The sequence below is a fragment of the Pseudomonas asplenii genome (genome assembly GCF_001293465.1).
Lineage (GTDB): Bacteria > Pseudomonadota > Gammaproteobacteria > Pseudomonadales > Pseudomonadaceae > Aquipseudomonas > Aquipseudomonas fuscovaginae_B.
In genome coordinates this window covers 264566-321370 of the sequence record NZ_JSYZ01000002.1, presented here as the reverse complement: position 1 = coordinate 321370, position 56805 = coordinate 264566, and the positions used below count along the sequence as shown (strand labels likewise).

54 protein-coding genes (1 of these 54 running past the window's edge) are annotated in these 56805 nt (G+C 63.5%); 40 read left to right on the top strand and 14 right to left on the bottom strand.

All coding sequences use genetic code 11. The features are described 5' to 3' along the window. The 5 genes from tgt to PF66_RS03490 form a co-directional block, all read left to right on the top strand. Nucleotides 1–626, top strand: the 3' portion of a protein-coding gene (tgt, locus tag PF66_RS03510; protein ID WP_162491332.1) for a tRNA guanosine(34) transglycosylase Tgt. The gene continues 490 nt to the left of window position 1, outside the view; the window shows 626 of its 1116 coding nt (coding positions 491–1116); its start codon lies beyond the left edge, outside the window; the stop codon is at nucleotides 624–626. 36 nt (nucleotides 627–662) lie between these two features. Then, nucleotides 663–1001: a preprotein translocase subunit YajC gene (yajC, locus tag PF66_RS03505; protein WP_054057285.1), complete on the top strand. Its 339-nt coding sequence runs from the start codon at nucleotides 663–665 to the stop codon at nucleotides 999–1001. Nucleotides 1002–1063: 62 nt separating this feature from the next. Then, nucleotides 1064–2932 carry a protein translocase subunit SecD gene (secD, locus tag PF66_RS03500; RefSeq protein ID WP_054057284.1) on the top strand — a complete coding sequence of 623 codons (1869 nt, stop codon included), beginning with the start codon at nucleotides 1064–1066 and terminating at the stop codon, nucleotides 2930–2932. Between the two features lie 9 nt (nucleotides 2933–2941). Further along, on the top strand, nucleotides 2942–3856 hold the full coding sequence (secF, locus tag PF66_RS03495; RefSeq protein ID WP_054061894.1) for a protein translocase subunit SecF: 915 nt from the start codon (nucleotides 2942–2944) through the stop codon (nucleotides 3854–3856). A gap of 121 nt (nucleotides 3857–3977) precedes the next feature. After that, nucleotides 3978–4532, top strand: a complete 555-nt coding sequence (locus PF66_RS03490) for a glycine zipper 2TM domain-containing protein (RefSeq protein WP_054057282.1) — start codon at nucleotides 3978–3980, stop codon at nucleotides 4530–4532. 50 nt (nucleotides 4533–4582) lie between these two features. On the opposite strand, the gene suhB is transcribed toward PF66_RS03490, so the two are convergent. Further along, nucleotides 4583–5398, bottom strand: a complete 816-nt coding sequence (suhB, locus tag PF66_RS03485; RefSeq protein WP_054061893.1) for an inositol-phosphate phosphatase — start codon at nucleotides 5396–5398, stop codon at nucleotides 4583–4585. Nucleotides 5399–5543: 145 nt separating this feature from the next. Here suhB and trmJ point away from each other — a divergent pair, with 145 nt between their 5' ends. The 21 genes from trmJ to PF66_RS03380 all read left to right on the top strand — a co-directional run bounded on the left by trmJ (nucleotide 5544) and on the right by PF66_RS03380 (nucleotide 24344). After that, a complete protein-coding gene (gene trmJ, locus PF66_RS03480) occupies nucleotides 5544–6302 on the top strand; it encodes a tRNA (cytosine(32)/uridine(32)-2'-O)-methyltransferase TrmJ (RefSeq protein ID WP_054057281.1) in 759 nt (252 codons plus the stop codon). A 2-nt stretch (nucleotides 6303–6304) separates the two neighbouring features. After that, nucleotides 6305–7081, top strand: a complete 777-nt coding sequence (cysE, locus tag PF66_RS03475; protein ID WP_054061892.1) for a serine O-acetyltransferase — start codon at nucleotides 6305–6307, stop codon at nucleotides 7079–7081. Nucleotides 7082–7326: 245 nt separating this feature from the next. Beyond that, on the top strand, nucleotides 7327–7818 hold the full coding sequence (iscR, locus tag PF66_RS03470; RefSeq protein WP_054057279.1) for a Fe-S cluster assembly transcriptional regulator IscR: 492 nt from the start codon (nucleotides 7327–7329) through the stop codon (nucleotides 7816–7818). A 50-nt stretch (nucleotides 7819–7868) separates the two neighbouring features. Further along, a complete protein-coding gene (locus PF66_RS03465; protein WP_054057278.1) occupies nucleotides 7869–9083 on the top strand; it encodes an IscS subfamily cysteine desulfurase in 1215 nt (404 codons plus the stop codon). Between the two features lie 101 nt (nucleotides 9084–9184). Further along, nucleotides 9185–9571 (top strand): Fe-S cluster assembly scaffold IscU, encoded by a 387-nt coding sequence (iscU, locus tag PF66_RS03460; RefSeq protein ID WP_007929523.1) that lies wholly within the window; start codon nucleotides 9185–9187, stop codon nucleotides 9569–9571. A 45-nt stretch (nucleotides 9572–9616) separates the two neighbouring features. Next, nucleotides 9617–9940 carry an iron-sulfur cluster assembly protein IscA gene (gene iscA, locus PF66_RS03455; protein WP_017904917.1) on the top strand — a complete coding sequence of 108 codons (324 nt, stop codon included), beginning with the start codon at nucleotides 9617–9619 and terminating at the stop codon, nucleotides 9938–9940. An 8-nt stretch (nucleotides 9941–9948) separates the two neighbouring features. After that, nucleotides 9949–10470 (top strand): co-chaperone HscB, encoded by a 522-nt coding sequence (gene hscB / locus PF66_RS03450; RefSeq protein WP_054057277.1) that lies wholly within the window; start codon nucleotides 9949–9951, stop codon nucleotides 10468–10470. A gap of 45 nt (nucleotides 10471–10515) precedes the next feature. After that, on the top strand, nucleotides 10516–12378 hold the full coding sequence (gene hscA / locus PF66_RS03445; RefSeq protein ID WP_054057276.1) for a Fe-S protein assembly chaperone HscA: 1863 nt from the start codon (nucleotides 10516–10518) through the stop codon (nucleotides 12376–12378). A 2-nt stretch (nucleotides 12379–12380) separates the two neighbouring features. After that, nucleotides 12381–12722, top strand: a complete 342-nt coding sequence (fdx, locus tag PF66_RS03440) for an ISC system 2Fe-2S type ferredoxin (RefSeq protein WP_054057275.1) — start codon at nucleotides 12381–12383, stop codon at nucleotides 12720–12722. Nucleotides 12723–12736: 14 nt separating this feature from the next. Further along, nucleotides 12737–12937: a Fe-S cluster assembly protein IscX gene (gene iscX / locus PF66_RS03435; RefSeq protein WP_054061891.1), complete on the top strand. Its 201-nt coding sequence runs from the start codon at nucleotides 12737–12739 to the stop codon at nucleotides 12935–12937. A gap of 104 nt (nucleotides 12938–13041) precedes the next feature. Then, nucleotides 13042–13467, top strand: coding sequence for a nucleoside-diphosphate kinase (ndk, locus tag PF66_RS03430; protein ID WP_054057273.1), 426 nt, complete (start codon nucleotides 13042–13044; stop codon nucleotides 13465–13467). Nucleotides 13468–13495: 28 nt separating this feature from the next. Further along, the gene (gene rlmN, locus PF66_RS03425; protein ID WP_054061890.1) at nucleotides 13496–14644 is read left to right on the top strand and encodes a 23S rRNA (adenine(2503)-C(2))-methyltransferase RlmN; all 1149 of its coding nucleotides are present in this window, start codon (nucleotides 13496–13498) and stop codon (nucleotides 14642–14644) included. Between the two features lie 34 nt (nucleotides 14645–14678). Next, nucleotides 14679–15437: a type IV pilus biogenesis/stability protein PilW gene (gene pilW, locus PF66_RS03420; RefSeq protein WP_054057271.1), complete on the top strand. Its 759-nt coding sequence runs from the start codon at nucleotides 14679–14681 to the stop codon at nucleotides 15435–15437. Further along, on the top strand, nucleotides 15437–16441 hold the full coding sequence (locus tag PF66_RS03415; protein WP_054061889.1) for a RodZ domain-containing protein: 1005 nt from the start codon (nucleotides 15437–15439) through the stop codon (nucleotides 16439–16441). Before pilW ends, PF66_RS03415 begins: the two co-directional genes overlap by 1 nt. Nucleotides 16442–16444: 3 nt before the next feature. Continuing rightward, nucleotides 16445–17554, top strand: coding sequence for a flavodoxin-dependent (E)-4-hydroxy-3-methylbut-2-enyl-diphosphate synthase (gene ispG / locus PF66_RS03410; RefSeq protein ID WP_054059232.1), 1110 nt, complete (start codon nucleotides 16445–16447; stop codon nucleotides 17552–17554). A 22-nt stretch (nucleotides 17555–17576) separates the two neighbouring features. Then, on the top strand, nucleotides 17577–18866 hold the full coding sequence (gene hisS / locus PF66_RS03405; protein ID WP_054061888.1) for a histidine--tRNA ligase: 1290 nt from the start codon (nucleotides 17577–17579) through the stop codon (nucleotides 18864–18866). A 41-nt stretch (nucleotides 18867–18907) separates the two neighbouring features. Next, a complete protein-coding gene (locus tag PF66_RS03400) occupies nucleotides 18908–19549 on the top strand; it encodes a tetratricopeptide repeat protein (protein WP_017904927.1) in 642 nt (213 codons plus the stop codon). Further along, nucleotides 19542–20693, top strand: coding sequence for an outer membrane protein assembly factor BamB (gene bamB, locus PF66_RS03395; protein ID WP_054061887.1), 1152 nt, complete (start codon nucleotides 19542–19544; stop codon nucleotides 20691–20693). The genes PF66_RS03400 and bamB overlap by 8 nt, the downstream gene beginning before the upstream one ends. 139 nt (nucleotides 20694–20832) lie before the next feature. Then, nucleotides 20833–22302, top strand: coding sequence for a ribosome biogenesis GTPase Der (der, locus tag PF66_RS03390; RefSeq protein WP_054059229.1), 1470 nt, complete (start codon nucleotides 20833–20835; stop codon nucleotides 22300–22302). Nucleotides 22303–22416: 114 nt separating this feature from the next. Then, nucleotides 22417–23565, top strand: a complete 1149-nt coding sequence (locus tag PF66_RS03385; protein ID WP_054059228.1) for a pyridoxal phosphate-dependent aminotransferase — start codon at nucleotides 22417–22419, stop codon at nucleotides 23563–23565. After that, entirely contained in the window at nucleotides 23553–24344 is a 792-nt protein-coding gene (locus tag PF66_RS03380; protein ID WP_054059227.1) for an amidohydrolase, read from the top strand. The genes PF66_RS03385 and PF66_RS03380 overlap by 13 nt, the downstream gene beginning before the upstream one ends. A gap of 116 nt (nucleotides 24345–24460) precedes the next feature. Here PF66_RS03380 and leuA read toward each other — a convergent pair whose 3' ends face one another. The 5 genes from leuA to PF66_RS03355 all read right to left on the bottom strand — a co-directional run bounded on the left by leuA (nucleotide 24461) and on the right by PF66_RS03355 (nucleotide 31927). After that, a complete protein-coding gene (gene leuA / locus PF66_RS03375) occupies nucleotides 24461–26143 on the bottom strand; it encodes a 2-isopropylmalate synthase (protein WP_054059226.1) in 1683 nt (560 codons plus the stop codon). Between the two features lie 426 nt (nucleotides 26144–26569). Beyond that, nucleotides 26570–29416, bottom strand: a complete 2847-nt coding sequence (locus tag PF66_RS03370; RefSeq protein ID WP_054061886.1) for a valine--tRNA ligase — start codon at nucleotides 29414–29416, stop codon at nucleotides 26570–26572. Between the two features lie 79 nt (nucleotides 29417–29495). Further along, nucleotides 29496–29942 carry a hypothetical protein gene (locus PF66_RS03365; RefSeq protein ID WP_054059224.1) on the bottom strand — a complete coding sequence of 149 codons (447 nt, stop codon included), beginning with the start codon at nucleotides 29940–29942 and terminating at the stop codon, nucleotides 29496–29498. A gap of 8 nt (nucleotides 29943–29950) precedes the next feature. After that, a complete protein-coding gene (locus tag PF66_RS03360; protein WP_054059223.1) occupies nucleotides 29951–30379 on the bottom strand; it encodes a DNA polymerase III subunit chi in 429 nt (142 codons plus the stop codon). Between the two features lie 57 nt (nucleotides 30380–30436). Further along, the gene (locus PF66_RS03355) at nucleotides 30437–31927 is read right to left on the bottom strand and encodes a leucyl aminopeptidase (protein WP_054061885.1); all 1491 of its coding nucleotides are present in this window, start codon (nucleotides 31925–31927) and stop codon (nucleotides 30437–30439) included. A gap of 279 nt (nucleotides 31928–32206) precedes the next feature. Between PF66_RS03355 and lptF the strand changes: the two genes are divergently transcribed. The 9 genes from lptF to pdxJ all read left to right on the top strand — a co-directional run bounded on the left by lptF (nucleotide 32207) and on the right by pdxJ (nucleotide 40889). Further along, nucleotides 32207–33325 (top strand): LPS export ABC transporter permease LptF, encoded by a 1119-nt coding sequence (gene lptF, locus PF66_RS03350; protein WP_054059221.1) that lies wholly within the window; start codon nucleotides 32207–32209, stop codon nucleotides 33323–33325. Continuing rightward, complete coding sequence (gene lptG / locus PF66_RS03345; protein WP_054059220.1) at nucleotides 33318–34379, top strand: LPS export ABC transporter permease LptG; 1062 nt, start codon at nucleotides 33318–33320, stop codon at nucleotides 34377–34379. Before lptF ends, lptG begins: the two co-directional genes overlap by 8 nt. A 169-nt stretch (nucleotides 34380–34548) precedes the next feature. Next, on the top strand, nucleotides 34549–36348 hold the full coding sequence (gene lepA / locus PF66_RS03340; RefSeq protein ID WP_020481066.1) for a translation elongation factor 4: 1800 nt from the start codon (nucleotides 34549–34551) through the stop codon (nucleotides 36346–36348). Between the two features lie 5 nt (nucleotides 36349–36353). After that, entirely contained in the window at nucleotides 36354–37208 is an 855-nt protein-coding gene (gene lepB, locus PF66_RS03335; RefSeq protein ID WP_054059219.1) for a signal peptidase I, read from the top strand. Between the two features lie 66 nt (nucleotides 37209–37274). Next, nucleotides 37275–37652 carry a DUF4845 domain-containing protein gene (locus PF66_RS03330; protein ID WP_054061884.1) on the top strand — a complete coding sequence of 126 codons (378 nt, stop codon included), beginning with the start codon at nucleotides 37275–37277 and terminating at the stop codon, nucleotides 37650–37652. Further along, nucleotides 37649–38338, top strand: coding sequence for a ribonuclease III (gene rnc / locus PF66_RS03325; RefSeq protein ID WP_054059217.1), 690 nt, complete (start codon nucleotides 37649–37651; stop codon nucleotides 38336–38338). Before PF66_RS03330 ends, rnc begins: the two co-directional genes overlap by 4 nt. After that, nucleotides 38331–39233 (top strand): GTPase Era, encoded by a 903-nt coding sequence (era, locus tag PF66_RS03320; RefSeq protein ID WP_017904943.1) that lies wholly within the window; start codon nucleotides 38331–38333, stop codon nucleotides 39231–39233. Before rnc ends, era begins: the two co-directional genes overlap by 8 nt. Before the next feature lie 116 nt (nucleotides 39234–39349). Further along, nucleotides 39350–40039 carry a DNA repair protein RecO gene (gene recO / locus PF66_RS03315; protein ID WP_054059216.1) on the top strand — a complete coding sequence of 230 codons (690 nt, stop codon included), beginning with the start codon at nucleotides 39350–39352 and terminating at the stop codon, nucleotides 40037–40039. Between the two features lie 103 nt (nucleotides 40040–40142). Beyond that, nucleotides 40143–40889, top strand: a complete 747-nt coding sequence (pdxJ, locus tag PF66_RS03310) for a pyridoxine 5'-phosphate synthase (protein ID WP_054059215.1) — start codon at nucleotides 40143–40145, stop codon at nucleotides 40887–40889. Nucleotide 40890: 1 nt separating this feature from the next. Here the strand turns inward: pdxJ and mltF are convergent, their stop codons facing one another. After that, the gene (gene mltF / locus PF66_RS03305) at nucleotides 40891–42351 is read right to left on the bottom strand and encodes a membrane-bound lytic murein transglycosylase MltF (protein ID WP_054061883.1); all 1461 of its coding nucleotides are present in this window, start codon (nucleotides 42349–42351) and stop codon (nucleotides 40891–40893) included. 286 nt (nucleotides 42352–42637) lie between these two features. Here mltF and purL point away from each other — a divergent pair, with 286 nt between their 5' ends. Further along, entirely contained in the window at nucleotides 42638–46534 is a 3897-nt protein-coding gene (gene purL, locus PF66_RS03300) for a phosphoribosylformylglycinamidine synthase (protein ID WP_054059213.1), read from the top strand. A gap of 7 nt (nucleotides 46535–46541) precedes the next feature. Continuing rightward, nucleotides 46542–46853 carry a YqfO family protein gene (locus PF66_RS03295; RefSeq protein ID WP_054061882.1) on the top strand — a complete coding sequence of 104 codons (312 nt, stop codon included), beginning with the start codon at nucleotides 46542–46544 and terminating at the stop codon, nucleotides 46851–46853. Here PF66_RS03295 and nagE read toward each other — a convergent pair. From nagE to PF66_RS03260, 7 genes are all read right to left on the bottom strand, one after another. Continuing rightward, on the bottom strand, nucleotides 46792–48534 hold the full coding sequence (nagE, locus tag PF66_RS03290; RefSeq protein ID WP_054061881.1) for an N-acetylglucosamine-specific PTS transporter subunit IIBC: 1743 nt from the start codon (nucleotides 48532–48534) through the stop codon (nucleotides 46792–46794). The genes PF66_RS03295 and nagE overlap by 62 nt on opposite strands. Nucleotides 48535–48554: 20 nt before the next feature. Beyond that, a complete protein-coding gene (gene ptsP, locus PF66_RS03285; protein WP_054061880.1) occupies nucleotides 48555–51074 on the bottom strand; it encodes a phosphoenolpyruvate--protein phosphotransferase in 2520 nt (839 codons plus the stop codon). A 13-nt stretch (nucleotides 51075–51087) separates the two neighbouring features. Next, nucleotides 51088–52110, bottom strand: a complete 1023-nt coding sequence (locus tag PF66_RS03280) for an SIS domain-containing protein (RefSeq protein ID WP_152972957.1) — start codon at nucleotides 52108–52110, stop codon at nucleotides 51088–51090. Beyond that, nucleotides 52091–53197, bottom strand: a complete 1107-nt coding sequence (gene nagA, locus PF66_RS03275) for an N-acetylglucosamine-6-phosphate deacetylase (RefSeq protein ID WP_054061878.1) — start codon at nucleotides 53195–53197, stop codon at nucleotides 52091–52093. The genes PF66_RS03280 and nagA overlap by 20 nt, the downstream gene beginning before the upstream one ends. 19 nt (nucleotides 53198–53216) lie before the next feature. Next, nucleotides 53217–53948 carry a GntR family transcriptional regulator gene (locus tag PF66_RS03270; protein ID WP_054059208.1) on the bottom strand — a complete coding sequence of 244 codons (732 nt, stop codon included), beginning with the start codon at nucleotides 53946–53948 and terminating at the stop codon, nucleotides 53217–53219. A gap of 176 nt (nucleotides 53949–54124) precedes the next feature. Beyond that, nucleotides 54125–54628 (bottom strand): L,D-transpeptidase family protein, encoded by a 504-nt coding sequence (locus tag PF66_RS03265; RefSeq protein ID WP_054061877.1) that lies wholly within the window; start codon nucleotides 54626–54628, stop codon nucleotides 54125–54127. A 34-nt stretch (nucleotides 54629–54662) separates the two neighbouring features. After that, the gene (locus tag PF66_RS03260; RefSeq protein WP_054059206.1) at nucleotides 54663–55220 is read right to left on the bottom strand and encodes an NUDIX hydrolase; all 558 of its coding nucleotides are present in this window, start codon (nucleotides 55218–55220) and stop codon (nucleotides 54663–54665) included. A 141-nt stretch (nucleotides 55221–55361) separates the two neighbouring features. Here PF66_RS03260 and PF66_RS03255 point away from each other — a divergent pair, with 141 nt between their 5' ends. The 3 genes from PF66_RS03255 to PF66_RS03245 are packed head-to-tail and all read left to right on the top strand — an operon-like array spanning nucleotide 55362 to nucleotide 56750. After that, on the top strand, nucleotides 55362–55961 hold the full coding sequence (locus PF66_RS03255; RefSeq protein WP_054059205.1) for a CoA pyrophosphatase: 600 nt from the start codon (nucleotides 55362–55364) through the stop codon (nucleotides 55959–55961). A 52-nt stretch (nucleotides 55962–56013) separates the two neighbouring features. Next, a complete protein-coding gene (locus tag PF66_RS03250) occupies nucleotides 56014–56538 on the top strand; it encodes a gamma carbonic anhydrase family protein (RefSeq protein ID WP_054059204.1) in 525 nt (174 codons plus the stop codon). Continuing rightward, nucleotides 56535–56750 carry a DUF1289 domain-containing protein gene (locus PF66_RS03245; RefSeq protein ID WP_054059203.1) on the top strand — a complete coding sequence of 72 codons (216 nt, stop codon included), beginning with the start codon at nucleotides 56535–56537 and terminating at the stop codon, nucleotides 56748–56750. The genes PF66_RS03250 and PF66_RS03245 overlap by 4 nt, the downstream gene beginning before the upstream one ends. Nucleotides 56751–56805 lie beyond the last annotated feature (55 nt).

Genomic DNA, 56805 nt, shown 5'->3' with positions numbered 1-56805 from the left:
GCTGGGCCCAGCGTTCGAAGAACGCCCATGGCGACAACACCGCGGCGCTGTTCGGCATCGTCCAGGGCGGCATGCATGAGAACCTGCGCATGCGCTCCCTGGAAGGTTTGGAGAAGATCGGCTTTGACGGCCTGGCCATCGGCGGCCTGTCGGTGGGCGAGCCCAAGCACGAGATGATCAGGGTGCTGGACTACCTGCCAGGGCGGATGCCGGCTGACAAACCTCGTTACCTTATGGGCGTTGGCAAGCCGGAAGATCTGGTGGAGGGTGTGCGCCGCGGGGTGGACATGTTCGATTGCGTGATGCCAACCCGTAATGCCCGCAATGGGCATCTGTTCGTCGACACCGGTGTGCTGAAGATCCGTAACGCGTTCCATCGCCATGATGATTCGCCGCTGGATCCGACCTGCGATTGCTACACCTGCCAGAACTTCTCCCGTGCTTATCTGCATCATTTGGACAAGTGCGGCGAAATGCTCGGGAGTATGTTGAATACCATCCACAACTTGCGGCATTACCAGCGCCTGATGGCTGGTTTGCGCGAGGCTATTCAACAGGGTACATTGGCCGCCTTTGTCGATGCCTTCTACGCCAAGCGCGGGCTTCCCGTACCGCCCTTGGACTGACTTTTCAGAATCGTATTCTTGCAACTGGAGTGCTAAATGAGCTTTTTCATCTCTAACGCGTTCGCCGACGGCGCGGCCCCTGCTGCTGCCGCTGGTCCTGCGGGCGGCTTCGAGTGGATTTTCCTGGTCGGCTTCCTGGTCATCTTCTACCTGATGATCTGGCGCCCGCAGGCCAAGCGTGCCAAGGAACAGAAGAACCTGCTGAGCAGCTTGGCCAAGGGCGACGAAGTGGTGACCACCGGTGGTATCGCCGGCAAGATCGTCAAGGTGACCGACGAGTTCGTGGTCCTGGAGATTTCCGATACCGTCGAAATGAAGTTCCAGAAGGGTGCCGTCGCGGCCACTCTGCCTAAAGGCACACTGAAAGCGATCTGAGTTTCAATATTCAACAATCGACGGGGCGCGCAAGGCGCCCCGCGTCATAAGCGGGCGGCGTGATGCTGAACAAATACCCTCTGTGGAAATACGTACTGATCGTGGTGGTGCTGGCGATCGGTTTTATTTATTCCGCTCCCAATCTCTACCCTGACGATCCGGCTATCCAGGTCAGTGGTGCCAGCACGGCGCTGCAGGTCAACCAGGCCGATCTGGATCGGGCGAGCAAGGCGCTCACCGATGCCGGTATCAACGTCAAGGCCGCTACCCTGGCCGCCAACGGCAAGGATGGCCTGTTGCGCCTGAGCAAGCAGGAAGACCAGTTGCCAGCCAAGGATGTCGTGCGCAAGGCGCTCGGCGACGATTACGTGGTGGCGCTCAACCTGGCCCAGACCACCCCGCAGTGGCTGCGCAACCTCGGCGCGCACCCGATGAAGCTGGGGCTGGACCTGTCCGGTGGTGTGCACTTCCTGCTGGAAGTGGACATGGACAAGGCTGTCGACGCCCGTCTGAAAGTCTATGAAGGCGACGTCAAGAGCCTGCTGCGCAAGGAGCGTGTCCGTTACCGCAGCCTGCCGCAGCTCAATGGTGCCATTCAGCTGGGCTTCACCGACAACGATACCCGCGAGCAGGCCCGTGCCCTGATTCGCAAGGGTTTCAACGATTTCGACATTGTTCCCGCCGACCTGAATGGCCAGCCGGTACTGCGTCTGGCGATGACCCCGGCCAAGCTGGCGGAAATTCGCGAATACTCCATCAAGCAGAACCTGACCACGGTACGTAACCGCGTCAACGAGCTGGGTGTGGCCGAGCCGCTGGTACAGCGCCAGGGCGCCAACCGCATCGTGGTCGAGCTGCCGGGCGTGCAGGACACTGCGGAAGCCAAGCGGATCCTCGGCAAGACCGCCAGCCTCGAGTTCCGCCTGGCCGCCGAGCCGGGCGCGTCGAAGGCGACCTCCGAAGAATTCGAATTCCGTGAGGGCAAGCGTCCGCCTGCGCTGATCGAGCGTGGCCTGATCATCACCGGTGACCAGGTGACCGATGCCAAGGCCGGTTTCGGCGAGCACGGCAGCCCGGAAGTGAACATCCACCTGGACAGCCATGGTGGCGAGCTGATGAGCCGTGCCACGCGCACCAACGTCGGTCGCCAGATGGCGGTGATCTTCATCGAGCAGCGTCCGGTCACCACCTACACCAAGCAGGTGGTCGACGGCGTCGAGAAGGAAGTCGCGGTACAGAGCTTCAAGGAAGACAAGAAGATCATCAGCCTGGCGACCATCCAGTCGCCGCTGGGCTCGCAGTTCCGTATCACCGGCCTGAACGGCCAGGGCGAGTCGTCTGAACTGGCCCTGCTGCTGCGTGCCGGTGGTCTGGCCGCGCCGATGTACTTCGCTGAAGAACGTACCATCGGCCCGAGCCTGGGTGCCGACAACATCACCAAGGGTATCGATGCGTCGCTGTGGGGCATGCTGTTCGTCTCGCTGTTCATCATCGCGATCTACCGCTTCTTCGGCATCATCGCCACCGTGGCGCTGGCCTTCAACATGGTCGTGCTGCTGGCGCTGATGTCCCTGCTGGGGGCGACGCTGACCCTGCCGGGTATCGCCGGTATCGTGTTGACCATGGGTATGGCGGTGGACGCCAACGTGCTGATCTTCTCGCGTATCCGCGAAGAGATCGCCGCGGGCATGACCGTTCAGCGGGCGATCAACGAAGGCTTCAACCGTGCCTATACGGCGATCGTCGACGCCAACCTGACCAGCCTGCTGGTGGGCGGTATCCTGTTCGCCATGGGCACCGGTCCGGTCAAGGGCTTCGCGGTAACCATGTCCCTCGGGATCTTTACCTCGATGTTCACGGCCATCATGGTGACCCGTGCGATGGTCAACCTGATCTTCGGCGGTCGTGACTTCAAGAAGTTGTGGATTTAAGGGGCTGCCATGTTACGTACAATCAATTTCATGGGCGTCCGCAACGTTGCGTTCGGCGTCACTGTGCTCCTCACCGCCCTGGCGTTGTTCAGCTGGTTCCACAAGGGCTTGAACTACGGTCTGGACTTTACCGGCGGTACGCTGATCGAGCTGACCTACGAGCGTCCGGCGGACGTGACCAAGGTCCGTGCGCAACTGGGCGACGCCGGTTATCACGAGGCGATCGTGCAGAGCTTCGGTGCGACTACCGACCTGCTGGTGCGCATGCCGGGTGAAGACCCGCAACTGGGTCACCAGGTGGCCGAGGCGCTGCAGAAGGTCGGCGGCGACAACCCGGCACAGGTCAAGCGTGTCGAGTTCGTCGGTCCGCAGGTGGGTGAGGAGCTGCGCGACCAGGGCGGCCTCGGCATGCTGATGGCGCTGGGCGGCATCCTGATCTACCTGGCCTTCCGCTTCCAGTGGAAGTTCGCGGTCGGTGCCATCGTCTCGCTGGTGCACGACGTGGTGGTGACCGTGGGTATCCTGTCGTTCTTCCAGATCACCTTCGACCTGACGGTGCTGGCGGCGGTACTGGCGATCATCGGCTACTCGCTCAACGATACCATCGTGGTATTCGACCGGGTTCGGGAGAACTTCCGGGTACTGCGCAAGGCCAGCCTGATCGAGAACATCAATATCTCGACCACCCAGACCCTGCTGCGGACCATGGCAACCTCGATCTCCACCCTGCTGGCGATCGCGGCGCTGCTGTTCTTCGGTGGCGACAACCTGCACGGCTTCTCCGTGGCGCTGTTCGTCGGTGTGCTGGCGGGCACCTACTCGTCGATCTACATCGCCAACGTGGTGCTGATCTGGCTGAACCTGAGCAGCGAGGACCTGATTCCTCCGGCCAGCACCCAGAAGGAAATCGACGACCGTCCTTGACGTCCGTCCTCCCTCCGACTGTCACCCTGAAAGGCGCGAGTATTGAACTCGCGCCTTTTTTCATGTTCCAAGGCTAGGAGAGATGCGGAAAGGTTCCGCTTGTGATGGTCAGGAGGTTCACGTGAACAAGTCGTTGCTGGTGGGTGCTGTGCTGGGTGCTGTCGGTGTCACCGCCGGAGGTGCTGTTGCGACCTACAGCATGGTGAAGAGCGGCCCTGAGTATGCGCAAGTGTTGGCGGTCGAGCCGGTGAAAACCCAGGTGAAGACGCCACGCGAAGTCTGTAAGGATGTTGCCGTGACCCGGCAGAAACCGGTGCAGGACGAGCACCGTCTGGCCGGTACCGCGATCGGTGCGGTCGGCGGCGGCCTGCTCGGCAGCCTGGTGGGCAATGGTCGTGGCAAGACCCTGGCGACCGTGGTCGGTGCCGTGGGTGGCGGTTATGCGGGGAACAAGGTGCAGGAGGGCATGCAGGAGCGTGACACTTACACCACGACCCAGACCCGCTGCAACACGGTCAATGATATCAGTGACAAGATCGTCGGCTACGACGTGCGTTACCAGCTCGACGGCAAGGAAGGTCGGGTACGCATGGACCGTGATCCGGGCAACCAGATCCCGGTGGACAAGGACGGTCGGCTGATTCTGAGCCAGGCTCCGGCCCAGCCAGGTCAGTAATCGCAGGCACAAAAAAGCACCCCTCGGGGTGCTTTTTTCGTTCTGGCGTCTTAGCGCTTCAGCGAAGCCGGCAGGTGCGGCTGGATCGCCGTCAGTACGGCCTTGAAGCACTTGGTGTTGCCGGCGACGATATGGCCTTTCTCGAGGAAGTCGTGGCCGCCGGTGAAGTCGCTCACCAGGCCGCCCGCTTCCTGGATCAGCAGGGCGCCGGCTGCCATGTCCCATTCGGACAGGCCCGACTCCCAGAAGGCGTCGAAACGACCGGCGGCCACGTAGGCCAGGTCCAAGGCGGCGGAACCGGCGCGGCGGATGCCGGCGGTCTGGCCGACCAGGGCGCGGAACATGCCCAGGTAGTTGTCCAGGTTGGCCATCTGGTCGTCACGGAACGGGAAGCCGGTACCCAGCAGGGCGCCGTCGAGGCTGGTACGCGGGCTGACGCGCAGGCGGCGGCCGTTCAGTTGGGCGCCACGGCCACGGCTGGCGGTGAATTCTTCCTGGCGAACCGGGTCCAGGACCACGGCGTGCTCCAGACGGCCACGGTATTTGCAGGCGATGCTGACCGAGAAGTGGGGAATGCCACGCAGGAAGTTGGTGGTGCCATCGAGTGGGTCGATGATCCACAGGTAGTCTTCGCCTTCGCCGCTGCCGGCGTGGAAGCCGGTTTCTTCACCGCGGATGGCGTGGGTCGGATACGCCTTGCGCAGCGCGTCGATGATTTTCTGCTCGGCGGCACGATCGACCTCGGACACGTAGTCCTTGGCGTCTTTTTCGTCGACCTTGATGCTATCCAGGCGCTCGATGGAGCGGAAGATCAATTCACTGGCGGCGCGGGCGGCGCGCAGCGCGATATTCAGCATGGGCTGCATGGACATTTCACCTAGAGTGTTAAAGAAAGCCGAACATTCTAACAGAAAAGTCTTGCCGGTGAAGGACGACATTCGGTTTCGTGGCGCAAACCCCAGTGCTTCTGTAAGATTTGCTCCCCTTTGCCTTGTCCGAGAGCGCTTCGTCGTGCTGCAAAATATTCGTATCGTCCTGGTCAATACCAGTCATCCGGGCAATATCGGTGGGGCTGCACGAGCCATGAAGAACATGGGGCTGTCGCGTCTGGTGCTGGTCGAGCCGCGGGTTTTTCCTTCCGCCGAAGCCGACGCCCGGGCCTCCGGGGCCACCGATATCCTTGAAAACGCCGAAGTCGTCGCTACCTTGGAGCAGGCCCTGGCCGGCTGCACCCTGGTGCTGGGCACCAGTGCCCGTGACCGCAGCCTGCCCTGGCCGATGCTGGAGCCGCGCGAATGCGGAGTGAAGGTCGTCGAGGAGGCGGCGCAGGGGGCGCAGATCGCCCTGGTGTTCGGTCGCGAGGATTCCGGCCTGACCAACGATGAACTGCAGCGATGTCATTACCACGTGCATATCCCGTCGGACCCCGGCTTCAGCTCGCTGAACCTGGCGGCTGCGGTGCAGGTGTTGAGTTATGAGGTGCGCATGGCCTGGCTGGCACTGGAAGGTCAGCCGCACAGGGTCGAGAAGGATGATGTGGGTGACGAACTGGTTACCATGGATGAGCTGGAGCGCTTCTACGAGCATCTGGAGCAGACGCTGGTGGCTATCGAGTTCCTCGATCCGCAGAAGCCCCGGCACCTGATGGCGCGCCTGCGCCGGCTGTATGGTCGTAGCTCGATCAGTCGGGTGGAAATGAATATTTTGCGTGGCATCCTCACGGAAACCCAGAAAGCGGCCCGTGGCGAGCTCCTTAAGCGGAAGGAATGATGATGTTCGAGCGTTTGCGTGAAGATATCCAAAGCGTATTCCATCGTGACCCGGCGGCGCGCAATGCCTTTGAGGTGCTGACCTGCTACCCGGGCATGCATGCCATATGGCTGCATCGCCTGAGTCACGGGTTGTGGGTGCGCAACTGGAAGCTGCTGGCGCGGGTGGTGTCGAACTTCGGGCGTTGGCTGACCGGCATCGAGATTCACCCGGGTGCCAAGGTCGGGCGGCGGTTCTTCATCGACCACGGCATGGGGATCGTGATCGGCGAAACGGCCGAGATCGGCAATGACGTGACCATCTATCAGGGCGTGACCCTGGGCGGCACGAGCTGGAACAAGGGCAAGCGCCACCCGACCCTGGAGGATGGGGTGGTGGTCGGTGCCGGTGCCAAGGTGCTGGGGCCGTTCACGGTCGGTGCCGGGGCGAAGGTCGGTTCCAATGCGGTGGTGACCAAGGCGGTTCCGGCCGGTGCCACGGTGGTCGGTATTCCCGGGCGGATCATCATGAAGTCCGACGACGAGCAGGAGGCCAAGCGCAAGGCGATGGCCGAGAAGCTCGGTTTCGATGCCTACGGGGTGAGTGGCGATATGCCGGACCCGGTGGCGCGGGCTATCGGACAGATGCTCGATCACCTGCAGGCGGTCGATGGGCGTCTGGAGGGGATGTGTGGTGCGCTGAAGGATTTGGGCAGCAACTATTGCGCCAAGGATCTGCCGGAGCTGCACTGCGAGGGCTTTGCCGAGGTGAAGGCCGAGGGTGAGGCCAAGGCTGGCTGACCTGTGTTGGGCTTTCGGGCCCATTCGCGGGCTTGCCCGCGAATGACTCCAGGATCGCCAGGAGTGTCATCTGAACGCCCCCGCGAAAACCATCGGTCTAGCGCGATGCCATTACGCGCTGACTTTGCTATCATACGCGCGCTCTTTTACGGGTAAACCTGACTAAAGTACTAGGTCTTATAGTTGACTTAAATACTCGGGAATCGCATACTCGTACCCATTCCGTAACTCCGTGGTAATTGTCCATGCGACTGACTACAAAAGGCCGATACGCCGTGACCGCCATGCTTGACCTGGCGTTGCACGCGCAACACGGGCCGGTGTCCCTGGCCGATATCTCCGAGCGCCAAGGCATCTCCCTGTCCTACCTCGAACAGCTGTTCGCCAAGCTGCGCCGCAGCAACCTGGTTTCCAGCGTCCGTGGTCCGGGTGGCGGCTACCAGCTGTCGCGCGACATGCAGGGAATCCAGGTCGCCCAGGTGATTGATGCAGTGAATGAATCGGTCGACGCCACCAAATGCCAGGGGCTGGGTGATTGCCATTCCGGCGACACCTGCCTGACCCACCACCTGTGGTGCGACCTCAGCCTGCAGATCCACGAATTTCTCAGTGGCATCAGTCTGGCAGACCTTGTCACTCGCCGTGAAGTGCAAGAGGTTGCCCTGCGTCAGGACCAGCGCCGCTGTAATGGCAAGGCGCCGCGCCTGGATAAGATCGAAGCGTCCGCCGTCGAATGACAGCCAGAGAGCCAGCGGTGCGCCAGCCAGCCTGATTTAGGAGATAGTCCATGAAATTGCCGATTTACCTTGATTACTCAGCGACCACCCCGGTTGATCCGCGTGTCGCGCAAAAGATGAGTGAATGCCTGCTGGTCGACGGAAACTTCGGCAACCCGGCATCGCGCTCCCACGTGTTCGGCTGGAAGGCCGAGGAATCCGTGGAAAACGCCCGTCGCCAGGTGGCCGACCTGGTCAACGCCGACCCGCGTGAAATCGTCTGGACTTCCGGTGCCACCGAGTCCGACAACCTGGCGATCAAGGGTGTCGCGCATTTCTACCACACCAAGGGCAAGCACCTGATCACCAGCAAGATCGAGCACAAGGCGGTCCTCGACACCATGCGCCAACTGGAGCGCGAAGGTTTCGAGGTCACCTACATCGAGCCGGGTGAAGACGGCCTGATCACCCCCGCCATGGTCGAAGCCGCCCTGCGCGAAGACACCATCCTGGTGTCGGTGATGCACGTGAACAACGAAATCGGCACCGTCAACGACATCGCCGCCATTGGCGAGCTGACCCGCTCGCGCGGTGTGCTGTTCCACGTTGACGCGGCCCAGTCGACCGGCAAGGTCGAGATCGACCTGCAGAAGCTGAAGGTCGACCTGATGTCCTTCTCCGCCCACAAGACCTATGGTCCGAAAGGCATCGGCGCGCTGTACGTCAGCCGCAAGCCGCGTGTGCGCCTGGAGGCGACCATGCATGGCGGTGGTCACGAGCGCGGCATGCGCTCCGGCACCCTGGCGACCCACCAGATCGTCGGCATGGGTGAAGCCTTCCGTGTGGCCAAGGAAGACATGGCTGCCGAGAATGTCCGTATCAAGGCCCTGAGCGACCGTTTCTTCAAGCAGGTCGAGCACCTGGAGGAGCTGTACGTCAACGGCAGCCTGACCGCTCGCGTACCGCACAACCTGAACCTGAGCTTCAACTACGTCGAAGGCGAGTCGCTGATCATGGCACTCAAGGACCTGGCGGTCTCCTCCGGTTCGGCCTGCACCTCGGCTTCGCTGGAGCCGTCGTACGTACTGCGTGCCCTGGGCCGCAACGACGAACTGGCGCACAGCTCGATCCGCTTCACCTTCGGCCGTTTCACCACCGAGGAAGAAATCGACTACGCCGCGCAGAAGGTCTGCGAGGCGGTCACCAAACTGCGCGCCCTGTCGCCGCTGTGGGACATGTTCAAGGATGGCGTCGATATCTCGAAGATCGAGTGGGCGGCACACTAAATAAAGAAGCCGCCACATACAGATCCTGTAGCGACGCGGCAAATGATGTCTGGCGTAGCTGCAGGGTCGAGAGCGGCCCTGATGAGTGAGGAATAAGTACCATGGCTTACAGTGAAAAGGTCATCGACCACTACGAAAACCCGCGCAACGTCGGCAAGATGAATGCCGAGGACCCGGATGTCGGTACCGGCATGGTCGGCGCCCCGGCGTGTGGTGACGTGATGCGTCTGCAGATCAAGGTCAACGAGCAGGGCATCATCGAAGATGCCAAGTTCAAGACCTACGGTTGCGGCTCGGCTATTGCTTCCAGCTCCCTGGCGACCGAGTGGATGAAGGGCAAGACTCTGGATGAAGCAGAGACCATCAAGAACACTCAGCTGGCCGAAGAACTGGCCCTGCCGCCGGTGAAGATCCACTGCTCCGTTCTCGCCGAAGACGCCATCAAGGCCGCCGTTCGCGACTACAAGCAGAAGAAAGGCCTGATCTGACCGATCCGGCGTTGAAGATTTGAGCGAAAAGCTAAGGAGTCCCCGATGGCTATCAGCATGACAGAAGCGGCTGCTCGACACGTGCGACGCTCCCTCGACGGGCGCGGCAAGGGTGAAGGCATTCGCCTGGGTGTTCGCACCACAGGCTGTTCCGGCCTTGCCTACGTGCTGGAGTTCGTCGACGAGGTGGTGGCGGAAGACCAGGTGTTCGAGAGTCACGGCGAAAAAGTGATCATCGACCCGAAGAGTCTGGCCTACCTCGATGGCACCGAGCTGGATTTCGTCAAGGAAGGGTTGAACGAGGGCTTCAAGTTCAACAACCCCAACGTGCGCGGTGAGTGTGGCTGCGGCGAAAGCTTCAACGTCTGAGGCTATTCGTGGGTACTCCTTGTCATTTCGCCTTGTTCGAGCTGCAACCGAGCTTCACGCTGGACCTCGATCAGTTGGCCGCGCGCTATCGCGAGTTGGCGCGCGCCGTTCATCCGGACCGTTTCGCCGATGCCTCCGAGCGTGAGCAGCGGCTGGCGCTCGAGCGTTCCGCCAGCCTCAACGAGGCCTACCAGACCCTCAAGAGTCCGCCCAAGCGCGCGCGTTACCTGCTGGCGCTCAATGGCGGCGAGCTGCCGGTGGAGGTCACCGTGCACGATCCCGATTTCCTCATGCAGCAGATGCAGTGGCGTGAAGAACTCGAAGATCTGCAGGACGACGCCGATCTGCCGGGCATTGCCGCATTCAAGCGGCGCCTGAAGGTCGCCCAGGATGAATTGAACGACAGCTTCGCAGCTTGCTGGAGCGATGCTGCGCAACGCGAACAGGCCGAACGCCTGATGCGGCGCATGCAGTTCCTCGACAAGCTCACCTACGAAGTGCGCCAGTTAGAAGAGCGCCTCGACGATTAACTCCGTGCTGCCGCACGCCTGATATCCAGATAAGTCCAGATAACCATGGCCCTACTGCAGATCGCCGAACCAGGCCAAAGCCCACAGCCGCACCAGCGTCGTCTGGCGGTGGGGATTGACCTGGGTACTACCAATTCGCTGGTCGCTGCATTGCGCAGTGGTCTTTCCGAGCCCCTGGCCGATGCCGACGGGCAGGTGATCCTGCCGTCCGCGGTGCGCTATCACGCCGATCGCGTCGAAGTAGGCCTGTCGGCCCGTCTGGCGGCCTCCAGTGATCCGCTCAATACCGTGTTGTCGGTCAAGCGTCTGATGGGCCGTGGCCTGTCGGACGTCAAGCAGTTGGGCGAGCAACTGCCCTACCGCTTCGTTGGCGGTGAGTCGCACATGCCGTTCATCGACACCGTGCAGGGGCCGAAGAGCCCGGTGGAGGTTTCCGCCGATATCCTGCGGGTGCTGCGCCAGCGCGCCGAGGCGACCCTGGGTGGTGAACTGGTCGGGGCGGTGATCACCGTGCCGGCCTACTTCGACGATGCCCAGCGCCAGGCAACCAAGGATGCGGCCCGTCTGGCCGGGCTGAACGTGCTGCGCCTGCTCAACGAGCCGACCGCCGCGGCGGTGGCCTATGGCCTGGACCAGCACGCCGAAGGGGTGGTGGCGATCTATGATCTGGGGGGCGGCACTTTCGATATTTCGATCCTGCGCCTGACCGGCGGGGTATTCGAAGTACTGGCCACCGGTGGCGACAGTGCCCTGGGTGGCGACGATTTCGACCATGCGATCGCCGGCTGGATCATCGAGCAGGCCGGCTTGTCGGTGGATCTCGATCCGGGCGCGCAGCGCAGCCTGTTGCAGGCCGCCTGCGCGGCCAAGGAAGCGTTGACCGATGCGGCAACTGTCGAAGTGGTTTATGGCGACTGGCGTGCACCGCTGACCCGTGAAGCCTTCGACGGGCTGATCGAGCCGATGATCGCCCGCAGCCTCAAGGCCTGCCGCCGTGCCGTGCGTGACTCGAACGTCGAGCTCGAAGACGTGCATGCCGTGGTGATGGTCGGTGGTTCGACCCGTGTGCCGCGTGTGCGTGAGGCGGTGGCCGAGATGTTCGGCCGCCAGCCGCTGACCGAGATCGATCCGGACCAGGTGGTCGCCATTGGCGCCGCGATCCAGGCCGATACCCTGGCCGGCAACAAGCGCGACGGCGGCGAATTGCTGCTGCTGGATGTCATCCCGCTGTCCCTGGGGCTTGAAACCATGGGTGGCCTGATGGAGAAGGTGATTCCGCGCAATACCACCATTCCCGTGGCGCGCGCCCAGGACTTCACCACCTACAAGGACGGCCAGACGGCCATGGCGATCCACGTGCTGCAAGGCGAACGTGAATTGATCAGTGACTGCCGCTCGCTGGCGCGCTTCGAACTGCGTGGCATTCCGGCCATGGTCGCCGGCGCGGCGAAGATCCGCGTGACCTTCCAGGTCGATGCCGACGGTCTGCTCAGTGTTTCGGCCCGTGAGCTGGGGTCGGGCGTCGAGGCGAGCATCCAGGTCAAGCCGTCCTACGGCCTGACCGACGGCGAAATCGCCCGGATGCTCAAGGATTCGTTCCAGTACGCCGGTGACGACAAGGTCGCTCGCGTGCTGCGTGAGCAGCAGGTCGACGCCCAGCGCCTGATCGAGGCGGTGCAGGGCGCCCTGGAGGCGGATGGCGAGCGCCTGCTCGACGCCGAGGAGCGCCTGGTCATCGAGTTGCAGGTGCAGGAACTGAGCGAACTGATAAAAGGAACCGATGGCCACGCCATCGAGCAGCAGACCAAGCGTCTGTCGCAAGTGACCGATGCCTTTGCGGCCCGACGCCTGGATTCGACGGTGAAAGCCGCGCTGGCCGGACGCAACCTGAACGAGATTGAGGAATAACGATGCCGCAGGTCATTTTTCTGCCCCACGAGAAGTTTTGCCCGGATGGCATGGTGGTCGAGGCCGAGCCCGGCATCTCGATCCTCGAACTGGCCCACGAGCACCATATCGAGATGGAAAGCGCCTGCGGTGGCGTGTGTGCCTGCACCACCTGTCACTGCATCATCCGCGAGGGCTTCGACTCGCTGGAAGAGGCCGATGAGTTGGAGGAAGATTTCCTCGATCGCGCCTGGGGGCTGGAGGCGCAGTCGCGCCTGGGGTGCCAGGCGATCGTCGGCACCGAGGACCTGACGGTCGAGATTCCCAAGTATTCGCTCAACCATGCTGCCGAAGCACCGCATTGATTCAAGGATCTATCATGGGTTTGAAGTGGACTGATGTGCTGGAGATCGCCATCCAGCTGGCTGAAAGCAAACCGGAAGTCGACCCGATGTCGGTCAATTTCGTCGATCTGCACAACTGGGTCATTCACCTGCCGGATTTCGACGACGATCCGGCTCGTGGTGGCGAGAAGGTCCTTGAGGCCATCCAAGGCTGCTGGATCGAGGAGCGCGACTGATCCGGCGGTAAGATCAAGCAATACCCGAGTTAGGCAATACCCAAGAACCCGCGTATAATTCGCGGGTTTAATTTTTCGCAAATTATCGTTTCTGGAGTTACACCATGGCTGTTCAACGCACTTTCTCCATCATCAAGCCTGACGCTGTTGCAAAAAACGTCATCGGTGAGATCACCACCCGTTTCGAAAAAGCCGGCCTGCGCGTTGTCGCTTCGAAGCTGAAGCAGCTGTCGAAAGCCGAAGCCGAAGGCTTCTACGCCGAGCACAGCGCTCGTGGCTTCTTCCCTGACCTGGTTGCCTTCATGACTTCCGGTCCGGTTGTCGTCCAGGTTCTGGAAGGCGAGAACGCTATCGCGCGCAACCGCGAACTGATGGGCGCCACCAACCCGAAAGAAGCCGCTCCAGGCACCATCCGTGCCGACTTCGCCGAGTCCATCGACGCCAACGCCGTTCACGGTTCGGACTCCGAAGCTGCCGCTGCTCGCGAAATCGCTTACTTCTTCGCTGCTACTGAAGTAACCACTCGCTAAGCCACGGCTGACGAGTGAAGGTGAATCCATGACTACATCTGCTGTTAAAACCAACCTGCTGGGGCTGACCCAGCCGGAAATGGAGAAATTCTTCGACTCGATCGGGGAGAAGCGTTTCCGTGCCGGTCAGATCATGAAGTGGATTCACCACTTTGGCGTCGACGATTTCGACGCCATGACCAATCTGGGCAAGGCCTTGCGCGAAAAGCTCAAGAACGTTGCCGAGATTCGCGGTCCCGAAGTGGTCAGCGAGGACATTTCCAGCGACGGCACCCGCAAGTGGGTGGTGCGCGTGGCGTCCGGCAGCTGTGTCGAGACCGTCTACATTCCCCAGGGCAAGCGCGGTACCTTGTGCGTTTCGTCCCAGGCCGGCTGTGCCCTGGATTGCAGTTTCTGCTCCACCGGCAAGCAAGGCTTCAACAGCAACCTCACCGCCGCCGAAGTGATCGGCCAGGTGTGGATTGCCAACAAATCCTTCGGCAGCGTCCCGGCGACCATCGACCGCGCCATCACCAACGTGGTGATGATGGGCATGGGCGAGCCGCTGCTGAACTTCGACAACGTCATCGCCGCCATGCACCTGATGATGGACGACCTGGGCTACGGCATCTCCAAGCGCCGCGTGACCCTGTCGACCTCCGGTGTGGTACCGATGATCGATGAGCTGGCCAAGCACATCGACGTGTCCCTGGCGTTGTCCCTGCACGCACCGAACGATGCGCTGCGCAACCAGCTGGTACCGATCAACAAGAAGTACCCGCTCAAGATGCTGCTCGAGTCGTGCCGCAACTACATGTCGAGCCTGGGCGAAAAGCGCGTGCTGACGGTTGAGTACACCCTGCTCAAGGATGTCAACGATCAGCCCGAGCACGCGGTCGAGATGATCGAGTTGCTCAGGGACACGCCGTGCAAGATCAATCTGATCCCGTTCAACCCGTTCCCGCACTCCGGTTACGAGCGCCCGAGCAACAACGCGATCCGGCGCTTCCAGGATCTGTTGCACCAGGCCGGCTACAACGTCACCGTGCGTACCACTCGCGGTGAAGACATCGATGCTGCCTGCGGGCAGTTGGTCGGGCAGGTGCTGGATCGCACCCGTCGTAGCGAGCGTTATATCGCGGTGCGCGAACTGAGCGCCGATGCCGATATGCCTCGCAGCGCTTCGAGTCGAACCTGAGCTGATCTTGAGCTGATCTTGAGAGAGGAACTCCATGACCCTGCGCCTAGCGCTCTCCGTACTGTTCGCCGGCCTGCTGGCCGGCTGCGTTTCGACTGGCAATGTCGATCCGATGAGTACCGGCAAGGGGCGTGATGAGGCGCGCATGGCTTATGTCCAGCTGGGCATCGGCTATCTGCAGCAGGGCCAGACCGAGCAGGCCAAGGTGCCCCTGAAGAAGGCGCTGGAACTGAACAGCTCCGATGCCGATGCCAACGCCGCCCTGGCGCTGGTGTTCCAGGCCGAGATGGAATGGGACCTGGCCGACCAGCATTTTCGCAAGGCGTTGTCCTCGCGCCCGAACGATGCGCGGATCCTCAACAACTACGGTGGTTTCCTGTACGAGCGCAAGCAGTACAAGCAGGCCTACGAGCGCTTCGAGCAAGCCGCCGCCGACAGCCTTTATCCCGAGCGTTCGCGGGTCTACGAGAACCTCGGCCTGACCGCCCTGGCCCTGGGCGATCGGGAGTTGGCACGGCAGAACATGGACAAATCCCTGCGACTCAACCGCCAGCAGCCACGTGCCTTGCTGGAAATGGCTGAGTTGTCTTACGAAGACAGGCATTATGTGCCGGCGCGTGATTATTACGAGCGGTTCAGCCAGCTCAGCGAGCAGAATGCCCGTAGTCTGTTGCTCGGTATCCGCCTGGCGAAGATTTACGAAGATCGCGACAAGGTCGCCAGTTACGGCCTGCAATTAAAACGACTCTATCCCGGTACGCCGGAATATCAGCAATACCTGTCGGAGCAATGATGAAAGCGGCGCATCCAGAAGTTGTAGCAGCCACTCGCGTAAATCCCGGTGAGACCCTGCGTCAGGCCCGCGAAAGCAATGGCTGGACGCTGGCCGAAGTGGCCCTCAAGCTCAACCTGACGAGCACCTCCCTGAGCAACCTGGAGGCCGGTGCCTTCGACAAGTTGCCAGGGCATACCTTTGCCCGGGGTTATATCCGTGCCTACGCCAAGTTGCTGGGCATGGACCAGACCGTTCTGGTCCAGCAGTTCGACCAGTGCACCGGCACCGACTCCCAGGGCAGCAATGTGCATGCCCTGGGTCGCATCGAAGAGCCGGTGCGGGTTTCCCACACCATTTTGCGAATCGTCAGCCTGTTGCTGCTGATTGCCGTGATCGGTGGCGGCTTTGTCTGGTGGCAGGACCAGACCAGCCAGCGCACCAAGGATCAGGCGGCGATCAGCATGGAGCACGTCGAAGTCGAAAGCGCCGACGGCACCACGCAGATTCATCCGATCGACGAGCCGGAAGACCAGGCGGTCGCCCAGAACCAGTCCAGCCCGGAAGCGGAGCCGGCCGCGCCAGCCGCCGAAACCGCGGCTCCAGCGCCGACGGCTCCGGCAGCGCCTGCCACCCAGGCCGTGGTGCCGGTGCCCCATGCGGCGCAATCGCTGGTGGTTGCGCCACAGCCGGCGCCGAGCCCGGTGTCGCCGGTGTCGCCGACCGCTCCGGTCAATGGCGCTCCGGGCGCACCGGCCGCCGCGGCCAGTGTGCCGGTGGCCGGCGCCGGGCAGGTTCATGTGACCTTCATCGCCGATTGCTGGACTCAGGTCACCGACGGCGGTGGCAAGGTGCTGTTCAGCGGCCTCAAGCGCAAGGGCGATTCGCTCGAAGTCAGCGGCAAGCCGCCGTTCGCGGTACGCCTGGGCTATGCCAAGGGCGCACAGGTCACCTACAACGGGCAGGCGGTCGATGTCGCCCCGTTCACCAGCGGCGAGACTGCTCGCCTGAAGCTAGGTCAATAAGTCATGCACGGCGAATCCCCAATCAAGCGTCGCGAATCGCGTAAAATCTGGGTCGGCTCGGTGCCGGTGGGCGGTGATGCGCCTATCGCGGTGCAGAGCATGACCAACAGCGACACCAATGACGTGGCTGCCACGGTGGCCCAGATCAACCGTCTGGAAGCGGCGGGCGTCGATATCGTCCGGGTTTCCGTGCCGGACATGGACGCTGCCGAAGCCTTCGGCCGGATCAAGCAGCAGGTCAAGGTGCCGCTGGTTGCCGACATCCACTTCGACTACAAGATCGCCTTGCGGGTGGCCGAGCTGGGTGTGGACTGCCTGCGGATCAACCCGGGCAACATCGGTCGTGAAGACCGGGTGCGTGCGGTGGTCGATGCGGCCCGCGACCGTGGGATCCCGATCCGCATCGGTGTCAATGCCGGTTCGCTGGAAAAGGACCTGCAGAAGAAGTACGGCGAGCCGACCCCGGCGGCGCTGGTAGAGTCCGCGCTGCGCCATGTGGAGCATCTGGAGCGCCTGAACTTCCAGGACTTCAAGGTCAGTGTGAAGGCCTCCGACGTGTTCATGGCGGTGGAAGCCTACCGCCTGCTGGCCAAGGAAATCGTCCAGCCGTTGCACCTGGGCATCACCGAGGCTGGCGGTTTGCGTTCAGGTACGGTGAAATCGGCGGTCGGCCTCGGTATGCTGCTGGCCGAAGGGATTGGCGATACTATTCGCATCTCGTTGGCGGCCGACCCGGTCGAGGAAGTGAAAGTCGGCTACGACATTCTCAAGTCCTTGCACCTGCGGTCCCGTGGGATCAACTTCATCGCCTGCCCGAGCTGCTCGCGTCAGAACTTCGATGTGGTCAAGACCATGAACGAGCTGGAAGGGCGCCTGGAAGACCTGCTGGTGCCGATGGATGTCGCGGTGATCGGCTGTGTGGTGAACGGGCCCGGTGAAGCCAAGGAAGCCCATATCGGCCTGACCGGCGGTACACCGAACCTGATCTATATCGACGGCAAGCCGTCGCAGAAACTGACGAATGACAACCTGGTGGAGGAGCTGGAAAAGCTCATCCGGCAGAAGGCGGCCGAAAAGGTCGAAGCCGACGCGGCCCTCATCGCCCGCGGCTGATCGAAGAATTTAAGGAATATCTGTGAGCAAGTCCCTGCAAGCCATTCGTGGCATGAATGACATCCTGCCCGAGCAGACGGCGCTGTGGCGCTATTTCGAGGGCACCGTCGCCCGTCTGCTGGATAACTACGGTTACAAGCAGATCCGCACGCCGATCGTCGAATTCACCGAGCTGTTCAAGCGCTCCATCGGTGAAGTGACCGACATCGTCGAAAAAGAGATGTACACCTTCGAAGACCGCAACGGCGATTCCCTGACCCTGCGTCCGGAAGGCACCGCGGCCTGCGTGCGTGCGGTGCTGGAGCACGGCATCAGCGGTGGCGGCCAGCAACAGAAGCTGTGGTACATCGGGCCGATGTTCCGCCACGAGCGTCCGCAGAAAGGCCGCTACCGCCAGTTCCACCAGATCGGCTGCGAAGTGTTCAACATCGACGGCCCGGACATCGACGCCGAACTGATCGTGCTGACCTGGCGCCTGTGGGGCCTGCTGGGCATCCGCAACGCGGTCAAGCTGGAACTCAACAGCCTGGGCACCAGCGAATCCCGTGGCCGCTATCGCGAGGCCCTGGTGGAGTACCTGTCCGCGCGCTTCGACCAACTGGACGAAGACAGCCAGCGTCGTCTCAAGACCAACCCGCTGCGCGTGCTCGACACCAAGAACGCCGACACCCAGGCCGTGCTGGTGGACGCGCCGAAGCTGGCCGACTACCTCGACGAAGAGTCGCGCCTGCACTTCGAGGGCCTCAAGGCCCGCCTCGATGCGGCCGGCATCCCCTACGTGATCAACCCCAAGCTGGTCCGTGGCCTGGATTACTACAGCAAGACCGTGTTCGAGTGGGTCACCGACCAACTGGGCGCCCAGGGCACTGTCTGTGCCGGCGGCCGCTACGACGGCCTGGTCGAGCAGATGGGCGGCAAGCCGACCCCGGGCGTCGGTTTCGCCATGGGTATCGAACGCCTGATTCTGCTGCTGGAAACCCTGGAGCAGGTGCCTGAAGAGATTTCCCGCCAGGTCGACGTGTACCTGTGCGCCTTCGGCGAGACCGCCGAGCTGGCGGCACTGGCCCTGAGCGAGAAGGTCCGCGACCGGTTGCCGAACCTGCGTTTGCAGATCAATGCCGGTGCCGGTAGCTTCAAGAGCCAGTTCAAGAAAGCTGACAAGAGTGGTGCGCTGTACGCCTTGATCCTCGGAGACGACGAATTGGCTCAGCAAGTGGTAGGTTTCAAACCCCTGCGTGGCCAGGGCGAGCAACAAAGCATTGCCTGGGATGCTCTTTCCGAGCACTTGTCCACCTGCGTCGTGCAGGGTTGAAGCTGTTAGAACAGCCGATTTAGAGAATAAGGAGTATTGGGGTGTCGAGTTCCGAAGAAGATCACGTAGCCGAGTTGAAGGAATGGTGGCAGCGCAACGGCAAACCCCTGGTCACCGGTGGCCTGCTGGCGCTGGTGGTGGTGTTCGGCTGGCAGGCCTGGCACAAGTACCAGAACAACCAGTCGCAAGGTGCCTCGGTGCTCTACCAGGAACTGCTGGAAAGCACCCTGACACCGGACGGCAAGCCTGATCCGGCGCGCGTCGCCGACCTGGCCGGCAAGCTCAATACCCAGTATGGCGGCAGTGCCTACGCGCAATACGGCAGCCTGTTCGTCGCCAAGGTCGCGGTCGACACCGGCAAGCTGGACGATGCCGCCACCGAGCTCAAGGCCGTGGTCGACAAGCCGGTCAATGCCACCCTGGGCGAAGTCGCGCGTCAGCGCCTGGCCCAGGTGTTGGCTGCCCAGAACAAGGCCGACGAGGCACTCAAGCTGCTCGACGGCGATACCGACAAGGCGTTCCTGGCCAGTCGCGAAGAACTCAAGGGGGACCTGCTGGTTCAACTGGGTCGTAACGATGAAGCCCATGCTGCGTACCAAAAGGCCAAGGCGGCGCTTTCCGATGAAGCGGCGGTCGGTGGCTTACAAATCAAGCTCGACGACCTGGCCAAAGGGGATGCGTGACGTGATCCGTTGGAAACATGCAGCATTGCTGGCCCTGGCCATTCTGGCCGCGGGTTGCAGCAGCAACAGCAAGAAAGAATTGCCGCCGGCCGAGCTGACTTCCTTCAAGGAAGAAGTGGTTCTGCAGAAGCAGTGGAGCCGCTCCATTGGCGATGGCCAGGGCAAGATCTACAACCTGCTGGTTCCAGCGGTTGACGGTGACACCCTCTACGCGGCTGATGACAGCGGCGTCGTGGTGGCCATGGACCGCATGAACGGCGACGTGAAGTGGAAGAAGGACCTGGAACTGCCGGTTTCCGGTGGTGTCGGCGTCGGCTACGGCCTGGTGCTGCTGGGTACCCTCAAGGGCGAAGTGATTGCCCTGGATTCCGGCAGCGGCGAAGAAAAATGGCGCTCCCGCGTCACCAGCGAGGTGCTGGCTCCGCCGGCAACCAACGGCGACGTGGTGGTGGTGCAGACCCAGGATGACCGCGTGATCGGTCTCGACGCCTCCACCGGCAACCAGCGCTGGCTGTACGACAGCTCGCCGGCAGTACTGACCCTGCGCGGCACCGGTGCGCCGCTGGTGACCAACCACCTGGCGGTGGCTGGCCTGTCGACCGGCAAGGTCGTCGCGCTGGATACCCAGAACGGCGTGCCGGCCTGGGAAACCCGCGTGGCGATTCCACAGGGTCGTTCGGAACTGGAGCGTGTGGTCGACATCGACGGTGGCCTGCTGTTGTCCGGCGGCACCCTGTATGTCGCCAGCTACCAGGGCCGCATGGCCGCACTGGACCTGGAAAGCGGCCGGATCCTCTGGCAGCGTGATGCCTCCAGCTACGCCGGTGTCGCCCAGGGCTTCGGCAGCGTTTACGTCGCCCTGGCCTCGGGCACCGTCGAAGGTGTCGACGAGCGTTCCACCACCGCGATCTGGAGCAACGACTCCCTGGCCCGCCGTCAACTGTCGGCACCGGAGGTGTTTTCCAGCTATGTGGCGGTCGGCGACTTCGAAGGCTACCTGCACCTGCTGAGCCAGGTGGACGGTCGTTTCGTCGGTCGCGAGCGTATCGACAGCGATGGCCTGCGGGTTCGTCCGCTGGTGGTGGGTGACATGATTTATGTGTATGGCAACAGCGGCAAACTGGAAGCCCTGACCATCAAGTAAGGCTTTGACTATGCTTGGGGGAATCCCCAAGCGGCCTCGCTCTGCGAGGTTTGCGGCACCTTCCGGCGCCGCCCCCGAGCACCAGCCGCTGCCACGCAGCGGCTTTTGTATTTTCTGAAATAACGAAGTGGAGAGCCGCATGGTTCCCGTAATCGCCCTGGTGGGCCGACCGAACGTCGGCAAGTCCACCCTGTTCAATCGCCTGACCCGCAGCCGCGACGCCATCGTCGGCGACCTGTCCGGTCTGACCCGTGATCGCCAGTACGGTGAGGCTAAGTGGCAGGGGCGTTCCTATATTGTGATCGACACCGGCGGTATCTCCGGCGACGAGCACGGCATGGACGAGAAGATGGCCGAGCAGTCGCTGCTGGCCATTGAAGAAGCCGATGTCGTGCTGTTCCTGGTGGATGCCAAGGCCGGCTACACCGCTGCCGACCAGATGATCGGCGAGCACCTGCGCAAGCGCAACAAGCGTTCCTACGTGGTCGCCAACAAGATCGACAACATCGATCCGGATATGGCACGTGCCGAGTTCAGCCCCATGGGCCTGGGCGACGCGCTGCCGATCGCCGGCGCCCACGGTCGCGGTATCAACCAGATGCTGGAAATCGTCCTGGGTGACTTCCCTCGGGACGAGGCGGAACCTGAAGAAGGCGAGGCCGAAGAGGTTGCCGAAGGCGAGGAGGCCACGCGCATTCCGGGCCCGAGCGAGAAGGATGGCATCAAGATCGCCATCATCGGTCGGCCGAACGTCGGCAAGTCGACCCTGGTCAACCGTATGCTCGGCGAGGACCGGGTGATCGTCTATGACCAGCCAGGTACCACCCGTGACAGTATCTACATCCCGTTCGAGCGCAACGACGAGAAGTACACGCTGATCGACACCGCCGGTGTGCGCAAGCGCGGCAAGATCCACGAGGAAGTCGAAAAGTTCTCGGTGGTGAAGACCCTGCAGGCGATCAAGGACGCCAACGTGGTGATCTTCGTGATGGACGCCCGCGAAGGTGTGGTCGACCACGACCTGAACCTGCTCGGCTTCGCCCTGGAAGCCGGTCGCGCGCTGGTCATCGCCCTGAACAAGTGGGACGGCATGACCCCGGGCGAGCGTGACTACGTGAAGACCGAGCTGGAGCGCCGGCTGTTCTTCGTCGACTTCGCCGACATCCACTTCATCTCGGCGCTGCACGGCACCGGCGTGGGCAACCTGTACCAGTCGGTGCAGAACTCGTTCAAGTCGGCGGTGACCCGCTGGCCGACCAGCCGCCTGACCCAGATCCTCGAGGACGCGGTGTCCGAACACGCGCCACCGATGGTCAACAACCGCCGGATCAAGCTGCGCTATGCCCACCTCGGTGGTGCCAACCCGCCGCTGATCGTGATCCACGGCAACCAGGTGGAGAAGGTCCCGAACTCCTATGTGCGGTACCTGGAAAACACCTATCGCCGTGTGCTGAAACTGGTAGGGACGCCGATCCGTATCGAGTTCAAGGGCGGCGAGAACCCGTTCGAAGGCAAGAAGAACACGCTGACCGACCGTCAGGTCAACAAGAAGCGTCGCCTCATGTCGCACCACAAGAAAGCCGAGAAGAAGCGCCGCGACAAGCGCTGATTCCGGACTCGGAAGAGGGCGCCCATGGCGCCCTTTTTCATGCCTGGTGGATACGTTATCCTCGAACCCTCCCGTGCCGTGTAGAGCCGGATGTTCAGCAGGGAAAACGGCCCCATGATCACCAGCAAGTTGCCGAATGTCGGCACCACCATCTTTACCCGGATGTCCCAGCTCGCCGCGGAAACCGGCGCACTGAACCTGTCCCAGGGCTTCCCTGATTTCGATGGCCCGCAAGCCTTGCGCGATGCAGTGGCCCGGCACATTGCCAGCGGCCATAACCAGTATGCGCCAATGACCGGCCTGCCGGCCCTGCGCCAGCAGGTGGCGGCGAAGATCTTCAGCAGCTATGGCGTCCATGTGAACGCCGATGCGGAAGTGACGATCACTCCCGGGGCGACCCAGGGTATCTTCTGTGCGATCCAGGCGGTGATTCGGCCGGGCGATGAGGTCATCGTCTTCGACCCCTGCTACGACAGCTACGAGCCCTCGGTGGAACTGGCCGGCGGGCGCTGCATCCACGTGCAACTGAGTCTCGACGACTTCGCCATCGATTGGCAGAAACTCGAGGATGCGCTCAGTCCGCGGACCCGGATGATCATTCTCAATACGCCGCACAACCCCAGTGGTGCGCTGATCAGTCATGCCGAACTGGACCAGTTGGCGACGCTGATCGCCGATCGGGACATCTACCTGATCAGCGACGAGGTCTATGAGCACCTGGTCTACGACGATGTGCCGCATGCCAGTGTGCTGGCCCATGAGGCACTCTATCAGCGTGCGTTCGTCGTCAGTTCGTTCGGCAAGACCTACCACGTCACCGGCTGGAAGACCGGCTACGTGATTGCGCCGCCGGCCCTGAGTGCCGAATTGCGCAAGGTGCATCAGTACGTCAGCTTTTGCGGCGTGACTCCGTTGCAGTACGCCCTGGCCGACTATATGGAAGAAGACCCCGGCCATGTGCAGCGCCTGCCGGCGTTCTACCAGCAAAAGCGCGACCTGTTCTGCGACCTGCTCAGCCAGTCGCGTTTCAGCTTCAGGCGTGTGGCGGGTACCTATTTCCAGCTGGTCGATTACTCGCAGATCCGCCCGGACCTGAACGACGTCGACATGGCGATGTGGATGACCCGCGAGCATGGCGTGGCGGCGATCCCGGTATCGGTGTTCTACCAGACACCGCCCGAGGGCCAGCGGCTGGTTCGCCTGTGTTTTGCCAAGCGCGAGGAGACGTTGCGTGAAGCGGCGGAGAAATTATGCGTGATCTGAGTACGTTGCCCGATCTGAAGCTGGCCCTGGTACAGACGTCCCTGGCCTGGCATGACCGTCAGGCCAACCTGGAGCATTTTGAGGTGCTGCTGGAGCAGGCCCGCGGCGCCGACCTGATCATCCTGCCGGAAATGTTCACCACCGGTTTTTCCATGGAGTCCAGGACCCTGGCCGAGCCGGAGAATGGTCCGACCACCCAGTGGCTGCGTCGCCAGGCGAAAAAGCTCGATGCGGTGGTCACCGGCAGCGTGATCGTGCATGCCGCCGATGGCAGCCATCGCAACCGGTTGCTGTGGGCGCGGCCGGATGGCGAGGTCTGGCACTACGACAAGCGCCACCTGTTTCGCATGGCGGGCGAGCACAACCACTACACCCCTGGCGAGCGCCAGGTGCAGTTCGAACTCAAGGGGTGGCGGGTGCGCCCGCTGATCTGCTACGACCTGCGTTTCCCGGTGTGGAGTCGGGATGCCCATGACACCGATCTGCTGCTTTATACCGCGAACTGGCCGGGCGCCCGACGTCTGCACTGGAATCGCCTGTTGCCGGCCCGGGCGATCGAGAACCTCTGCTATGTGGCGGCGGTGAACCGGGTCGGGACCGATGGCAAGGGCTTTTCGTACACCGGCGACAGCCAGGTGCTGGATTTCCAGGGCGAGTCGCTGCTGGGAGCGGGGGAGGCCGATGGCGTGTTCCAGGTCAGCCTCAGCGCTGCCGAGCTGGCGGCGTATCGCGAGCGGTTTCCGGCCAATCTGGATGCCGACAGCTTCGAGTTCACCTGATTCGGTGGTCGGCAGGCTTGCCCGCGAATGGGCCCTTGAACTGAACACAAGCTCCAGAAAGAAAGAGGCCCCGAGGTGTTCACCCCGGGGCCTCTTTCCTTTATCGCGACGGACGCTTACGCGGCCTTGCTCGCGGTCGACTGGCTCAGCGAGCGGTTCAGGGCGCTGAACACCGCCTTGAAGCTGGCCGTGGTGATGTTTTCATCGATACCCACGCCGTGCACCGCACGTTCACCGTTCACACGCAGCTCGATGTAGGCCGCAGCCTTGGCGTTGGTGCCCGCGCCGATGGCGTGCTCGTTGTAGTCCATGATCTCCACCGGGACCGGCAGGCCGGCCACCAGGGCTTCCAGGGCGCCATTGCCCTTGCCGCGCCAGTGCAGGTTAGTCTCGCCCTGGCCCTTGCTCGCCACTTCGACTTCGACGCTGCTGTTGCCGTTCTCTTCCTGCAGGCGATGGCTGACCAGCGCATACGGGGTGTTGGCCTGCAGGTACTCGCTGTGGAGCAGGGCGTGGATCTGCTGGGCGGTCATTTCCAGGCCCAGGCGATCGGTTTCGCGCTGTACCACCTGGCTGAATTCGATCTGCATGCGACGTGGCAGGCTGATGCCGTACTCCTGCTCCAGCAGGTAGGCGATACCGCCCTTGCCCGACTGGCTGTTGACGCGGATCACCGCTTCGTAGCTGCGGCCGATGTCGGCCGGGTCGATCGGCAGGTACGGTACTTCCCACAGGGCGTCCGCCTGCTGCTGGGCGAAGCCCTTGCGGATCGCATCCTGGTGCGAGCCGGAGAACGCGGTGTGAACCAGGTCGCCGACATAGGGATGACGTGGGTGCACCGGAATCTGGTTGCACTCCTCGACCACCTTGCGCACACCGTCGATGTCGGAGAAATCCAGTTGCGGGTCGAGACCCTGGGTGTACATGTTCAGGGCCACGGTCACCAGGTCGACGTTACCGGTACGCTCGCCGTTGCCGAACAGGCAGCCTTCGACACGGTCGGCGCCGGCCATCAGGCCCAGCTCGGTGGCGGCTACGCCGGTACCACGGTCGTTGTGGGTGTGCAGGCTGATAATCACGCTGTCACGACGGTTGATGTTGCGGTGGAACCACTCGATCTGGTCGGCGTAGACGTTCGGCGTGGCCACTTCGACGGTGGCGGGCAGGTTGAGGATCACCTTGTTCTCGGGGGTCGCGTTCCACACCTCGACCACGGCGTCGCAGACTTCCTTGGCGAACTCCAGCTCGGTGGCGCTGAAGGTTTCCGGGGAGTATTCGAACTGCCACTGGGTTTCCGGCTGCTGGGCGGCGTACTTGACGAACAGTTTGGCCGCGTTCACCGCGATATCCTTCACGCCCTGCTTGTCCTGGTTGAAGACGATGCGGCGGAACGACGGGCTGGTGGCGTTGTACAGGTGCACGATGGCCTTCTTGGCGCCGCGCAGGGATTCGAAGGTGCGGGCGATCAGGTCTTCACGGGCCTGGGTGAGCACCTGGATGGTAGTGTCGTCCGGGATATGGCCGTCTTCGATCAGGGTACGCACGAAGTCGAAGTCGGTCTGCGATGCGGCCGGGAAGGACGCCTCGATTTCCTTGACGCCGACGCTGACCAGGGTTTTCCAGAAACGCAGTTTTTTCGCCGAGTCCATCGGCTCGATCAGCGACTGGTTGCCGTCGCGCAGGTCGGAACTGCACCAGATCGGCGCGGCAGTGATGGTTTTCGACGGCCAGGTGCGGTCAGGGAGGTTGATCACCGGGAATGGACGGTATTTCGAAGACGGATCTTTGAGCATGCTCATGGGGAATTCCTTGTTTGTCAGGGCCGAAAAGAGGCGGCCAGCCGGTGTAGCGTTGTCAGGAAAAAGCCTGGGGATGAGGCACCGCGATTCAGCCCGGCAGTCGTGCGCTGACGAGGCAGAGACTGCGGTGTTGACGACGCTGAATGAGGGTATGGGACGTTTTCATGCTTCCAACCCTAACCAGTGGGGTGAAAGATGGCAAGCCTGTAGAAAAATTTGAGAGGAATACTCGATAAAATGGCTTTTTCGAGATTTTATTCTGCTTCGGGTGCGGAAAGTCTAGAACAATTGCGCACTATTTTGGACCGGCGCAATCCTTCTCGCTACCTTGCACGGCCGTGAGGGCGCTCCGCCGTGTGCTGCGCGAGGGACAGCGCAGACAAAAAAGGAGGCCCGAAGGCCTCCCTTTTCCATTGCCCGACACCCTTACAGGCTGGAGATCCGGGCGTGCTGCTCGGCCAGCTTGCCCAGGGCCTGTTCGGCTTCGGCGAGCTTGGCGCGCTCCTTCTCGATGACTTCAGCCGGAGCCTTGTCGACGAATGCGGCGTTCGACAGCTTGCCGCCGACGCGCTGGACTTCGCCCTGCAGGCGCTGGATTTCCTTGTCCAGGCGAGCCAGTTCGGCGCCCTTGTCGATCAGCCCGGCCATGGGCACCAGCACTTCCATCTCGCCGACCAGGGCGGTGGCGGACAGGGGTGCTTCTTCGCCGGCGGCCAGCACGGTGATCGATTCGAGCTTGGCCAGCTTCTTCAGCAGTGCCTCGTTTTCCTTCAGGCGACGCTGGTCTTCGGCACCGGCGTTGTTGAGGAACAGTGCCAGCGGCTTGCCCGGACCGATGTTCATTTCGGCGCGGATGTTGCGCACGCCGAGCATCAGCCCCTTGAGCCATTCGATATCGCCTTCGGCCGCCTGGTCGATGCGCTCCTCGTTCGCCACCGGCCACGGTTGCAGCATGATGGTCCTGCCTTCGGCACCGACCAGCGGCGCCAGGCGCTGCCAGATTTCCTCGGTGATGAACGGCATGAACGGGTGAGCCAGGCGCAGGGCCACTTCCAGTACGCGCACCAGGGTGCGACGGGTGCCGCGCTGGCGCTCGACCGGCGCATTCTCGTCCCACAGCACCGGCTTGGACAGTTCCAGGTACCAGTCGCAGTACTGGTTCCAGATGAACTCGTAGAGCGCCTGGGCGGCCAGGTCGAAACGGAACTGGTCGAGCTGGCGGGTCACTTCGGCTTCGGTACGCTGCAGTTGCGAGATGATCCAGCGATCAGCCAGCGACAGCTCGTAGGCCTCGCCGTTCTGGCCGCAGTCCTCGCCCTTGTCGAGCACGTAGCGGGCGGCGTTCCAGATCTTGTTGCAGAAGTTGCGGTAGCCTTCGACGCGGCCCATGTCGAACTTGATGTCGCGACCGGTGGACGCCAGCGAGCAGAAGGTGAAGCGCAGGGCGTCGGTGCCATAGCTGGCGATGCCCTCGGCGAACTCGGCGCGGGTCTGCTTCTCGATGGCTTTCTGCAGCTTGGGCTGCATCAGACCGGTGGTGCGCTTCTGCACCAGCGCCTCGAGCTCGATACCGTCGATGATGTCCAGCGGGTCGAGAACGTTGCCCTTGGACTTGGACATCTTCTGGCCCTGGCCGTCGCGCACCAGGCCGTGGACGTAGACGGTCTTGAACGGAACCTGCGAGGTGCCGTCCTCGTTCTTCACCAAGTGCATGGTCAGCATGATCATCCGGGCGACCCAGAAGAAAATGATGTCGAAGCCGGTCACCAGCACGTCGGTGGGGTGGAAGGTCTTGAGGAACTCGGTCTGCTCCGGCCAGCCCAGGGTGGAGAAGGTCCACAGGCCCGAACTGAACCAGGTGTCGAGAACGTCGTTGTCCTGCTGCAGGGCGATGTCCGCGCCGAGGTTGTGCTTGGCACGCACTTCGGCTTCGTCGCGGCCGACATAGACCTTGCCCGACTCGTCGTACCAGGCCGGAATCCGGTGGCCCCACCACAGCTGGCGGCTGATGCACCAGTCCTGGATATCGCGCATCCAGGAGAAGTACATGTTTTCGTACTGCTTGGGCACGAAGGCGATGCGGCCGTCCTCCACGGCGGCAATGGCCGGTTCGGCCAGCGGCTTGGTCGACACGTACCATTGGTCGGTCAGCCAGGGCTCGATGACGGTGCCGGAACGGTCGCCCTTCGGCACCTTCAGGGCGTGATCGTCGATGCTGACCAGGAGGCCCGCGGCGTCGAAGTCGGCGACGATCTGCTTGCGCGCCTCGAAGCGGTCGAGGCCGACGTATTGCGCCGGGATCTTGCCGTCGATGCTTTCGTTCAGCGTGCCGTCGAGGTTGAACACCTGGCAGGCCGGCAGGACGCTGGCGTTCTTGTCGAAGATGTTCAGCAGCGGCAGGTTGTGGCGCTTGCCGACTTCATAGTCGTTGAAGTCGTGGGCCGGGGTGATCTTCACGCAACCGGTGCCGAATTCGGGGTCGCAGTAGTCGTCGGCGATGATCGGGATGCGACGGCCAACCAGTGGCAGCTCGACGAATTTGCCGATCAGGGCCTTGTAGCGCTCGTCGTTCGGGTTCACCGCAACGGCGGAGTCGCCGAGCATGGTTTCCGGGCGGGTGGTGGCGACGATCAGGTGGTCCAGGCCTTCGGCGGTACGGGCTCCGTCAGCCAGCGGGTAGCGCAGGTTCCACAGGAAACCCTTCTCGTCGTGGTTTTCCACCTCGAGGTCGGAAATGGCCGTGTGCAGCTTGGTGTCCCAGTTGACCAGACGCTTGCCGCGGTAGATCAGTCCATCCTCGTGCAGGCGCACGAAGGCTTCCTTGACCGCCTCGGAGAGACCGTCATCCATGGTGAAGCGCTCGCGGCTCCAGTCCACCGACGAACCCAGGCGCCGGATCTGCCGGCTGATGTTGCCGCCGGACTGCTCCTTCCATTCCCAGACCTTCTCCAGGAACTTCTCGCGCCCCAGGTCGTGGCGGTTCTGGCCCTGGGCTTCGAGCTGGCGCTCCACCAGCATCTGGGTGGCGATACCCGCGTGGTCGGTGCCCGGCTGCCACAGGGTGTTGCGGCCCTGCATGCGGCGGAAACGGATCAGCGCGTCCATGATCGCATTGTTGAAGCCGTGGCCCATGTGCAGGCTGCCGGTGACGTTCGGCGGCGGGATCATGATGGTGTAGGAGTCACCCGCGCCCTGCGGGGCGAAGTAGTTCTCGGACTCCCAGGTCTGGTACCAGGAAGTTTCAATGGCGTGCGGCTGGTAGGTCTTATCCATGCGCGGCGGGACCCTTAGGCATTAATTCAGGAAAGCCGGCAAGTATAACGGGGATATGGCGCGGGGCGTAGACCTCATTTCAGGAAGGGTACTGGCTGAGCAGGCGCTCCATCCGGGCGTCCAGGCGGCGCTTGATCTCGGCCTCGATATGCGGCGCAAAATCGTCGATCACATCCTGCATGATCAGTTGTGCGGCGGCACGCAGTTCGCTGTCCAGATGCAGCAGGGCATCCTGGTTCCTGCCACGGGCAGGTTCGGCGGCGGTCGCCGGCCCGGGCGTCGGTGCGGGCTGGGTGACGGCCGGTCTGTCGGCTTCGATTGGAGCCTCGACCCTGGTGGTCTCGACCTGAACTTCGGTCCTGCTCTTGCTGCCCACCATGTCGAACAGCAGCGGAATCTGCCCTTCGGCAGGGACGGTTTCGGTCAGCAGCGGCGGTTGCAGGGTTTCGTCACCCAGCAGCTTGCGGATCGACTCGAGCTCGTCCAGCAGGGGAGCGGCCTTTTGTGATTGTCTTGGAGTGTCCATCGGGTTGCTCAAAGTCGCTGTAGACGGTGATCTTGCAGAGGATAGCCCTGTTCGCGGTAGAAGCGGAAACTCTCCCGCGCCGCCTGGCGGATGGTCGGGTCTTCCACCACCACTTCCGCGATGCGGGCAAACCGCGAGGCGAACGGCGGGACCCGCTTGTCCAGGTTGACCAGCAGGTCCTGGTGGGGGCCGGGATCGTCTCCCAGCCCCAGCACGACGCTGCCTTGCGGCTCGCTTTCGGCGGGGCCGTGAGGCACGAAGCTCTCGCCCTTGAAACGCCACAGCCGGGCGTCGAGTTCCTCGCGCTGCGCGGCATCGCTGCAATGCAGGTAGATCCGGTGGCCCAGGCGCCAGGCCTTTTCGGTCAGCTTGCAGGCGAAATCCAGGCGCGCCATGGGATCCGCGCTGGGAAGGATATAGAAGTCGACTTGGGTCATGGGGAATTCCGCAGGCCGGGCGGCGGCGTTGACGGGCGCCGCCCGGCAGGCTCAGGGTCAGGCCTTGGCACGGTCCAGCAGGTATTGGGTCAGCAGCGGAACCGGACGACCGGTGGCGCCCTTGTCCTTGCCTCCGCTGATCCAGGCCGTGCCGGCGATGTCCAGGTGGGCCCAGTTGAGGTTCTTGGTGAAGCGCGACAGGAAGCAGGCGGCAGTGATGGTGCCGGCCTTCGGTCCGCCGATATTGGCAATGTCGGCGAACGGGCTGTCCAGCTGCTCCTGATATTCGTCGAACAGCGGCAGTTGCCAGGCGCGGTCATCGGCCTGGCGGCCGGCGCTCAGCAGTTGCTCGATCAGTTCGTCGTTGTTGCCCAGCAGGCCCGAGGTGTGCGAGCCGAGGGCGACGATGCAGGCGCCGGTCAGGGTGGCGATGTCGATCACCGCCTGCGGCTTGAAGCGCTCGGAGTAGGTCAGGGCATCGCACAGCACCAGGCGGCCTTCGGCGTCGGTGTTGAGGATCTCCACGGTCTGGCCGCTGAGGGTGGTGACGATGTCGCCCGGACGGGTCGCGCCGCCGCTCGGCATGTTCTCGGCGCAGGCCAGGATGCACACCAAGTTGATCGGCAGCTTGAGTTCCAGCACGGCCTTCAGGGTGCCGAAGACGCTGGCGGCACCGCCCATGTCGAACTTCATCTCATCCATGCCAGCGCCCGGTTTCAGGCTGATGCCGCCGGTGTCGAAGGTGATGCCCTTGCCGACCAGGGCGAATGGCTTCTCGGATTTCTTGCCGCCGTGGTACTGCATGACGATCAGGCGGGGTGGCTGGTCGCTGCCCTGGCCGACCGCATAGAACGAACCCATGCCCATTTCCTTGATCTTCTTCTCGTCGAAGATCTCCACCTTCAGGCCCTTGTGGGCCTTGCCCAGGCTCTTGGCCTGTTCGGCGAGGTAGCTCGGGTGGCAGACGTTCGGTGGCGCGTTGCCCAGGTCGCGGGTGAAGGCCATGCCGCTGGCGATGGCCTTGGCATGGGTCACGGCGCGCTCGACTTCGGCCTGGGCGGCCTTGATGGTGACCAGGGTGATTTTCTTCAGGGCGCGCGGTTCGGCCTTCTGGCTCTTGTAGGCGTCGAAACTGTACTCGCCATCGAGCAGGCTTTCGGCCAGCAGGCGGGTCTTGCCGTAGCTGTCGCGACCCTTGACCACCACTTCGTCGAGCGCGAGCACGGCGTCGCTGCCGCCCAGGCCCTTGAGGGTACCGAGGATGCTGGAGACGATCTTGCGGAACGGCCGGTCGCCCAGTTCGGCGTCCTTGCCCACGCCCACCAGCAGTACGCGGTCTGCCTTCAGGTTCGGCAGGCTCTGCAGCAGCAGGCTCTGGCCGACCTTGCCGGCCAGGTCGCCGCGCTTGAGGATGGCAGCGATGGCGCCACCCGCCAGTTCGTCGAGCTTCTGTGCGACAGGGCCGAGCTTGCGGCCTTCGCCGACGGCGACTACCAGGGTGGCGGTCTTCAACGTTTCCGGGCTAACGCTTTTTACAACCAGTTCCATGTCTGGGTCCCTGAATATAAGGTCAGTTGGCGCACAGCGGGGCTCTGCGCTGGGTGGCTTGGCGACACTGTGGCGCGCAAGCGACAAAGGCGGCAGTTTGAACCTCGCCGACCGCTGCTGACAACCCTGCGTTGCAGCTTTGCGTGCGCGGTTGAGCGTGCGCAGTGACAGGGGCGGTCAATCACAGGATAATGCGCCATCCTTTCGGGTGGCTCGCAGTGCAGGCCGCCCTGTTTGCTTGTTTGGCCGCCTTAGCCTGACAACCCTGGAGTGTCTGGTTTGATCGTCTTTCGTTATCTGTCTCGCGAAGTCCTGGTTACATTGAGTGCCGTCAGCGCCGTCCTGCTGGTGATCACCATGAGCGGGCGCTTCGTCAAGTTTCTCGCCCAGGCCGCTTCGGGTGCCCTGGACCCGGGTTCGTTGTTCCTGATCATGGGGTTTCGCCTGCCCGGCTTCCTGCAACTGATCCTGCCACTGGGTCTGTTCCTCGGGATTCTGCTGGCCTATGGCCGGTTGTACCTGGAAAGCGAGATGACCGTGTTGTCCGCCACGGGCATGAGCCAGCAGCGGCTGCTCGGCATGACCATGGCTCCGGCATTGCTGGTGGCGCTGCTGGTGGCCTGGCTGAGCCTGTCCCTGGCCCCCCAGGGCGCCTACCAGTTTCAACTGGTGCTGAACAAGCAGGATGCCCTGACCGAGTTCGACGTCCTGGAGCCGGGGCGCTTCCAGGCATTGAATGACGGTTCGCGCATCACCTACACCGAAAAGCTCTCCGATGACCGTTCCCATCTGGGTGGCGTCTTCATTTCCGAGAAGCGCCTGGGCCAGGACAAGAAGGACCGTGGTATCTCGGTGCTGGTTGCCGACCATGGCCGCCTCGAGGTCAAGCCGGACGGCAATCGTTTCCTGGTCCTGGAGGATGGCTATCGCTATGACGGCAGCCCGGGGCAGGCCGACTACCGGGTGATCAAGTACGACACCTACGGCGTACAGATGGACAAACCGGAAATCAGCAACGAGGTGACCGACCGCGATGCACTGGCCACCCACGACCTGTGGGGCAGCAGTGAGCGCAAGTCGATTGCCGAGCTGCAATGGCGCCTGTCGTTGCCGCTGCTGGTGTTCATCGTCACACTGATGGCGGTGCCGCTGTCGCGGGTCAATCCGCGTCAGGGGCGCTTCCTCAAGCTGCTGCCGGCGATTCTGCTGTACATGGCCTACCTGACCATGCTGATTTCCGCCCGCGGCGCCCTGGAGAAGGGCAAGCTGTCGCCGCTGCTCGGCCTGTGGTGGGTGCATGGGCTGTTCCTGGCGATCGGCCTGGGACTGCTGTATTGGGAACCGTTGCGTTTGAAGCTGGCGAGTCGTCGCGGCATGAAGGAGATGGCTCGTGGTTAAGCTCGACCGCTACATTGGCAGTGCCGTGTTCATGGCGATCCTGGCCGTGCTCGGGATCATCCTCGGCCTGGCCTCGCTGTTCGCCTTCATCGACGAGATGGGCAACATCAGCGATACCTACACCTGGGGCGACGTGCTCAGCTTCGTGCTGCTGACCGCGCCACGACGGGTCTACGACATGCTGCCGATGGCCGCGCTGATCGGTTGCCTGATCGGCCTGGGCAGCCTGGCCAGCAACAGCGAACTGACCATCATGCGCGCGGCGGGCGTGTCCATCGGGCGTATCGTCTGGGCGGTGATGAAGCCCATGCTGGTGCTGATGCTCGTCGGTGTGCTGGTGGGCGAGTACGTGGCGCCGGTCACCGAAAGCAAGGCCCAGGCCGACCGGGCGCTGGCCCAGGGTTCCGGCGATGCCCAGAGTTCCAAGCATGGCTTGTGGCACCGCCAGGGTGACGAGTTCATCCATATCAACGCCGTGCAGCCCAACGGCCTGCTCTACGGGGTGACCCGCTACCAGTTCGACGACCAGCGGCGCCTGCAATCCTCGAGTTTCGCCAAGCTGGCGCGCTTCGAACAGGATCACTGGACCCTGACGGACGTGACCACCACCCATTTCCGTGGTGATCACACCGAAGTCATCAACACGCCGCAGGAGACCTGGGGCGTGTCCCTCCAGCCGAACCTGCTGAGCACCGTGGTGATGGTGCCCGAGGCGCTTTCGATCAGTGGTCTGTGGAGCTACATCCACTACCTGGCGGACCAGGGGCTGGCCAACGGTCGCTACTGGCTGGCGTTCTGGGTCAAGATCCTGCAACCTTTGGTCACTGCGGCACTGGTGCTGATGGCTATCTCGTTCATCTTCGGTCCGCTGCGGTCGGTGACCCTCGGTCAGCGGGTGTTCACCGGGGTGCTGGTCGGTTTCACCTTCCGCATCGCCCAGGACCTGCTCGGCCCGTCGAGCCTGGTGTTCGGCTTCCCGCCGCTGTTCGCGGTGCTGGTGCCGGCGGGGATCTGTGCGATTGCCGGCTTCTGGCTGCTGCGACGCGCCGGATAGACGCCTCGCACCGCTCTGGATAGCCCGAAAAAAGCCTCTGCCGACCGGCAGGGGCTTTTTTGTACCTGTCGCCCCGCCGGTTGACGTGACGCCTTGCTTGCGCATCAGGTACAATTCCCGGCTATTTTTCGGCGGGCAGTCTGCCTGCAACCTTTTTGAGTGTTGACCCGTGAGTGATTTGAGTCATATCCGCAATTTCTCCATCATCGCCCACATTGACCATGGCAAGTCGACTCTGGCCGATCGCTTCATCCAGATCTGCGGCGGCCTGGCCGAGCGCGAGATGGAAGCGCAGGTGCTGGATTCCATGGACCTCGAGCGCGAGCGCGGGATCACCATCAAGGCCCACAGCGTTACCCTGTACTACAAGGCCAAAGACGGCATCACCTACCAGCTGAACTTTATCGATACCCCGGGTCACGTCGACTTCACCTACGAAGTCAGCCGTTCCCTGGCGGCCTGTGAAGGTGCCTTGCTGGTGGTCGACGCCGGCCAGGGTGTCGAAGCCCAGTCCGTGGCCAACTGCTACACGGCGATCGAGCAGGGCCTGGAAGTCATGCCGGTCCTGAACAAGATCGACCTGCCGCAGGCCGAGCCGGAGCGGGTGAAGGAAGAGATCGAGAAGATCATCGGGATCGACGCCACCGACGCCGTCACCTGCAGTGCCAAGACCGGCCTGGGGGTCGACGAGGTGCTCGAGCGCCTGGTGACCACCATTCCGGCACCGGAAGGCAATATCGACGATCCGCTGCAGGCGCTGATCATCGACTCGTGGTTCGACAACTACCTGGGCGTCGTGTCCCTGGTGCGTGTGCGCCACGGCCGCGTGAAGAAGGGCGACAAGATCCTGGTCAAGTCGACCGGCAAGATCCACCTGGTGGACAGCGTCGGCGTCTTCAACCCGAAACACACCGCCACCGCCGACCTGAAGGCGGGCGAGGTGGGCTTCATCATCGCCGGCATCAAGGACATTCACGGGGCACCGGTCGGTGACACCCTGACCCTCAGCTCGACGCCTGACGTCGACGTGCTGCCGGGCTTCAAGCGTATCCAGCCGCAGGTCTATGCCGGCCTGTTCCCGGTCAGCTCCGACGACTTCGAGGACTTCCGCGAAGCCCTGCAGAAGCTGACCCTCAACGACTCCTCGCTGCAATACACCCCGGAAAGTTCGGATGCACTGGGCTTCGGTTTCCGTTGCGGCTTCCTCGGCATGCTGCACATGGAGATCATCCAGGAGCGCCTGGAGCGCGAATACGACCTGGACCTGATCACCACCGCGCCGACGGTAATCTTCGAGCTCAAGCTCAAGAACGGTGAAACCATTTACGTCGACAACCCGTCCAAGCTTCCGGACCTGTCCGCCATCGAGGACATGCGTGAGCCGATCGTACGGGCCAACATCCTTGTGCCGCAGGAGCACCTAGGTAACGTCATTACATTGTGTATCGAAAAGCGCGGGATCCAGCACGACATGCTGTTCCTCGGCTCACAGGTGCAAGTCACCTACGATCTGCCGATGAACGAAGTGGTCCTGGACTTCTTCGACCGTCTCAAATCCACCAGTCGCGGCTATGCTTCGCTGGACTATCATTTCGATCGCTACCAGTCGGCCAACCTGGTCAAGCTGGACGTGCTGATCAATGGTGAGAAGGTCGACGCCCTGGCGTTGATCGTGCATCGGGACAACGCGCACTACAAAGGCCGTGCGTTGACCGAAAAAATGAAAGAACTGATTCCTCGTCAGATGTTCGACGTTGCCATCCAGGCTGCCATCGGCGGCCAGATCGTGGCGCGGACAACCGTCAAGGCGCTCAGAAAGAACGTACTGGCCAAATGCTACGGTGGTGACGTGAGCCGTAAGCGCAAGCTGTTGGAAAAGCAGAAGGCCGGTAAGAAACGCATGAAGCAAGTAGGTAACGTGGAAGTTCCACAGGAAGCCTTCCTTGCGGTGCTCAGGTTGGATAGTTAGGTCCTATGTCACTAAATTTCCCGCTGTTGCTGGTCATTGCCGTCGCTGTCTGCGGTCTGTTGGCGTTGCTCGATCTGGTCTTTCTGGCTCCACGGCGGCGGGCGGCGATCGCCAGCTACCAGGGCAGTGTCGCGCAGCCTGACGTGGCCGTGGTCGAGAAGCTGAACAAGGAGCCCTTGCTGGTCGAGTACGGCAAGTCCTTCTTCCCGGTGCTGTTCATCGTGCTGGTGCTGCGCTCGTTTCTGGTCGAGCCGTTCCAGATTCCATCCGGCTCGATGAAACCGACCCTGGACGTGGGTGATTTCATCCTGGTGAACAAGTTCTCCTACGGGATTCGCCTGCCGGTGATCGACAAGAAGGTGATCCCGGTCGGTGATCCGCAGCGCGGGGATGTCATGGTGTTCCGCTATCCGAGCGATCCGAACGTCAACTACATCAAGCGTGTAGTCGGGCTGCCGGGTGACACGGTGCGCTACACCAGCGACAAGAGGCTGTTCGTCAACGGTGAGTCGGTGGCCGAGCAACTGGTGGGCAACGAGCCGGGCATGCTGGGCAGTGCCGAACTCTATAAAGAGAAGCTGGGCGCCGTCGAGCACCTGATCCGCAAGGAAATGGGCCGTTATCGCGCGCCGCCGGATCACGAGTGGAAGGTACCGGCCGGCCATTACTTCATGATGGGCGACAACCGCGACAACTCCAACGACAGCCGCTACTGGGATGACCCCAACATTCCCAAGGAACTGCTGGGCATGGTTCCCGACGAGAATATCGTCGGCAAGGCCTTCGCGGTCTGGATGAGCTGGCCTGATCCCAAGTTCAGCCGCATGCCGACCTTTTCGCGGGTCGGCTTGATCAAGTAGCCCAAACGGCGCTGTTGAATACAGCGCCGAATGCTTTTCAGGTACTTGAAGACGATGAGAGTGACTATGCGGTCCGCCGCTCCCCAGAAGGGCCTGTCGTTTGTGGGCTGGTTGCTGGCCCTCGCGCTGGTGGCCTTCGTCAGCAGCACGGCATTCAAGGTGGTTCCGTTTTACCTCGACTATCTGTCGATGAAGAAAATCATCATGTCGGTGGAAACCGACAAGGCGGCGGACGTGACCACCGTCAACGACTTTTACACCCATGTTGCCCGTGGCATGCAGGTCAACAGTATTCAGGATGTGGATTTGAACAAGGCGTTAAACGTAACGGTGGAGGGCAGCCGATTTCTTGCCCATCTGAAATACGAGCAGCGCGTCGCGCTGATCCAGAATATCGATCTGGTGGTGAAATTCGACCACGAATTCAGCGTGGGTAAACCGTGAGCCTGTCCCTGAGCCGTCTCGAGCGCAAGCTCGGCCATACCTTCAAGGACCAGGAGCTGATGCTCCTGGCCCTGACACACCGCAGCTTTGCCGGGCGCAACAACGAGCGCCTGGAGTTCCTGGGCGATGCGATACTCAACTTCGTGGCTGGCGAGGCGCTGTTCGAGCGTTTTCCCCAGGCCCGCGAAGGCCAGTTGTCGCGTTTGCGCGCACGCCTGGTAAAAGGTGAAACACTGGCCGTACTGGCCCGTGGTTTCGAACTGGGCGACTACCTGCGCCTGGGTTCCGGCGAGCTCAAGAGCGGCGGTTTCCGCCGCGAGTCGATCCTGGCAGACGCCCTGGAAGCATTGATCGGTGCGATCTACCTGGATGCCGGCATCGAAGTGGCCCGTGAGCGCGTGCTGGCCTGGTTGGCCTCGGAGTTCGACAGCCTGACGCTGGTCGATACCAACAAGGACCCCAAGACCCGCCTGCAGGAGTTCCTGCAATCGCGGGCCTGCGAGCTGCCGCGTTACGAAGTGGTGGATATCCAGGGTGAGCCGCATTGCCGGACCTTCTTCGTCGAGTGCGAAGTCACCCTTTTGAACGAGAAGAGCCGTGGGCAGGGCGTCAGCCGTCGTATTGCCGAACAGGTGGCGGCCGCTTCAGCACTGATCGCCCTGGGCGTGGAGAATGGCAATGACTGATTCAACTGCAACACGCTGCGGCTATGTCGCCATCGTTGGCCGGCCGAACGTGGGCAAGTCCACGCTGCTGAACCACATTCTCGGACAGAAGCTGGCGATCACCTCGCGCAAACCGCAGACCACCCGCCACAACATGCTCGGGATCAAAACCGAAGGCGAGATCCAGGCGATCTACGTCGACACCCCGGGCATGCACAAGAGCAACGAGAAGGCGCTCAATCGCTACATGAACAAGACCGCCTCGGCGGCCTTGAAAGACGTCGACGTGGTGATCTTCGTCGTCGATCGTACCCGCTGGACCGATGAGGACCAACTGGTCCTGGAGCGTATCCAGTACGTCGAGGGCCCGGTGATCGTTGCCCTGAACAAGACCGACCGGATCGAGGACAAGGCCGAGCTGATGCCGCACCTGAGCTGGTTGCAGGAGCAGTTGCCGAAGGCGCAGATCGTGCCGATCTCCGCGCAGCAGGGGCACAATCTCGATACCCTGGAAGGCCTGATCGCCCAGCATCTGCCGGAGAACGAGCACTTCTTCCCGGAAGACCAGATCACTGACCGCAGCAGCCGTTTCCTCGCCGCCGAACTGGTGCGCGAGAAGATCATGCGTCAGCTGGGGGCGGAACTGCCCTACCAGATCACCGTCGAGATCGAGGAGTTCAAGCAGCAGGGCGCCACCTTGCACATCCATGCGCTGATCCTCGTCGAACGCGATGGTCAGAAGAAGATCATCATTGGTGACAAGGGTGAGCGGATCAAGCGCATCGGCAGCGAAGCACGCAAGGACATGGAGCTGCTGTTCGATTCGAAGGTCATGCTCAACCTGTGGGTCAAGGTGAAGGGCGGCTGGTCCGATGACGAGCGCGCCCTGCGTTCGCTGGGTTACGGCGACCTCTAACTCTTCCTGTAGGAGCAGGGCTTGCCCGCGAAGCTTTCAGGTCCCGCCGACCTGTCTCGCGGGCAACTGATCTCGATTAGCCTCTCCCACAAGTAAAAGCTCCCCCGCGAGGCTTCATGTCCGCCAATCCTCCACCCGGCCAACCGGCCTATGTCCTGCACTCCCGCGCCTACCGCGAAAACAGCGCCCTGGTGGATTTCATCACGCCCCAGGGCCGGCTGCGCGCGGTGCTGCGCAATGCGCGGGGCAAGGCCGGGACCCTGGCGCGGCCGTTCGTGCCGCTGGAGGTCGAGTTCCGGGGGCGTAGCGAACTGAAGAATGTCGGCCGCATGGAGAGCGCCGGGGTTGCCGTGTGGCTGAGCGGCGACGCGCTGTTCAGCGGTCTCTACCTCAACGAGTTGCTGATCCGTCTGCTGCCTGCCGAGGATCCGCACCCGGCACTGTTCGAGCATTACGCCCTGACCCTGCTGGCCCTGGCCGAAGGCCGTCCGCTGGAGCCGCTGCTGCGTTCATTCGAATGGCGGCTGCTGGACGATCTCGGTTATGGCTTTGCCCTGAACGTGGACCTCCATGGCGAGCCACTGGCAGCGGACGGCATGTATCGGCTACAGGTCGACGCCGGCCTGGAACGGGTCTACCTGTTGCAGCCCGGGCTGTTCCAGGGCAGTGAGCTGCTGGCGATGGCCGAGGCCGACTGGAGCGCGGTCGGCGCTCTTTCTGCGGCCAAGCGGCTGATGCGCCAGGCGCTCGCCGTGCATCTGGGTGGCAAGCCGCTGGTCAGTCGCGAGTTATTCCGCAAACCCTGAGCGGGCAGGGCGGCTGCGTGAATTTGATCGATGGAACTGAACGTGCGGGCCTGCGTCCCGTGTATGCTGTGGGGCGAATCTTCCACTCTTCAGGAGCCTTTCCGTGAGCACCAGCACCCGCATCCTTCTCGGCGTGAATATCGACCACGTTGCCACCCTGCGTCAGGCCCGGGGCACCCGCTACCCTGATCCGGTCAAGGCCGCGCTGGACGCCGAGGAAGCCGGAGCCGATGGCATCACCGTGCACCTGCGCGAAGACCGCCGGCATATCCAGGAGCGCGACGTGTTGCTGCTCAAGGATGTGCTGCAAACCCGCATGAACTTCGAGATGGGTGTGACCGAGGAAATGATGGCGTTCGCCGAGCGCATCCGTCCGGCCCACATCTGCCTGGTGCCGGAAACCCGCCAGGAACTGACCACCGAAGGCGGCCTGGACGTGGCCGGCCAGATCGAGCGGATTCGGGCGGCGGTCGAGCGCCTGAGCCGGATTGGCAGCGAGGTGTCGCTGTTCATCGATGCCGACGAGCGGCAGATCGCGGCAGCCAAACAGGTTGGCGCTCCGGCGATTGAACTGCACACCGGGCGTTATGCCGATGCCGAAACCCCGGCCGAGGTGGCCGAGGAACTGAAGCGTATCGCCGATGGCGTGGCGTTTGGCGTGGGCCAGGGGCTGATCGTCAATGCCGGGCATGGCCTGCACTACCACAACGTCGAGGCGGTGGCGGCGATTGCGGGGATCAACGAGCTGAACATCGGCCATGCGCTGGTGGCTCATGCGCTGTTCGTCGGCTTCAAGGGGGCCGTGGCGGAAATGAAGGCGCTGATCCTGGCGGCTGCGGCCAAGGCCTGACTCAGAGCTGCGACGGCTGCTCGGTCGGCTTGGTCTTGTCCACGCCCGGTATGTGCAGCGCACCTTCGGCGACCTGGCTGCCCTCGAGCTGCGGCTGGGTCACCCAGGTCAGGATGTCGTAGTAGCGGCGGATGTTGGCGACGAAATGCACCGGCTCGCCGCCCCGGGCATAGCCGTAGCGGGTCTTGCGATACCACTGCTTCTGCGACAGGCGTGGCAGCATCTTTTTCACATCCAGCCACTTGTTCGGGTTCAGCCCCTCGTTTTCGGCGAGCTTGCGCGCGTCGTCGAGGTGACCGCTGCCGACGTTGTAGGCCGCTAGGGCGAACCAGGTGCGATCCGGCTCCTCGATCTTCTCGTCGAGCTGGTCCTTCATGTAGGCCAGGTACTTGGCGCCGCCGATGATGCTCTGCCTGGCATCCAGGCGGTTGGACACGCCCATGGCCTGGGCAGTGCTCTGGGTCAGCATCATCAGGCCGCGCACGCCGGTCTTGGAGGTGACGTCCGGCTGCCACAGCGATTCCTGGTAGCCGATGGCCGCCAGCAGGCGCCAGTCGATCTTTTCTTCCTTGGCCGCGGCCTGGAAGTGCTTCTCGTACTTGGGCAGGCGCTGCTGCAGGTGCTGGGCGAAGGTGTAGGCGCCGACATAGCCGAGGACATCGACGTGCCCGTAGTAGCGGTCCTTCAGGCGTTGCAGGGTGCCGTTCTTCTGCACCTTGTCGAGGTAGGCGTTGACCTCGTTGAGCAGGCTGTTGTCGTCGCCGGGAGCCACGGCCCAGCGCTGGTTGCGGGCATCGCCGAGGTCGAAGGCGACCCTGACGTTGGGGAAGTAGACCTGGTTCATCGCCACTTCGTTGGAATCCACCAGGGTCAGGTCGATCTGCCCCTCGTCGACCATACGCAGCAGGTCGACGACTTCGACCGCGTCGGATTCTTCGTATTCTATTGCGGGATTCTGCTTTTTCAGTTCGGCCAGCTGTTCGGCGTGGGTGCTGCCCTTCAGAACCGTGATGCGTTTGCCGGCCAGGTCCGCAGGCGTGGTGGGGCGTGGCTGGCCATTGCGGTAGATGATCTGCGGGGTGACTTCCAGGTAAGGATGGGAAAAGCGCGCCTGCTGCTGGCGCTCGTCGCTGCCCACCAGGCCGGCGGCCGCCAGGACCGGGCCGTTGGGTTTGCCCAGTTGGCCGAACAGATCGTCGAGGTTGTCGGCCGTTTCGATCTCGAGCTTGACCCCCAGGTCATCGGCAAAGCGTTTGACCAGCTCGTACTCGAAGCCGGTTTCGCCGTTGCGATCCTGGAAATAGGTGGCCGGACTGTTGCGGGTGATCACGCGCAGTACGCCATCCTCCTTTACGCGCTCGAGCGTGCTGGGTTTCTCAACACAGGCGCCGAGCATCAGGAAGAGTCCGGTTGCGATGAGCCACTTGGCACAGCGCTGGCGGAAAGCAGTTTGGGAAAACATGTGCGCAGTATACGCAAAGGACCTCGGCCGCCATATCTCGACAGATGGGTGCCGGTCTGCTAGCGAATCCCGGGCAGGGCTGCAGGCCTCTGGAATGGGGCCTCGCGATGGCGCGACAGAGCAAAAATAACCGTCTTGAATGCCTTTGATGCCTTTTAATAATAAGCAGCGGGGCGTGAATCGACATCCGGCCTGCGCGAGGATGCCGTTTCGGGTGCCGTCGCGGGCGGTTTAGGCTAGAATGCACGGCCTCAAAGCACACCCCCTTCCCGAGGCTGTCCCGAAGATGTTGATCCTGCGCGGTGCTCCTGCCCTTTCCGCCTTTCGCCACGGCAAACTTCTCGAGCAACTGAGCCAGAAAGTTCCGGCTGTCAGTGGCCTGTATGCCGAGTTCGCCCACTTCGCCGAAGTGACCGGCGACCTGACCGGCGACGAACAGCAAGTGCTGGCCCGTCTTCTGAAATACGGCCCGAGCGTGCCGGTTCAGGAGCCAAGCGGTCGTCTGTTCCTGGTGCTGCCGCGTTTCGGCACCATTTCGCCCTGGTCGAGCAAGGCCAGCGACATCGCCCGCAACTGTGGCCTGGGGAAAATCCAGCGTCTGGAGCGCGGTATCGCCTTCTACGTGGCCGGCCAGTTCAGCGAGGCCGAGGCCGAGCTGATCGCCGCCAGCCTGCATGACCGCATGACCCAGATCGTCCTGGGCAGCCTGGAGCAGGCCGCCGGCCTGTTCAGCCATGCCGAGCCGAAGCCGCTGACCGCGGTCGATATCCTCGGTGGCGGCCGCGCCGCGCTGGAGAAGGCCAACGTCGAGCTGGGCCTGGCCCTGGCCGAAGACGAAATCGACTACCTGATGAACGCCTTCACCGGCCTTGCGCGCAACCCGCATGACATCGAACTGATGATGTTCGCCCAGGCCAACTCCGAGCACTGCCGTCACAAGATCTTCAACGCCAGTTGGGATATCGACGGCGAGAGCCAGGAAAAAAGCCTGTTCGGCATGATCAAGAACACCTACCAGATGCACAGCGAAGGTGTCCTGTCGGCCTACAAGGACAACGCCTCGGTGATCGTCGGCAACGTCGCCGGCCGTTTCTTCCCGGACCCCGAAACCCGCCAGTACGGCGCGGTGCAGGAGCCGGTGCACATCCTGATGAAGGTCGAGACCCACAACCACCCGACTGCCATCGCGCCGTTCCCTGGCGCCTCCACCGGTTCCGGTGGCGAGATCCGTGACGAAGGTGCCACCGGTCGCGGTGCCAAGCCGAAGGCCGGCCTCACCGGTTTCACCGTCTCCAACCTGCAGATCCCCGGCTTCGAACAGCCTTGGGAAGTGCCGTACGGCAAGCCCGAGCGTATCGTCAACGCCCTCGACATCATGATCGAAGGCCCGCTGGGCGGCGCCGCTTTCAACAACGAGTTCGGCCGTCCGGCCCTGACCGGCTACTTCCGTACCTTCGAGCAGTCCATCAACACCCCCCACGGCGAAGAAGTGCGCGGCTACCACAAGCCGATCATGCTCGCCGGCGGCATGGGCAACATCCGTGCCGAACACGTGCAGAAGGGTGAAATCAGCGTCGGCGCCAAGCTGATCGTGCTCGGCGGCCCGGCGATGCTGATCGGCCTGGGCGGCGGTGCGGCCTCGTCGATGGCCACCGGTACCAGCTCGGCTGACCTGGACTTCGCCTCGGTGCAGCGCGAAAACCCGGAAATGGAGCGTCGTTGCCAGGAAGTGATCGACCGCTGCTGGCAGTTGGGCGACCACAACCCGATCCGCTTCATCCACGACGTGGGTGCGGGCGGTCTGTCCAACGCCTTCCCGGAACTGGTCAACGACGGCGACCGCGGTGGCCGTTTCGAACTGCGCAACGTGCCCAACGACGAGCCGGGCATGGCCCCGCACGAAATCTGGAGCAACGAGTCCCAAGAGCGCTACGTACTGGCGGTCGACGCGGCCGACTTCGAGCGTTTCAAGGCGATCTGCGAGCGTGAGCGTTGCCCGTTCGCGGTGGTCGGCGAAGCCACTGCCGAGCCGCAACTGACAGTCACCGACAGCCACTTCGGCAACAGCCCGGTGGACATGCCGCTCGAAGTGCTGTTGGGCAAGCCACCGCGCATGCACCGTTCGGTCAAGCGCGAAGAGGAACTGGGCGACGATTTCGATCCGAGCAGCCTGGCGCTCGCCGACAGCATCGAGCGCGTCCTGCACCACCCGGCCGTGGCCAGCAAGAGCTTCCTTATCACCATCGGCGACCGCACCATCACCGGCCTGGTCGCCCGTGACCAGATGGTCGGCCCCTGGCAGGTGCCGGTAGCCGACGTGGCCGTCACCGCCACCAGCTTCGACGTCTACACCGGTGAAGCCATGGCCATGGGCGAGCGCACTCCGCTGGCCCTGCTGGATGCCCCGGCGTCCGGCCGCATGGCGATCGGCGAGACCCTGACCAACCTGGCCGCCTCGCGTATCGGCAAGATCTCCGACATCAAGCTGTCGGCCAACTGGATGTCCGCTGCCGGCCATCCGGGTGAAGACGCGCGCCTGTACGACACCGTGAAGGCGGTCGGCATGGAACTGTGCCCTGAGCTGGGCATCACCATTCCGGTGGGCAAGGACTCCATGTCCATGGCCACCCGCTGGAAGGACGACGGCGTCGACAAGAGCGTGACCTCGCCGCTGTCGCTGATCGTGACCGGCTTCGCCCCCGTGACCGACATCCGCAAGACCCTGACGCCGGAACTGCGCATGGACAAGGGCACCACCGACCTGATCCTGATCGACCTGGGTCGTGGCCAGAACCGCATGGGCGCCTCGATTCTCGCCCAGGTGCACGGCAAGCTCGGCAAGCAGGCGCCGGACGTCGATGACGCCGAAGACCTGAAGGCCTTCTTCGCGGTGATCCAGGGCCTCAACGCCGATGGTCACCTGCTGGCCTACCACGACCGTTCCGACGGCGGTCTGCTGGTCAGCGCTGTGGAAATGGCCTTCGCCGGCCACTGTGGCCTGAACCTGACCCTCGATGGCGTGGCGGAAACCGCCGCTGACATCTCGGCCATCCTGTTCAACGAGGAACTGGGGGCGGTGATCCAGGTTCGCCAGGACGCCACCGCCGAAGTGCTGGCTCAGTTCAGCGCTGCCGGCCTGGGCGAGTGCGTCTCGGTGATCGGCCAGCCGTTGAACAACGGCGAGATCAGCATCAGCTTCAACGGCGAAACCGTGTTCAGCGGCGAGCGTCGCCTGCTGCAGCGCCAGTGGGCGGAAACCAGCTACCGCATCCAGCGCCTGCGCGACAACGCCAACTGCGCCGACCAGGAATTCGACGTCCTGCTCGACGAGAGCAACCCGGGCCTGAGCTACAAGACCAGCTACGACGTGAACCAGGACGTCGCTGCGCCGTACATCAAGAAGGGCATCCGCCCGCAGGTGGCGGTACTGCGCGAACAGGGCGTCAACGGCCAGGTGGAGATGGCGGCGGCGTTCGACCGTGCCGGTTTCAGCGCCATCGACGTGCACATGAGCGATATCCTCGCCGGTCGCGTCGACCTGAACGCGTTCAAGGGCCTGGTCGCTTGCGGCGGCTTCTCCTACGGTGACGTGCTGGGCGCCGGCGAAGGCTGGGCCAAGTCGGCACTGTTCAACAGCCGTGCCCGCGATGCCTTCCAGGGCTTCTTCGAGCGCAGCGACAGCTTCGCCCTTGGCGTGTGCAACGGTTGCCAGATGATGTCCAACCTGCACGAGCTGATCCCGGGCAGCGAGTTCTGGCCGCACTTCGTGCGCAACCGTTCCGAGCAGTTCGAGGCGCGGGTGGCGATGGTGCAGATCCAGGAGTCGAACTCGATCTTCCTGCAAGGCATGGCCGGTTCGCGCATGCCGATCGCGATCGCCCACGGCGAAGGTTATGCCGAGTTCGAAAGCGAGGAAGCGCTGCTGCAGGCCGATCTGTCGGGTTGCGTGGCCATGCGTTATGTCGACAACCACGGCAAGGTCACCGAGACCTATCCGGCCAACCCGAACGGCTCGCCGCGCGGGATCACCGGCCTGACCAGCCGCGACGGTCGCGTCATGATCATGATGCCGCACCCTGAGCGTGTGTTCCGTGCCGTGCAGAACTCCTGGCGTTCGGACGACTGGAGCGAAGATGCACCGTGGATGCGCATGTTCCGTAACGCGCGCGTCTGGGTGAACTGAGCCGGCGATGTACAAGCTCGCCTTCTTCGTTCCACCCAGCCATGTGGAGCAGGTCAAGAGCGCCGTATTCGCCGCCGGTGGCGGACGGATCGGCGCCTATGACCACTGCGCATGGCAGGTGCTGGGCCAGGGCCAGTTCCGCCCGCTGGACGGCAGCCAGCCGTTCCTCGGGCAGACCGGTGTGGTCGAGCAGGTGGACGAGTGGAAGGTCGAGCTGGTCGTCGACGATTCACTGATTGCGGCGGTGGTGCTGGCGCTCAAGCAGAGCCATCCCTACGAAACGCCGGCGTATGAGGTCTGGCGTCTGGCCGACTTCTGAGCGTTGCCCGCAGGGCCTCGCCAACTCCCGCGGCCTGTACGCCGATCAGCAGGTGCCAGGCACCGCCTGTCAACGGGCTGATACCCTTGCAGCCGAGCGCACTCAGTTGGGCTTCGGACAACTTGTCCACATCCTCCAGTTGTACCCGCAGCCGCGTCTGGGCGACACAGTCCAGTGCCAGCACATTCTCCCTGCCTCCCAGCGCGTCCAGCCACTGTTGCAGTTGGCCGGGACTGATGCCGTTCACCTCGGCGGCGACTGGGGCGCTGGCTGCCGGGAGGTGCGTGGCGGTATTGGGCAGTGCCAGGCGGATCTCGTCGGCGATGCCGTCGGCCAGCGGGCCGACCACCACTTGCAGGCTGCCGCCCTGGCCGGGGCGGACCACGGCGAGGGCCCCCAGCTCCTTCAGTTCGCTGTCCAGGGCCTTGTCCCGGTCCCGCAGTTCCAGGCGCAGGCGGGTGGTGCAGGCGCCGACCGTCAGCAGGTTGTCGGCGCCGCCGAGGGCGCGGATGTAGGCTGCGGCCCGCTGGCTGTCGTCCAGTGTCTGGTTGGTCGCCGGATTGGCGATAATCTCGCGTCCCGGGGTCTTGAGGTCGAAACGCCGGATGCAGAAATCGAACACCGCGTAGTAGATCGCCGCGTAGGCCAGGCCAACCGGCAACACCAGCCAGCCATTGGTGGACTTGCCCCAGCCCAGGGCCATGTCGATGGCACCACCGGAAAAGGTGAAGCCGAGATGGATGTCGAGCAGGTTGGTGATCGCCATCGACAGCCCGGTCAACAGTGCATGAACCACATAGAGCAGCGGCGCGAGGAACATGAAGGCGAACTCGATGGGTTCGGTCACGCCGGTGAGGAACGAGGTCAGCGCCATCGACAGCAGGATGCCACCCATCAGCTTGCGCCGTTCGGGCAGGGCGTTGCGGTACATCGCCAGGCAGGCGGCGGGCAGGCCGAAGACCATCACCGGGAACATGCCGGTCATGAATTGCCCGGCCCTGGGGTCGCCGGCGAAGTAGCGTGCCAGGTCGCCGGTGACCACTCGGCCGGTGTCCGGGTCGGTGAAGCTGCCGAAGACGAACCACATCATGTTGTTGAGGATGTGGTGCAGGCCGGTGACGATCAGCAGGCGGTTGAACACGCCGAAGATGAACGCGCCAATGCTGCCGCTTTCGACCATCATCAGTCCCAGGCTGTTGATCCCGTGCTGGATCGGCGGCCAGATCAGGCCGAACACCAGCCCCAGGCCGACCGCGGAAAAGCCGGTGACGATCGGTACGAAGCGCCGGCCGCCGAAGAAGGCCAGGTATTCGGGTAGCTTGATGTCCTTGAAGCGGTTGTACAGCGCCCCGCCGAGCAGGCCGCTGATGATTCCCGCAAGCATGCCCATGTTGATCTCGGCGTCGATGACCTTCAGCGTGGCCACCAGCACCAGGTAGCCGATGACCCCCGCCAGCCCGGCGGTGCCGTTGTTGTCACGGGCGAAGCCGACGGCGATGCCGATGGCGAAGATCAGGGCCAGGTTGGTGAAGATGGCGTTGCCGGCATCGTGGATGATCGCGATGTCCAGCAGGTCGGCGTCACCCAGGCGCAGCAGCAGGCCGGCGATCGGCAGGATGGCGATGGGCAGCATCAGGGCCCGGCCGAGACGTTGCAGGCCTTCGATAAACAGCTGGTACATGTTGGCTCTCCTTATTGTTGTTATCGGTCCAGTGGCCACTGCTGGTGGCAAGCTTCGCGCACGCTCGCGGCGCTGCCGAGCTGGAGCAGCGACTGACTGATACGGCGGCATTGGGCGGCATCGAGGCTGCGCACCCGCTCCTTGATTTCGCCGATCTGTGGCGGGCTCACCGACAGCTCGGTGACGCCCAGGCCAACCAGTACCGGCGTGGCCAGCGGGTCCGAGGCAAGGGCGCCGCAGACGCCCACCCAGCGTTGGTGCCGTGCGGCCCCGGCGCAGGTGCTGGCGATCAGTTGCAGCACCGCCGGGTGCAGGGCATCGACTCGCGCCGCCAGGCCGGCATGATCACGGTCCATGGCCAGGGTGTATTGCGACAGGTCGTTGGTGCCGATGGAGAGGAAGTCGGCGTGCTCGGCCAGTTGCCCGGCCAGCAGTGCCGCGCAGGGTACTTCGATCATGACGCCCAGTTGCGGGCGCTCGCTGAGGCCCAACTCGTCGGCCAGGCGCTCCAGGCAGCGGCGAATAGGCAACAGCTCGTCGACCTCGCTGACCATGGGCAGCAGAATTCGGCAGCGTTGCATGGGGCTGACCTGCAGCAGCGCCCGCAGTTGCTGCTCCAGCAGTTCCGGCCGGGCCTGGGCCAGACGGATGCCGCGCAGGCCGAGCACCGGGTTGGCTTCGACGGGCAGCGGCAGGTAGTCGAGTTGCTTGTCGCCACCGACATCGATGGTACGGATGATCACCGGCTTGTCGCCCATGGCGTCGACCACCGCCTGATAGGCATTCAGCTGTTCCCGTTCGTCGGGGGCGGTCTGGCGGTCGACGAAGAGGAACTCGGTGCGCAGCAGGCCGACACCGTCGGCACCACTCTGGTGGGCCTGCTGGGCTTCCTCTGCCGAGGCGACATTGGCTGCCACCTCGATCGACAGACCGTCGCGCGTATGGGCCGGCGAGAGGCTGAGTTCCTGCTGGCGCTGACGGCGCAGTTGATGGTGCTCGCGGGCCATGGCGACGCCGTCGAGGCGAGCCTGGTCGGGCGTCAGTTCGAGGCGGCCGTGACCGGCATCGAGCACCACCTGCTGGCCGGGGGCGACCTCCAGCAGCGGCGCACCCAGGGCGACCAGGCAGGGCAGGCCCTTGGCGCGGGCGAGAATGGCGACATGGGAGGTGGCCCCGCCTTCGGCCATGCACAGCCCGGCGACGTCCTGCCGGCTGATCAGCAGCAGATCGGACGGTGTCAGTTCATGGGCGGCGACGATCGCCCCCGGCGGCAGTTCGTAGTGCCAGGTGTCGCCGAGCAGGATGCGCAGTACCCGCTGGCGCAGGTCGCGCAGGTCATTGGTGCGTTCGGCGAGCAGCGGATTGCCCAGTTGCAGCAGGACCTGGCACTGGCTCTCGATCGCCTGGCTCCAGGCGTGGCTGGCGGCGCGGCCATGGGCAATGGCCTGGGCGGCGATGTCGAGCAGGGCCGGGTCTTCGAGTAGCGCCAGGTGGGCATTGAAGATCGCCTGTTCGGCATGATCCCCGCGCGCCATGGCTTGCTGCAGGGTCGTATGGATTTCCCTGCGCACCTGTTCCAGCGCGCCGGTCAAGGCCTGCCGTTGTTCCTCGACGTCATGCGGGCCGCAGTCGGGTGGCAGCTGGATGGCCTGCAGTCGCGCCAACGGACCGCTGACCAATCCTGGCGCGGCGCATACCCCGTGCAGCACACCGGCCTCGGCGGGCCGAATGGCGATTGGCTGGGGCGGGACGGCGTGGTGGTGGTCTTCGGCCAACGGCGTTTGCAGCACCTGCAACAGGGCCTGTATGGCTGCCTCACGATCCTTGCCCCGGCAACTGACTTGCACCTGGGCCTGTTCCTCGACGCCCAGCCCCATGATGCCGATCAGGCTGTCGAGAGAGGCCGACCGATCGCCCAGATGCAGTCGCGCGCTGCAGTCGAAGCCCTGTGCCGTCTGGCGCAGCAGGGCGGCCGGCCGGGCGTGCAGACCGCCACGGTGGGCGACCCGGACACTGCCGCGGACCTCGTCGTCGCCGTTGTCCGCCATGGCCGTCGACGGCTGGGCCGACTGGCGTGGGACGACCTGCAACACGGGGTCGCCGACCTTGACCGAGTCGAGCGGTCGGGTTCGCAGCTCGTAACGTTCGCCATTGGTCAGCACCAGCGGGCTGACCAGGCTCCTGCTGTGGCGGGCGACCTGGTCCAGGTCGAATCGCAGCAGGGCCTGGCCCGCCTCGACCCGATCCCCTTCACCGACCAGCAGGACAAAGCCTTCGCCCTGCAGGGCGACGGTATCCAGGCCCAGGTGCAACAGCAGCTCGGCGCCGTTGTCGGCCCGCAGGGTCAGGGAGTGCCGGGTGCGTGCGACGTGTATGATCACCCCGGCGCAGGGCGCATGCAGGCTGTCGTTGAGCGGGTCGATGGCGATGCCTTCGCCCAGGGCACCACTGGCGAACACGGCATCGTCGATAGCCGGGAGTGGCATTACGGGACCGCTCAGCGGTGCGCCGAGGGTGAGCTCATTATTGTTGTTATGCATGGCACGGTACTCGTCAGTGGGTACGGGTGACTTTGCTCAGGTGACGCGGTTGGTCGGGGTCCATGCCGCGGGCCACGGCCAGTTGCGCGGCCATCACGTAGAAACTCTGGATCGCCAGGATCGGGTCGAGGGCCGGGTGGCGCGCGCAGGCCAGGTCCAGGTCACGCTCGGCGATGTCGGTGGGGGCGGCGAGCAGCACCCGCGCACCGCGCTGGCGCATGTCGCTGGCGAGCTTGAGCAGCCCGGCCTGCTCCGCGCCACGGGGGGCGAAGACCAGCAGTGGATAACCGGCATCGATCAGGGCCATCGGGCCGTGACGGACCTCCGCGCTGCTGAAGGCTTCCGCCTGGATCGCCGAGGTTTCCTTGAATTTCAGCGCGGCTTCCTGGGCGATGGCGAAGCCGGCGCCACGGCCGATCACCATCAGCCGTTCGCTGGCGCGCAACACCTCCAGGGCCGGGCTCCAGTCCTGTGCCGCCGCCTGTTGCAGGCCTTCGGGCAGGGCCCGGCCGGCCTCCAGCAATGCCGGGTCGTATTGCCAGTAACCCAGCAGCCGGGCGCTGGCACTGAGGGTGGCGATGAAACTCTTGGTCGCGGCGACGCTCTGTTCGGGCCCGGCCAGCAACGGGAGGGTGTATTCGCAGGCGGCCTGCAACGGTGAGTCGGGGACGTTCACCATGGCCACGCTCAGGGCCCCGCGGTCGCGCAGCAGGTGCAGGCTGTCGACCAGGTCGGGACTCTGCCCGGACTGGGAAAAGGCGAATACCGCCTGGCCGTGGACCTGCAGTGGCGAGTGCCGCAGGGTGACCACCGACATCGGCAGCGAGGCCACCGGCACGCCGGTCTGTTGCATGGTCAGGTAGGCGAAGTAGCTGGCCGCATGGTCGGAGCTGCCGCGGGCGACGGTCATCGCTACCTGGGGCGGCCGCTCGCGCAGACGCGCGCCGATGGCGATCAGTTGGTCATCGAGCCCCTGCAACTGGCGGCTGACCGCCTCATGGGAGGACAGCGCCTCTTCAAGCATTCTGCAAGTCAACGGCTTCTCCTTCGACCATTACCGCGGTCAGTGTCAGTGAGCGATCCAGGCGCACGCAGTCGGCCCAGCTCCCCGGCTGCAGGCGCCCGCGTTCGGTGAGGCCGAGATAGTCGGCGGGAAACTGCGAGAGCCGTTGCGAGGCTTCGGCGATGGGCAGGCCGATCTTCACCAGGTTGCGCAGGGCCTGGTCCATGGTCAGGGTGCTGCCGGCCAGGGTGCCATCGGCCAACCGCACGCCGCCCAGGCACTTGGTCACGGTGTGGCTGCCGAGCCGGTACTCGCCATCGGGCATGCCGGCGGCGGCGGTCGAGTCGGTCACGCAGTAGAGGCAGGGTATCGAGCGCAGTGCTACGCGCATCGCCCCCGGGTGCACGTGCAACAGATCGGGGATCAGCTCGGCGTAGCGCGCGTGGGCCAGCGCGGCCCCGACGATGCCCGGTTCGCGGTGGTGCAGCGGGCTCATGGCGTTGTACAGGTGGGTGAAACTGCTGGCCCCGGCGGCGAGGGCGGCGACGCCTTCCTCGTAGCTGCCCAGGGTGTGGCCGATCTGCATGCGAATGCCGCGTTGGCTGAGGCTGCGGATCAGGTGTTCGTGGCCGGCGATTTCCGGGGCGATGGTGATCACCCGGATCGGCGCGAGGCGCAGGTATTCATCGACTTCGGCGGCGATCGCGGTGTGGGCGAAATTCGGCTGGGCGCCGAGCTTGCCGGGGTTGATGAACGGGCCTTCGAGGTGCACGCCGAGGATACGCGCCGTGCCTGGCGGGCGTTGTTCGCAACAGGGGCCGAGTTGGGCGAGGATCGCGCCGATCTCTTCGGATGGCGCGGTCATGGTGGTCGCCAGCAGGGAGGTGGTGCCGAAGCGCAGGTGGGTGCGGGCGATGGTCTCGAAGGCATCGCCACCCTGCATGATGTCCCTGCCGCCACCGCCGTGGACATGCAGGTCGATGAAGCCCGGCAGCAGGTAGGGCAGATCGTTGTCGGCCGGCTCGCAGGGCTCGCCTTCGATGCGCAGCACCCGGCCTTGCCGGTGGATCAGGCGACCGCGAACCCAGCCTTGGGCGGTCAGGATGTTGTCTTCGGACATGGCGGCTTCCCCGGGCTGGCTAGCGTCGCAACTCGGCGACGAAGTCGTAGTAGTCGTTGCGGCAATAGGTGTCGGTCAGTTCGATGGGGGTGTTGTCCTCCAGGTAGCCGACGCGGGTCATCAGCAGCATCGCGGTACCGGGCTCGATGCCGACCAGGGCGGCGAAGTCCGGCGAGGCATTGATCGCGCGGATATGTTGCAGCGCCCGCACCACGGGGCGGCCGATACCGTCCAGGTATTCGTAGAGCGAATCGCCGATCTTCTCCGGTTCGGGGAGCAGCGTGGCGGGCAGGGTGCTCATCTCGATCGCCATCACCGTGTCGTCGGCCTTGCGCAGGCGCTTGAGGCGCGCAACCTCGGCACTGGGCGAGAGGGCCAGGCGGATCAGCTCTTCATGGCTGGGCAGAGTGATATGGCGTTCCAGCCATTGGGAACCGGGTACGAAGCCCTTGGAACGGAGCATTTCGCTGAAGCTGGAAAGGCGTGACAGCGGCTGTTCCAGCCGTGGGGTGATGAAGGTGCCGGAGCCCTGGTTGCGACGGATCAGGCCTTGTTCGAGAAGGACCTCCAGGGCCTTGCGCGAGGTTACCCGGGAAATGCCCAGCAACTCGCTCAGGTTGCGTTCCGAGGGCAGCGCCTGTTCGGCTTTCCATTGGCCGGCATGAATGGCGGCCTCGAGGTTGCGTGCCAGTTGCAGGTACAGCGGTGTCGGTTGGGACTCGTCAGGTCGCAGGGCGAGGATCTTGTCCATGCAGGTTTTCCGATGCGGTTATTGGCGTTCTTGTGCTCGGTAGTGGTATTGAAAGTAATACCACTTGAATACCATGTCAATGCCAGTGGTCTTTCCCGAACGTAATAAAAAGCCCGGCATGGGTGGCATGCCGGGCTTTTCGCGATTGAGTGGTATCAGGGTGGTTGCACGCAGGCTCAGGGGCGGATTTCCACCAGGGTGCCGTCCTTGACCAGGTTCCACACCTCGCGCATGTCGACGTTGCGCATGCCGATGCAGCCGTCGGTCCAGTCCAGGGTATGCAGCCATTGCTCCGGGTAGTCCTCGGAGTCCGGTGTGCCGTGGATCATGATCATGCTGCCGGGGTTGACGCCCTCGCGGCGGGCGCGGGCGGCGTCGCTGATGTTCGGGTAGGAGATGTGCATCGACAGGTTGAACTTCTCGCTGGTCTTGCGCCAGTCGATCCAGTAGAACCCTTCCGGCGTGCGGCGGTCGCCCTCGATCAGCTTGGGGCCCTTGGGGTTGCGGCCCAGGGAGATCCGGTAGGTCTTCAGCGGCTTGCCGTCGTTGATCAACTGCAACTGGTGGGCGGACTTGAGAACCAGGACTTTTTCGATGGTCCGGCCCTGCAGCGGGTCGGCGGCGGAGGCCTGGGACAGCGTGGCGAACGACAGGCAGAAGACGGCTAACAACCAACGCATTGAAACGATATCCCTGGAAAGGTGGCAGAGCGGCTTATTGTGGGTCGGCCGCCTTCGGCATCATGGGCGGCACAGCTTCGCTGCGTACCGGGAATTCCTGGGTAGGGCGGTCGGCGAAGAAGCATTCTAAGGTACGCCCGACCGTCCTGAAAGCCAGCTCTGACCAGGGGATCTCGTGCTCTTCGAACAGGCGCACTTCCAGGCTCTCGGGGCCGGCGGCGAAGTCCAGGTCGGCCAGTTCGGCGCGATAGAACACATGCACCTGGTTGATGTGCGGCACGTCGATCAGGGTGTAGATCCTCAGGTCGTTCACCCGGGCGCAGGCTTCCTCGAGCGTTTCCCGGCGTGCGGCCTGCTCCACGGTCTCGCCGTTCTCCATGAAACCCGCCGGCAGGGTCCAGTAGCCCAGCCGTGGCTCGATGGCGCGTCGGCACAGCAGCACCTGGCTGCCCCAGACCGGCAGGCAGCCGGCGACGATATTGGGATTCTGGTAATGAATGGTCTGGCAGTGGTCGCAGACAAAGCGCAGGCGCGTGTCGCCTTCGGGGATACGTTGACTGACCGGTTTGCCGCACTGGCTGCAGAACTTCATGGGCTATTCTCTGGAGGATCCGTCTATTTTTGCGTGTGCCGCTGCCTGTCGGCAAGTTGTGCATTCACGAAACAGTTGAGGGGTTGGGCGGTCTGACGGTTTGGTGCATGATGCAGGGTAAGTCAGACATCGAGATCAGCTATGCAGGATGAGCTACTTCGACGTGTAAGAGAGCATACCCCCCGGCCCCTGGAAACGGACCGACGTTTTCCGGAGGCGGCGGTATTGGTGCCGATCACGCGCAGCGAAGAGCCGGAACTGGTATTGACCCTGCGTGCCAGCGGCCTTTCGACCCATGGCGGCGAGGTGGCATTTCCCGGCGGTCGGCGCGATCCGGAAGACCCGGACCTGGTGTTCACCGCCCTGCGCGAGGCCGAGGAGGAGATCGGCCTGGCGCCGGGCCTGGTGGAGATTGTCGGGCCGTTGAGCCCGCTGGTCTCGCTGTACGGTCTCAAGGTCACGCCGTATGTCGGCCTGGTGCCGGACTTCGTCGAGTACCGGGCCAACGATGCCGAGATCGCCGCAGTGTTCAATGTGCCCTTGGCGTTCTTTCGCGAGGACCCGCGCGAGCACACCCACCGCATCGACTACCAGGGCCGCAGCTGCTACGTGCCGAGCTACCGATATGGCGAGTACAAGATCTGGGGGCTGACGGCGATCATGATCGTCGAGCTGGTCAACCTGCTGTATGACACCCGGATCGACCTGTACCAGCCACCGCAGCGCTTCATCAATCTCTGAATCCAAGCCATCGTCAGTATGGCGCCGTACCCCGAGCCGTGAGGATTACCGCATGAAATACCGTCTGGGCGACTTTCGCGTCGAAGCCCATCCGCAGAGCTGGGTGGCTCCCAATGCCGTGCTGGTGGGCAAGGTCAAGCTGCAAGAGGGCGCCAGCGTCTGGTTCAACGCCGTATTGCGCGGCGACAACGAACTGATCCTGATCGGCCCCAACAGTAACGTGCAGGATGGCACGGTGATGCACACCGACATGGGCTATCCGCTGACCATCGGGACCGGCGTGACCATCGGCCATAACGCCATGCTGCATGGCTGCACTGTCGGCGACTACAGCCTGATCGGCATCAACGCGGTGATTCTCAACGGCGCGAAGATCGGCAGGCACTGCATCATCGGCGCCAATGCGCTGATCGGCGAGAACAAGGAAATCCCCGATGGCTCGCTGGTCATGGGCTCGCCGGGCAAGGTGGTGCGCGAACTGACCGAGCAGCAGAAGAAGATGCTCGAAGCCAGCGCGGCCCATTACGTGCATAACGCGCAACGGTATGCCCGCGACCTGCAGGAAGACCAGGCATGAGCACGACCGAACGCCCGGTGGCCTCGCCCTGCGTGAGCATCTGCGCGCTGGACGAGCAGGACATCTGTACCGGCTGCCAGCGCACGGCAGGGGAAATCAGCCGCTGGGGGCGGATGGACAACGCCGAGCGACGCGAGGTGCTGGGGCGCTGTCATGAGCGGGCCAGGGCGGCCGGCGTTCTGTGGACGTTAGCCAGTCCAGCGGTGTCCTGACGGGCGTATTCGCGGGCAAGCCCTGCTCCTACAGGATTTGCGCCAAACGCCAAAT

Coding starts and splice junctions, on each gene's coding strand:
- purL (WP_054059213.1), top strand. CDS start 42,638: ATGTTGATCCTGCGCGGTGCTCCTGCCCTTTCCGCCTTTCGCCACGGC.
- PF66_RS03385 (WP_054059228.1), top strand. CDS start 22,417: ATGATCACCAGCAAGTTGCCGAATGTCGGCACCACCATCTTTACCCGG.
- nagA (WP_054061878.1), bottom strand. CDS start 53,197: ATGTCCGAAGACAACATCCTGACCGCCCAAGGCTGGGTTCGCGGTCGC.
- iscR (WP_054057279.1), top strand. CDS start 7,327: ATGCGACTGACTACAAAAGGCCGATACGCCGTGACCGCCATGCTTGAC.
- recO (WP_054059216.1), top strand. CDS start 39,350: ATGTCCGCCAATCCTCCACCCGGCCAACCGGCCTATGTCCTGCACTCC.
- iscX (WP_054061891.1), top strand. CDS start 12,737: ATGGGTTTGAAGTGGACTGATGTGCTGGAGATCGCCATCCAGCTGGCT.
- PF66_RS03360 (WP_054059223.1), bottom strand. CDS start 30,379: ATGACCCAAGTCGACTTCTATATCCTTCCCAGCGCGGATCCCATGGCG.
- secD (WP_054057284.1), top strand. CDS start 1,064: ATGCTGAACAAATACCCTCTGTGGAAATACGTACTGATCGTGGTGGTG.
- PF66_RS03265 (WP_054061877.1), bottom strand. CDS start 54,628: ATGCGTTGGTTGTTAGCCGTCTTCTGCCTGTCGTTCGCCACGCTGTCC.
- cysE (WP_054061892.1), top strand. CDS start 6,305: ATGTTCGAGCGTTTGCGTGAAGATATCCAAAGCGTATTCCATCGTGAC.
- PF66_RS03270 (WP_054059208.1), bottom strand. CDS start 53,948: ATGGACAAGATCCTCGCCCTGCGACCTGACGAGTCCCAACCGACACCG.
- nagE (WP_054061881.1), bottom strand. CDS start 48,534: ATGTACCAGCTGTTTATCGAAGGCCTGCAACGTCTCGGCCGGGCCCTG.
- PF66_RS03295 (WP_054061882.1), top strand. CDS start 46,542: ATGTACAAGCTCGCCTTCTTCGTTCCACCCAGCCATGTGGAGCAGGTC.
- iscU (WP_007929523.1), top strand. CDS start 9,185: ATGGCTTACAGTGAAAAGGTCATCGACCACTACGAAAACCCGCGCAAC.
- PF66_RS03465 (WP_054057278.1), top strand. CDS start 7,869: ATGAAATTGCCGATTTACCTTGATTACTCAGCGACCACCCCGGTTGAT.
- fdx (WP_054057275.1), top strand. CDS start 12,381: ATGCCGCAGGTCATTTTTCTGCCCCACGAGAAGTTTTGCCCGGATGGC.
- hscA (WP_054057276.1), top strand. CDS start 10,516: ATGGCCCTACTGCAGATCGCCGAACCAGGCCAAAGCCCACAGCCGCAC.
- rlmN (WP_054061890.1), top strand. CDS start 13,496: ATGACTACATCTGCTGTTAAAACCAACCTGCTGGGGCTGACCCAGCCG.
- iscA (WP_017904917.1), top strand. CDS start 9,617: ATGGCTATCAGCATGACAGAAGCGGCTGCTCGACACGTGCGACGCTCC.
- ptsP (WP_054061880.1), bottom strand. CDS start 51,074: ATGCATAACAACAATAATGAGCTCACCCTCGGCGCACCGCTGAGCGGT.
- PF66_RS03370 (WP_054061886.1), bottom strand. CDS start 29,416: ATGGATAAGACCTACCAGCCGCACGCCATTGAAACTTCCTGGTACCAG.
- PF66_RS03365 (WP_054059224.1), bottom strand. CDS start 29,942: ATGGACACTCCAAGACAATCACAAAAGGCCGCTCCCCTGCTGGACGAG.
- ispG (WP_054059232.1), top strand. CDS start 16,445: ATGCACGGCGAATCCCCAATCAAGCGTCGCGAATCGCGTAAAATCTGG.
- yajC (WP_054057285.1), top strand. CDS start 663: ATGAGCTTTTTCATCTCTAACGCGTTCGCCGACGGCGCGGCCCCTGCT.
- PF66_RS03245 (WP_054059203.1), top strand. CDS start 56,535: ATGAGCACGACCGAACGCCCGGTGGCCTCGCCCTGCGTGAGCATCTGC.
- era (WP_017904943.1), top strand. CDS start 38,331: ATGACTGATTCAACTGCAACACGCTGCGGCTATGTCGCCATCGTTGGC.
- mltF (WP_054061883.1), bottom strand. CDS start 42,351: ATGTTTTCCCAAACTGCTTTCCGCCAGCGCTGTGCCAAGTGGCTCATC.
- lepB (WP_054059219.1), top strand. CDS start 36,354: ATGTCACTAAATTTCCCGCTGTTGCTGGTCATTGCCGTCGCTGTCTGC.
- secF (WP_054061894.1), top strand. CDS start 2,942: ATGTTACGTACAATCAATTTCATGGGCGTCCGCAACGTTGCGTTCGGC.
- leuA (WP_054059226.1), bottom strand. CDS start 26,143: ATGAGCATGCTCAAAGATCCGTCTTCGAAATACCGTCCATTCCCGGTG.
- PF66_RS03330 (WP_054061884.1), top strand. CDS start 37,275: ATGCGGTCCGCCGCTCCCCAGAAGGGCCTGTCGTTTGTGGGCTGGTTG.
- PF66_RS03355 (WP_054061885.1), bottom strand. CDS start 31,927: ATGGAACTGGTTGTAAAAAGCGTTAGCCCGGAAACGTTGAAGACCGCC.
- PF66_RS03250 (WP_054059204.1), top strand. CDS start 56,014: ATGAAATACCGTCTGGGCGACTTTCGCGTCGAAGCCCATCCGCAGAGC.
- PF66_RS03380 (WP_054059227.1), top strand. CDS start 23,553: ATGCGTGATCTGAGTACGTTGCCCGATCTGAAGCTGGCCCTGGTACAG.
- PF66_RS03260 (WP_054059206.1), bottom strand. CDS start 55,220: ATGAAGTTCTGCAGCCAGTGCGGCAAACCGGTCAGTCAACGTATCCCC.
- pilW (WP_054057271.1), top strand. CDS start 14,679: ATGACCCTGCGCCTAGCGCTCTCCGTACTGTTCGCCGGCCTGCTGGCC.
- PF66_RS03255 (WP_054059205.1), top strand. CDS start 55,362: ATGCAGGATGAGCTACTTCGACGTGTAAGAGAGCATACCCCCCGGCCC.
- PF66_RS03415 (WP_054061889.1), top strand. CDS start 15,437: ATGAAAGCGGCGCATCCAGAAGTTGTAGCAGCCACTCGCGTAAATCCC.
- der (WP_054059229.1), top strand. CDS start 20,833: ATGGTTCCCGTAATCGCCCTGGTGGGCCGACCGAACGTCGGCAAGTCC.
- ndk (WP_054057273.1), top strand. CDS start 13,042: ATGGCTGTTCAACGCACTTTCTCCATCATCAAGCCTGACGCTGTTGCA.
- suhB (WP_054061893.1), bottom strand. CDS start 5,398: ATGCAGCCCATGCTGAATATCGCGCTGCGCGCCGCCCGCGCCGCCAGT.
- bamB (WP_054061887.1), top strand. CDS start 19,542: ATGCGTGACGTGATCCGTTGGAAACATGCAGCATTGCTGGCCCTGGCC.